We start from the raw sequence: 55,954 nt of genomic DNA, 5'->3' as shown, positions 1-55,954 counted from the left end.
CACCGTCGTGACCGAGCACGCCGCGGCGGCCGACAGCCGCCGTGTCGCCGCCGACCTGCGGACGGCGCTCCACCCGGCGCGGACGACCGGACCCACGACCGGTCGCGTCGCGTTCGCGCGCGGCCGGCTGGCGCTCCAACCCCGGGACGTGCGCGTCCTGAACGAGACGGGGCCGGTCGCGACAGTGCACGCGAACGCGCTCCGGTTCTCGACGGGACGCCACACCGTCACCTATCTCGCCGGCGGTGTGCTCACGTCGGCCACGGCGCGGACGACCTGGGACGCCCCGGTGGCAGTGCGTGCGGACGCCGACAGCCTGGTGGTCGGCGTGCCCGCGCTCCGCGGGTCGGTCTCGATCGCCGCCGGCCGCACAGCCCGTGGGGGCGGCGCTGCCCGGTGGACGTTGCGGTCGACGGTCACCCACCGCCGCCGCCGGCTCGGCGCTGGCCGCTACCGGATCGCGATCGAAACCACGCACACCGACGCCGTCAGCGCCCGGCTGGCGGCGGCCGGCGCGACCGCGACGACGGTCCGGGCGCTCGACGACGACGGCGTTCCGAGCGTCGTCGCCGCGATCCCGGGACGACCGACGGGCACGCTGCTCGTGCACGAAACGACGGTGAGCGTCTCGTGACCCGGCATCGAGCGAGCGCACCGGTCGTGGGCAAGGCCGCGGAAGCGGGCATCGGGGTGCTGGTGATCGCGGTGTTCACCACCACGCTGTGCGGTGGCGTGGTGCCGGACGCGCGGACCGCGGCGGCCAGCGCGGTGGCGGACCGGGCGCTCGAACACGCCGCCGCCGGCGTCGAAGCGAGCGTGCCGCCGCCGCGGGAACACGCGCGTGTTGTGCGCCGCGTGTCGGTGCCGGCGACGATCCGCCATCGCGGGTACACGATCACCGCGACGAACCGGACGCTGCGCCTCCGCCACCCCACGCCGGGCGTCGGCGGCACCACGCCGCTGGTGCTCCCGGCGCGCGTGGACCGCGTGCGTGGCGACTGGCAGCCCGGCCACCGCGCCAACACCACCTGGGTTGTGCGCGTGTGCACGCCGGAGTCCGGCGGCGACCTGGTCGTTGTGCTGGCGTCGCGCCGGGCCGGCGACGCGGGAACGAGGCCGGGGTGTTCGGCGTGATGCAGCGCGGGCAAGCGAACCTGGTGGCGCTTGTGGTGGGCGTTCTGCTCGTCGGCGCGGCTGTGACGCTGGCGGTGGGGGCCGGGGCCGACGCGTTCGCGCGCGCCGACAGATCGCCCGCGGAGGCACGGCTGGCCGCATCGCTCGCCGACCGCCTGGTGTCGCCGCGTGGACCGCTGGCGGCGCGCGAGAACGTCCTGCGCGCGGACGCAGTGGCGAACGCGACGGGCGACGTCTGTCCGGCGACCACGGCCTGTCGAGTCACCGTCGGCGACACGACAGTGGCTGCAGCGGGGACGCCCGCGGGCGGCACAACGGTGCGACGCATCGTCGTTGTCGCCGACACGCACTCCCAAACGCGCACTGGCAGGGCGACGCGACTGTCCGGCGGCGGCCCCGCGCTGTCGCTTCCCCGTGGGACGACCACAGGGTCGCTTACGATCCGTGCGCCGGACTGTGCGCGCGTGCGGACCGTTCGCGCCGGCGGCCGCGTCATCCTGCACGCGCCGCGTGGGCTCAACGGAACCTACCGGGTGTCCCCGCCGGGGGGCGAGGGCACGGCGCTCTCGTTCACCGGCCGGGACTGCCAGCCGCCCCAGCCGGTCGCGGCTGTGGTGCGCGTCGAAGCCGTGAGGATCACCGAGCCCGCAGTCATGGCGGTGACAGTCGATGCCTGAACGGGGGCGTCGCGGCCAGGCGTCGCTGCCGGCCGTCGAAGCGGCGATCGGTGTGCTCGTGATCCTCGCCGTGGCGGCCACGTTCACGGTGGGCGTCCCCGGCGACGGCGGGCACACGCGGACGGCGCAGCTGGATCGGTACGCCGCCGACGCCGCGACGATCATCGAGACGACGCCGCCACACGGGAGTGGGTCCCGGATCGACGACCGCCTGAGACGACTGCTGCCGGCGTCCGTGCTGTTCAGTGTGGACACCACCAGCGGGCGGCTCGGACGGCAGCCACCGCGGACAGCACCCACGGGGCGCGCCACCGTCCACAGGGCCAACGGCACGGTCACGCTGCGGGTGTGGGACGCATGACCCAGCGCGGCCAGTTCGTGCTCGCGGGGGCTGCGGTCGCGGCGCTCGCGCTCGCATCGGTGGCGGTCGCGTACCTCCAGTTCGGATACGCCCCGTCGGTGGCGACGCCACGGCCGACCCCGAGCAGCCAGGCAGCCACCACGGTTGAGCGCGCTGTGGCGGCGGCGGCCACCGACGCAACCGGCGTGCCGTGGGCGCAGCGGCGGCGGACGCTCACCCGCGTGCAGGGGGCGCTCGCTCAGCCGCCGCCGGCCACCGCCGGGGGCGCGGCCGCCGTCGAGGTGACTGGGAACGCGACCGCGGCGGCCGGCGTCGACTGTCCGACCGGCCGCGGCCGTCGGTTCGGGGGCTGCGTCCGTGCGGGCGGGGTTGTCGTGCAGCGGCGGGCGGCCGAGGCGGTGGTGGTGGCGGTGGCGTACGACATCCGCGTGAGGACAGTGACCACGAGCACGGAGTGGACGCGGGTACAGCGGCCGGGGTGTTGGCTGCCGGACGGCTGTCAGTCGGGGGCATCGCCGTCGTCGGCCGGCGGCGACGAGCGGAGGGCGGCCGCCACGGTCCAGGCGTCGGTGGGAAGCGATGCGAGGCGCGCGTCGGCGTCGCTGCGGGCGTCCTCGATCGCGTCGTCGGGCGCGCCAAAGGTGTGGGTTCGGCACTGCTCGTAGAGGGCCGTGACCGACTGGTGGTACGCTGCGGTGGTGCGGGCCTGCGCGACCGCCTCCCGGATCGACTCCGGGGCCGCCTCTCGCGGCGGCGGGCACTCGATGTCGCCGGCTGGCGTCCCCGCGCCGACCACGACCGCTGCCGGCGGGGCGGCGTCCCGGATCGCCGTGACGACGGCCTGGGGGTCGGCAACTGCGGGCGCATCGACGACCACCACGGCGGGGTCGTGGGCGGCGATGGCGTCGGTGAGTGCAGCCGTGGTGGCTGTCGCTGTTGGCCCATCCAGGACGTCGCACAGTGCAGACGGTGTGTCGTCTGCAACCACTAGCGTCACGGCCGACTGGTTCGGGTCACGCACGGGAATATTTTTGGATTTCACTGGTGAAAAGAGTGGGACGGAACGCCGATAGCGCTGCGGTGGCGGGTGGAAACGCGTCGCGGTGGAGCCACGCGCTAATCGACGGGCAAAAGGCAACCGGCGGCGTGTGCCCCCACAGAGGAGAGTCCCCGATGAACGCAGCCCGCGTCTGGTCAACGGTGGTCGGGTTCGGTGCCGCAGCGGTGGTGTTCGCGGTGTTGTTCTGGCTGATCGGCATCCAGGAGATCATCACCGCGCTGGGGCGGGCGCGCATCCCGCTGGTGGTGGTTGCGGGCGCGCTGATGCTGGGGTGGATCGTCCTCCAGGGCACGGCGCTGTGGATCGTCTGGCGGATCCTGGACATCACCGTGTCGGTTCGGTCGGCGATCCTGGTGTTCGCGGGCACGTCGTTCGCGAACAACATCACGCCGTTCGGGCAGGCCGGCGGGGAACCGGTCGCCGCGCTGCTCACGACGAACGTCTCGGACGCCGACTACGAGACCGCGCTGGCCGCGATCGCCGGTGCCGACGCGCTGAACTTCGTGCCCTCGATCGGGCTTGCGCTCACCGGAACGGCCGCCTACGCGATCGTGAACACGGTCTCGCCGCGGCTCCGGTCGGTCGTCGGGATCGTCGGCGCGTTCGTCCTGATCGTGGGGGGGCTGGCGGTCGCCGGGTGGCGGCTGCGGACCACCATCCAAGCCGCGGTGGTGCGGGTCGCAACGCCGGCGCTGCGGTGGCTGGCGCGCGTGCTCCCGCGAGTCCCCGTGCCGTCACCCGAACGCATCGAGGCCGGGATCGAAGAGTTCGTCGCGTCCGTCGAGCGCCTGGCCGCGGATCGAACGGGCGTCCTGAAGGTGATCGGGCTCGCGACCGCCGCGTTGCTGTGTCAAGCGATCGCGATGTGGGTGGTGTTCATCGCATTGGGGTCGCCGATCCCGATCTACGTGCCGCTGTTCGTCGTGCCCGTCGGGACCATGGCCGGCATCGGCCCGACGCCGGGCGGCCTCGGCGGCATCGAGTCCGTTCACGTGGCGCTGCTGACCGCGCTCACCAGCGCCGCCGCGCCGCTGGTCGCCGCCGCCGTCGTCATCCACCGCATCGGCGGGTTCTGGCTGACGATGACGGTCGGCGGCGGGTCGCTGGCGGTCCTGCGAGCCGGCGGCAGCGACGCCGACTGAGCGCCGACGCCACCCGGCGGTGGCGGCACGGACAGCGCGTGAGTCTGCGACGGGATCACCGATCCGGACTCGTGGCTGAGGCGGGATCGAGCAATCGCGGACACGAGGTCGGAAGCGCGATATCCCCGGATATCGGAGCGTGCCAAACGCGCCAGCGGCGACGAAATCTACGCAGGTTTCTGTCTCACGTTTTCGTGTAAAATCCAGAGATCGGTCCGGAAGAGGCACGGCTTAGACCGGCACTGGGCAGACTTCGGGGCTTACAGCTCGATTAGTTCAGGGCAGGTGATAAGTGCTGAGCGCCGAGCGTCCATATGATTCCCCTTGACATATGGATGATTCTGCTCTATCTTTTCTTGATTCCGTTCGTGTCAGTCACCCTTCTTGCTCTATTTTTCCACCCAGCCGATCGGGCTGACCGAGAAACCCCATAGCCGTCGAAGGGAAGGCTACGCCTCACGAGTGGTGGACATGATCGGCGCGGAGAACTTGATGTTCGCTACGGACCTTCCCCATCCTGACTTCGATACGCCGGAAGAACTGTACCGCCGTATCAGTGGACAGCTGGATGATTCGGAGGTTCGAGAGATCATGGGCGGCAACGTCGTTGACGTCTTTGGCTTCGACGTAACTGAATCTTAATATGTCCACGAACAGATACCGCATCGATCAGACGAGCGAGTTGAGCGAACATGGGTCACGGGTCGTCAGAGAGGTAAACGGGATCACAGTTGCCGTCCTCAACGTGGAGGGCGAGTACCACGCTATCTCGAACAGGTGCCCCCACGTCGGCGGGCCCCTGCAAAAAGGGGCGCTGACCGGCTACGCCGACGTCACGGACGAGCAGGACACTGAGAAGATAGTCGAATGTCCGTGGCACTGCTGGCGGTTTGACGTCACCTGTGGCGGGAATATTGACGACTCTGAGTACAAGCTCTCGACCTACAACGTAGAAGAGCAAGACGGCGAACTCTTCGTCGTGCTGTGAGCCGGGCGACCAGCGTTACTCCCGTTGGCCCCGTGGGACCCACGTCCTGTCTTTCTGCCCAGTGTACTTCGAGCGCGGCCGGATTAGGCGGTTGTCCGCCAGTTGCTGGAGACAGTGGGCCGTCCAACCACCCGAACGGGCGATGGCGAACGTCGGCGTAAACAGGTCCCGGGGGATTCCGATCCCGTGAAGCAGCACTGCTGTGTAGAACTCGACGTTCGTCTCGAGCTCGATGTTCGGTTTGTACTCCTTGAGGAGGGTGACAGCGATATCCTCGAAGTCTTGCGCCATCTCGAAGAACTCCGAGTCCTTGTTCTGGTAGAACTCCTCGGCTGCTGTCGAGAGCACCTCTGCGCGGGGGTCACGGGTGCTGTACACTCGGTGACCGAAGCCCATCAGTCGCTCATCGGCCGCCAGTTTCTCGCGGAGTACGTGTTTAGCCCCAGTGAATTTCGGCACTGTCTCGTAGCAGGCGACCAATCGGGGAGATATGCACCCTCAGCAAGGGCTAATTGAACTTCTTCAGGGATGGTCTCCGCTCGGAAACCATCCCGGTGACCCTGCTGAGGTAACGCTGAGGTGGTCATAGTGGATAGGGATGACCTCAGCAAAGACGAACTTCTCTCACGGTTTCTCCAAATGGAAGAGCGAATCGACGAGTTGGAGGAGAAACTCGAGCAGAAGGACGAACGAATCGAAGAACTCGAAACACGTCTTCGCAAATACGAGAATCCACATACACCGCCTAGTAAGCGACGGTCGGGGACTGACGAGTCCCCGACCTCTCAAGACGACGAAGACGACGATGTCCGAACTGACGGCGGCACCCCCGGACGAAAAGACGGTCACGACCCGGAGTGGCGTTCTACAACTGATCCCGACGAAGAAATCGAAGTCACCTGTGACTGTTGTCCTGAGTGTGGCGACCACTTCGACGAGTCGGTGGGCGTCAGCCCCCGACTCGTCGAGGAGATCCCTGATCCGCAGCCCCCAGAAATCACCCGGTACAACCGCCACTACTACCAGTGCGATTCCTGTGGAACAGAGACAGTTGCGGCTCACCCCGACTGCCCCGATGAGGGGCAGTTCGGGGTGAACGTCATCGCTCAATCAGCTCTGTCACGGTACGATCACCGCCTTCCCTACCGGAAAATCGCTGACCGCTTCGAGCAACTGCATGAACTCGAACTCTCGGGTGCATCCGCGTGGCACGCGACCGAGCGCGCTGCGCGCGCCGGTCGCTGTGAGTACGAGCAGATCCGTCGAGAGATCCAAGATGCCGACGTGGTCCACATCGACGAAACAGGCATCAAACGTGACGGTGAGCAGGCGTGGATTTGGACGTTCAAGACCGCTCAGCATACGTTATACGCGGTGAGAGAGAGTCGCGGGAGTGATGTTCCCGCGGAAGTCCTCGGCGAGGACTTCGCGGGAACGGTCATCTGTGACGGGTGGACGGCGTACCCAGCTTTCAGCAGCAACCTCCAGCGGTGTTGGGCGCATATTCTTCGAGAGGCTGAAGACGCCGCCGAAAAGCAGGCAGAAGGTGAACCGATCTACCACGCTCTCAGACAGGTGTACGTCGCTCTCCAGGCCCGGCTGGAGAGCGACCCAAGTCCTCGTGAGAGAGCAGACCTCCAGCGTGTGGCGCGAAGAGAGCTTGAATCGCTGATTGAACGGTCAGTACCCGACGGACCAGTGGCAACACTGCTCGGGAAGATCGAAGGAGGTCTTGACCACTGGCTCACCTTCGTCGGTGAGCCAGCGGTCTCTCCGACAAACAATGCCGCAGAGAACGCGCTTCGTGAGCCAGTAGTTCTCCGGAAAATCATCGGAACGCTCCGCAATGACCGAGGAATGTTCGTTCACGAGACGGTCTTGTCCCTGCTGGCGACGTGGCGCCAGCAGGGACGCAATCCATACGAAGAGCTTCGTCGAGTCGTCAGCAGCAATGAGATGCTCTCACGGGCTCACGCTGTGCCGGCTGTCGAGACCTCGGGGTAAACACGTACCTCGCGGATATAACTCTCGGCGTTACCGGCCTCCGTGATGTCGAGAAGCATATCCAGCACCGGGCCCGGGGCACCGCCGTGGAGCGGCCCTTTCAGGGCGCCGACTGAGCCGGTGAGCGACGAGTACATGTCAGATTCCGTCGACACAATCGTCCGACCGGTGAACGTCGAAGCGTTGAGACCGTGGTCGACAACCGTGTTCAGGTACGTCTCCATGCCCCGAACCTCGGCCTCGGTCGGCTCCTCCCCAGTCAGCATGTACAGGTAGTTGGCAGCGTGGCTGAGGTCCGCCCGTGGCTCGACGGGCTCCTCACCGTTTTTCACCCGCCAGTAGGTAGCGACGATGGTCGGGAACAGGACTACACGTCATCGCAGAAGGTGACCACTAGGATGACCACAAGTATCGAGGCGACATATCGGAGGCAGGACACCTCGAAGTGTACGACGATGGTAGTACTTCGTCCTCACAGGAGACGTGTACGACGGCTTCACATCGGTCGAAAGCAGGTCCAAAGTCGTCCGAGAGGTGCAGGACGACATCTCCCCAAACAGCAGACGTTCTCTTTCACGGGCCAGCAGAAGCCTGTGCGCGAGCAGGAGTTCGACGGAGGGCAGACAGATGCAACTCCCGAGCAGGTGCGTCAGACGATACGAGCCTACGTCAAGACCGACAGCCACGATGTCAGCCGAGAGGTACTCCGCCTGTGGCGAGGGAGTGAGGAAGGGCGACCGTCTGCATCGGAGGTCGATATGGCCTTCGTCGCATAACTTCACTACTGGTGTCGAGGCGACCAGCAGTTGATCGACGAGTGTTGCCGAGCCTCAGGGCGGATGCGTTCGAAGTGGGACGAGGTACACTTCGCAGGCGGAGCCACATATGCTGAGATGAACATAGAGAACGTCTGTCGAACCAATAGCGACACCTTTGGAGAGAGGTACATGGAGAGAGCATGGTTGTTCGGGAATTTCGACACCCCCAGTGTTATCTCGCTGTGCATCAACGGAGGTACACAGGGTGTTTCGCATATACGGTACATCTCGTACAACCCCTTCATACAACACTATGACAATCGGGCTCTCTGTTACTTCCCCCCAATAAACTGATACTATAGCGATGTCTATAATCCCTATTTTTATATACGTTTGGTAAGTGATTATTCCTATGGGAGTGATAAAAGGAACTGTTAGTGGACTTGGAGCGGTTGGTGGAGGTGTGGCAGCAATACCTCTCGGTGGTCTTCCGGCATTTATAATTGGAGCAATGGCTGGTACAGTTGTTTCAGATATTTCTATGTACTTATTAGGAAATACGCCGAAAAAAGGACGAAAGATTGGTATAATGAAGGGGATTGCGGCTTCAACAGGAAGTATAGCCGGATTATTTTTTGCCGGAGTTCCAAGTATGATGGCAGGTGCATTTATAGGTAGTTTAGTTGGTGATATAATTGGTCTATAATAGACAAAACCTGATGGGAATTGAAGCAGTAGGGGAGTGCGGAGAGAATTCGGTTCTGTTCAGGCGTTGCTTCGCCTAACTTCTCTCATCTGTTGTCTAATTGCTGCTTCTGCCTCTGCGGCTGACTCTTGCACACTCGGACCTAGTTCCACACTATTTCCGTCTGCTGTCCGCACTTCTAGGTACGTTGCTCCTCCTGACTGGTGCGTTTCAATGCTGGAAACTTGGTCATAAAAGAACTCTTTATTCGTGCCTCCTTCTGATTTTCCTCTCTGTTTCATATCCAAGACAGCACCTTGATTTACGTTAAAAGATGTGTCGGATACCAATATTGCAGTACTCCTATATTTTGATGCAGGCTCAACCAAAGGTGGCGAGTCTCCTACTGCAAAGTTAAGCGAAAAGGATTCAGCGTTATCCATATCAATGCCACGAGCAGCGGCTCTCGCTGTTTCATCATAGAACTGCTCCTTAATTGGTGAATATTTGGAATTTATTTCACTAACGCCCCAGTACCAGACCGCTATACCTGCTAATAATCCTATGGTAATGAATGGAACTATAGCCTCAATAGCTACCCCCACAATTGCTGAAATAATTGTTGTTCCAACAATCGCAAGTGATGGGTTCCAACCGATTTTCCACCGAGTGCCTGAAATGTTTTCCGCCATTATCAGAAGATAATGTCCCAGTCACTTATATTTTTATGATAGAATGAAGGACAAGCGACTCCGCCGATGTGAATGACAGCAAGTGTGGTCATCTCGACACCCCAGCTGTGTTATCTTGCCTGTCTATTACTCGATACGTGGTACTCCGGATTTCTAATTGCATCATCATTTCCTGCATACAATACTATGACCATCGGGCGGTCGAATCGAGATGAGGGCATTAAGAATCGTTAAAGTAAGTAACATGGGTTATACCCGGACCAATTTCCGCGGCTGGGGTGGCCTCCTTCTGTGGCGCGAGTTCGCCGCGCTCTAAAAAAACACGCCGCTCAAGGCTTTTACGATCGAGTAAGGACATTAGACGATTTCGGGCAAAAGGCTCTAGTTGCCCCGATACGCTCGGCTATACGTGAACGCACGACGGTGCAACTCCGCTCGGCTCTGAATCGTCTGGTGAGAAAATCCGCCCTCCCCGATTTGAACGGGGGGCAAGTCGATCTACAGTCGACTGCTCTACCAGTCTGAGCTAAGGGCGGACGCACTCGTATGTAGGCTGTGGCCGAAATTTAAGGGTTGTCATTCGCGGTGGGTGGATGCCGCCCCCATGCCCAAAGCTTATCCCGGAACCGTTCAGTGATGTAGCTAGTTGCAATGTCGAAAGTCACGTTCCGCGCGGACGACGACCTCGTTGCCGCGGTCGAAGACCTCGACGCCTCGAAAAGCGAGGTGATGCGCAACGCGCTCCGTGCGTACCTCACCACCCACGCTGCGGCCGACGACGTCCCCGTAGAGGGCGCAAACACGCCGGTGCGTGGGGCTGCGACCGACGCGCAAAAGGACGTAAACGTCACGATTCGCGTGTCGTCCCCGTCGGCGGTTGAGGAGGTGCGAACGACCCCGGCCAGCGGGGGGCGCGCGGACGCCGAGGAACCCGGTGACGACGGCGAGACCGACGCGGAGCACGCCGACACATCGGCGACGGGCGACGAGAGCGTGTGCAGTCAGTGCGGGGCGGAGCTGTCAGCCGACCACGTCTACTGTCCGAACTGCGGTGGGAAGGCGACGCATCGCGTGTTCTGCGAGTGCGGCGACGAGATTCGGGCGGACTGGGCGTTCTGTCCGCGGTGTGGCCGCCGAACGGTGTCCGGGGACGCCCTCGACAGCGCATAGTAAGACATCTGTTTACACCGCCGTTAATTATTTATTCTAAGCTCCTGTGTGTTCTCGTACGTGAGACGGTCGTCTTACACAGAACCACCGGACTGCGCTGCCCCTTGGCGTCAGAACGGCCGTGTAAGACACGGAGACGGGAAACCGGGTCCGTCTTACCAACACGGGGATACAACAATGGAGCGTGTGACACTCCGGATTCCGGAACAACAGATCGACGAGGTGGAACAGATGGTCGAACGCGGGAAGTTCCCTAATCGGAGCGAGGCGATTCGCTCCGCTGTTCGAGAGATGATTGATGAACACACCGACAAGACTGGTGCAAAGAGCTGGGCGAAAGTTTAACCATGCAAGATATCGTCCAGGACGCACTTGACAACGCCGAGGCGGAACAGCGCGAAATGGATGGCGACGGCGATGGTGACGAGTTCGGAGACCCCCGGATCGTCATCGTCGGTTGTGGCGGCGCAGGCAACAATACGGTCAACCGACTGTACAACATCGGCGTCGAAGGCGCGGACACGGTAGCGATCAACACTGACAAACAGCACCTGAAGATGATCAAAGCCGACACGAAGATCCTCGTCGGCAAGTCCCTGACCAACGGCCTCGGTGCGGGTGGCGACCCCTCGATGGGCGAGCGCGCCACCGAGATGGCCCAGGGAACGATCAAAGAGGTGCTCGGGGACGCGGACTTGGTGTTCGTCACCGCCGGCATGGGCGGTGGCACGGGGACCGGTGCAGCGCCGGTCGTCTCGAAGATCGCCAAAGAGCAGGGCGCAATCGTCGTTGGGATGGTGTCGACGCCGTTCAACGTCGAGCGCGCTCGCACGGTCAAAGCCGAGGAAGGCTTGGAGAAGCTGCGCGAGAAAGCCGACTCGATTATCGTCCTCGACAACAACCGGCTGCTGGATTACGTCCCGAACCTCCCGATCGGGAAGGCGTTCTCCGTGATGGACCAGATCATCGCGGAAACCGTCAAGGGGATCAGCGAGACGATCACCCAACCCAGCCTCATCAACCTCGACTACGCCGACATGACTGCGATCATGAACCAGGGCGGCGTCGCGGTGATGCTCGTCGGGGAGACCCAGGACAAAAACAAGACCAACGAGGTCGTCAAAGACGCGATGAACCACCCGCTGTTGGACGTCGATTACCGGGGTGCCAGTGGCGGCCTCGTCCACATCACTGGTGGGCCGGACCTCACGCTGAAGGAGGCCGAGGGTATCGCGGACAACATCACCGAGCGGTTGGACGCGAGCGCGAACGTCATCTGGGGGGCGCGGATCCAGGAGAGCTACAAGGGCAAGGTGCGCGTCATGGCGATCATGACCGGCGTGCAGTCCGCGCAGGTGCTCGGCCCGAGCACGCAGAAGCAGGCGGACAAGTCCCGCCGCGAGCTGCAGGACGTCGACTCCAAGCAGCGCGCGGCCGACGACGCTGGAGCCGGCGGGTTCGGTGGCGCACACTCGGACGGCGGCCAGGACGAAGTCGAGCAGGAAAACGGCCTCGACGTCATCCGATAACGGACCGTGGGGCCGTCGGCCGATTCTTTTCGCGCGTGTTAGACGGACGTGACGGCGTCGACGAGCGTGCATTTCCGGCAGCGGTCGCGGGTGGTCGGCGCGCCACAGTCGCTGCATTCGCCGACGTCAGCGTCGTCAGTGTTGTATTCGTCGGCAGCGATGCCGGCGAGTTCCTCGTAGCCGGCCATGATCGAGTGACGGGTGCCGGGGCGGCGGTCTTCGAGTTCGAGGAGGACCTCCTGGAGGTCGCTGCGGAAGGACTCACTGGCGTGTGGGCATTCCGCCATGTGCACGGGGAGGTCCCGCAGCTGGGCGTACAGCGCCACCTCTTTTTCCGGGATGTCTCGGAGGGGTTTCGCGCGCGGGATCATGGCGTCGAGTTCCGCACGGTCGTCGAAGGAGCCGAGGCTGGCGTCGAAGTGGGTGGCGATCTGTGTGACGTTGCCTTCGAGGATGTTCATGAGCGCGGTTTCGGCTTCGTCGTCGAGGTTGTGGCCGGTGAGGAGTTTGTCCGCGTCGTACTCGTCGGCGTATTTCGCGAGGAGGTCCCGGCGGAAGACCCCACAGTACGCACAGGGCGCCATGTCGAGGGGGTCGTCGTCGGCCACGTCGTCCATGGCGACGTCGAACTCCTCGCGGTAGGTGACGAGCTCGTGGCGGATGTCGCGGTCGGCGGCCAGCGTCGTACAGGCGTCGAGGCTCTCGTCGCGGTAGCCCGCGATGCCCTCGTGGATCGTGAGCGCGATCAGCTCGACGCGGGGGTCGTCGCGGAACGTCTCCTCGATGAGGTCCGTGAGCACCGCGCTGTCCTTGCCGCCCGAAAGCCCGATCACCCACGTCTCGGGGTCGTCGGGAGTGGTGTCCGGGGAGAGCATGTTGTCGGTGCGGATGCGGCGACGCACCCGGCGCTCGACGCTGTCGAGGAAGTGTGGCTCACAGAGGTGCGCGCCTGAGTACGCCGCGTGCATCACCGCGTCGCGGTCGCACTTCGTGCAGTCCATCGGTGCGGGGTAGCGGCGGCGGTTGTTTCACGGTTTCGAACGGCCGGTGTCGCAGTCAGGCCGTCGACTCGGCGTGGAACCACGCCGACAGCGTGGTGATCGCCTGCGTTTCGACGCCGTGGGGGACGAAAACGAAGGGGATGGGGGAGTCGAACGCGCGGTCCCCGTACAGCCCCCAGTCGCCGACCGATCGCGTGGTGCCGCCGTAGGCGATGGGGATGTCTTCGAGGGCTTGTGGCTCGTATTCGGGGACGTAGGAGTGTTCGATCCAGACTTCGTGGACCGGCACCCCGAGGGCGTCCGCGAGGCGGGGTTCGAGGCGGTCGGCGTTCCCGGTGAGCCAGTCACTGAACGCGTCGATGTCGGCGTCCGTGGCACGTGGAGGGTCGTCGGCGGGCGCGGAGGCCGACGCCGTGGTGTCGCCGACGTCCACGCGGGCGGCGTACGCGACCCGGTGTTTCCAGCAGGTCTCGGGGAACTCGCGGCTGCGAAACCGCTCGTACAGCGTGGCAAGCGTCGAGTCGGGGTTGTCGCGGGCGGCGACCCGGAGGCGTTCGAGGATGGTGTTGTCGTCGATGCCGCGATCGAGCACGGCGTCGATGGTGATCGGTGGGGTGTCCCGCATGGCCGCGAGCGCTGCCAGGAGTTCCCGGAGGAGCGCGTGGGCGAACACCGACTTGTGGTGTTGGGTCACCCACATGTAGAGGGCGATCCGGCCTTCGAGGTAGTTCCCGATGGTCGAGAGGGCTTTGTCCGACAGCGCCAGCCCCTCGTCGGGGTGGGCGGTGTAGGAGGCGACCATGCGGGCGGTGTCGAAGCTCAGCACGTCCGCGCCGGTCATCTGGTTGTCCCGCGTGATGTAGTCGAGGCGGTCGACGTCGATGGGGCTGTGGAGGATCTGGGCGGCGACGCCGTGTTGCCAGCGCCCGCCGCGCTCGTAGGCCAGGCTGTACCCGAGGATGTGCGCGCACACTGCGTGCGGGTCGACATCCATGGCCGTGATGGCGTCGGCGAACTCCCGGCAGACGAACAGGCAGCCGAACAGTTCGTGGGGGCTGGCTTCCCGCAGCGGCGCGTTCCCGACGCCGGCGTCCGCGAACGTCGCGTGGAGGCCGTGGTCGGCGAGGCGATCGAGGATGGCGCTGCGGTCGAGGTAGCGCTCGCCGAGGTGGGAGAACGGCGGGTGGCCGACGTCGTGGAGGAGGGCAGCACACTCGAGCGTGCGCTGGATGGCGTCGAGTTCGGTGGTGGTGGCGTCCTGGTGGAAGTACGGTTGTGTGCGGAGGTTCTCGAAGACGGTTTTCGCGAGGTGGTAGACGCCCAGCGAGTGCTCGAAGCGGGTGTGGTTTGCGCCCGGATAGACGAGGGTGGTCGCGGACAACTGCCGGACGTGGCGCAGCCGCTGGAACGGTTTGCGGTCGATGAGCCCATCGACGAGGGCGGCGTCCAGTTCGATGTAGCCGTGGACTGGGTCTTTGAGTTGCGTGGGTGGCATGGTGACAGAGCGGGTGGCCCGCTGAGAGAGTATTGGACCAACGGCGGGCAGCCGCGTCCGTGTTTCGGTTCAGGCGTAGGCGTCGAACTCGCGGCCGAACACGGCGAAGTACGCGACGCCGAGCAGCCCGGTCACTGTCGCGAGCGTGAACGAGAGTTCGGGGCCAGCGACCAGGACGGCATCCAGGAGTGGCACGGGGACCGCCCAGTCGCCGCCGTACAGCAGGCCGCCGACGGCCGCACTCGGGATGACGATCGTGTTCCGGACGAGATAGTAGGTCCCGGTGATGCGACCGCCGGCGTCCTGTTCGGCGGGCCCGACGATGAGCGCCTTGTGCGCGGGGAGGCCGGCGAACCGCAGCCCGGAGAACGCGAACAGCGCGACGAGCACCCACTGGTCGGCGGGCGCGTTGATGAGCAACACGGGGAACACCGCGTACACGAGGAAGCCGAGACCGACAACGGGCTTCAGGCCGGTGCGTTCGGCGAGCTTCGAGACGGGGACCTTCGTGAGGATGGCGACGACCATCTCGACGGCGAGCAGAACGCCGAAAAAGGCTTCCGGGGAGAGTGAGACGCCGAAGCCCCTGAATCCGACGCCCAGGTATCGTGTAACGACGACGACGAAGAAGACGTAGACCAGCCCGTTCGCGAACCGGATCAAAGTGTCCGCGATCAGCAGCGGGCGCAGGGTCTCCGGCATCGCCGCCAGATCCGCTCGGATGGTGTCGAGCCCTTCGAAGGAGTCGCCGACGGTGTCCTCGGACGCGTCGTAGAGGTACTGCTGGGCGACCGTGGCGACGGCCGCAAACCCGGCCGCGAGCAGGAGGACGTACCGGAAGCCGACCTGGAACTCGGTGGCGGCGAGCACGGCGGCGGCGATGGCGGGGCCGAGCAGGAACCCCACCCGGCGGAAGATTTCGGTGCTCGCGAACCCCATGGCGAGCCTGCTTGGCTCGGTGGCTTGTTTCACGATGGCGAACGTCGCGCCGAGCCCGAACGACTTCCAGGCCTGGGTGAGAAAGAGCCCGACGAACACCCACAGCCACGCGCCGACCGCCCAGCCACCGAGGTCCAGTGGCCCCAGTGCGATCTCGGGGACGACGACGCCGGGCAGCGACGGGGCGGCCGCCCACACCAGGAAGCCGGCGGTGGTGACGACGGCGAACGCGGTGAGCGCGACGCGAGAGCCCACGCGGTCCGAGAGCGCGCCACCCGGGTAGGGGTAGACCGCCGAGATGAGGTTGCCGAGGCTGCCGTAGAGGCCGACGATCGCGCCGCCAGCGCCGAGCGTGTAGATGTACTCGGGGACGTACCGGGTGGTCATCTGGAAGGCGAGGCTGAACACCAGCATCGCCGCCGACAGCACGAGCACGTCGGGCTGTAGCGCGAAGAACTGGCGATAGGAGTCGAGGGCGTCGACGCCGTCGGTGGTGGTGTCGTCGGACATACGCGATGGCAGGCGCGCTACCCACGAAACTCCCGGGGTGTGGGCGGCAGTCGGCGTCCCGGAACGGTTTTTCACGCGCGACGGGTATTCAGGGCATGGACCGCGAGGCCGCCGTCGACCGCGTCGAGGCACTGCTCGATACGGTCATCGACGAGGAGATGCCCGTGCCCGTCCGAGAAGTGTGGGCGTACGGCGACGTGGCGCTCGGGCTCGATCCCGTCGACAGGCTCGACGTCTACCTCACGAAAGACGTGTTGTTGCGGGGCGACGACGCCGACCGCGCCGACGAGTTCGAGCGCGAGTACGGGGTGGCGGGCGTCGGGAAGACGGTGCGGGCGTCCTGGGCGGACGCCCACCCCGAGCACGTGCGCGCAAACGACAGCGGGCACGTCGCGCCCGAGCGCTGTCTCGGTGCGCACCTCGTGGGCGACGACGAACCCATCCACCTGGAGGTCTGCAACGCCGGCTTCGAGGACAACGTCACGCAACGCCTGGAGGGCGCGCTGGCCACCGAGACCTACGAGCACGTCCTCGATCCCAGGGGGGTGTGCGTGTACGCCGACGGACGCCGCGGCACCGACGCCATGGCGAAGCTCCGGGCCGGCGAGCTCGTCTTCCCGACGCTCGCGGAGGCCCTGGAGATGCTGGGCGCTGACGAGGCGGACGCCGAACTCGCCGCCGACGCGGTGGACGCGCGCCGGGATCGCGCGACGGGCGCGACGGTGCGCGGCGACGTGGTGTGAGCGCCGGGGGGCCGGCGCTGACACGTCCGCTTATGCCTCGAAGCCGTCCTCGAAGACGAACGTGCCGTTGCGCTGGACGATCTCGCCGTCGATCTCGATGAACGAGTCCTCGCTCATGTCGACGATCATGTCCGTGTGGACCGCGGAGTCGTTGAACTCGCAGTCTTCGGGCACACACTCGTCGATCGCGCCGCCGACGGCGAGGTGAACGGTGTCACCCATCTTCTCGTCGAACAGCATGTTGTACGTGAACCGGTCGATGCCGCGGTTCATCCCGATCCCCAGCTCGCCCAGCCGCCGCGCGCCCGCATCAGTGTTCAGGATGCCCGCAAGCACGTCCTCGTTCTGCTCGGCGCTGAACGACACGACGTCACCGTCCTCGAAGGTCAGCGCTGCGCCCCGAATCTCGTTGCCCTGGCGCATCAGCGGCTTGTCGAAGTACACCTCGCCCGCCACGGAGTCCGGAACGGGGGCGGTGAACACCTCGCCCGCGGGCATGTTGTGGTCGCCGTCGTCGTTGCACGCTCGCATTCCGTCGACGCGCATCGTGATGTCGGTGGTGTCCCCGGAGACGATGTGCACCGTCTCAGCGGGGTCGAGGATCTCCACCAGTTGGGACTGGAACTCGCTTTGCGCGGCCCAGTCCTTGTTCACGGCGTCGTAGACGAACTCCTCGTAGGCCGCCGTGCTCATCCCGGCCCGCTGGGCCCCCGCGGCAGTGGGGTGCGTGGTGATGACCCACCGCGTGTCCAGTCGCTGCTCGGAGATCGGTTTGTGGGCGCGGCTGCCCGCCTGCGACATCTCCGGGGGGACGTCGCTGGTTTCGAACGCGTTCGGGCCGCCGCCGATCAGGAACACCACGTCGGTCTCCTCCATGGCGGCGAGCTCGTGGTCTTTGGTCGTGTAGTCGGCTTCGTCCATCGCCCGTGCGTACGCCCTGGTGGCCCGCGGGAGCGACCACGACAGCGACGGCCGGGCGCCCCGCTGGCCGAGCGCCTCGTAGAGCGCGACGACCAGCGCCTCGGCCTGCCGGCTCGCCCTGATGGTCACCATGTCGCCGCGGCGCACGTCCGCGCACTGGTCGACGAGCACCTCGGCGTGGCGGCGCACTCGTGTGTCCATGCGCCCGGCGATGCTGGCCCGCAAGGTAGTGCTTTCGGAAGCCCGACGGCTACGCGGTGTCGTCGTCGGGAAGGCGGCCAACGGTCACGTAGAACGGCACGGTTTCCCGTCGGACGTACTCGCCGGCCTGCATCTGGGCCACGACATCGCGGCCCATCTCGCGCCACGCCGCCCGCAGCTCGTCGTAGGCGCTGTCGGCAAGCCCGCCGGCGGCGAGCTCGGGGCGCTGGTCGGCCAGCCGGTCGGCGGTGGCCTTCCGGGCGGCCGCGTCCAGGTCGCCGTCGTCGTAGGGCGGCTCGGTGACGCGCACGTGTTCGTGGCGCGTCGTGGACACGTCCCGGAGGCCGGCGTCGGCCAGCACGTCGGCGGCGTCCGCGCCGAGCGTGACATCCGTGTGGACGCCGTCGACGTAGAACTCGCGGGCGCGCGCCGACAGCGCCGACTCCGCGGCGACCGTCGACGCCACGGTGACGGCGCTGTTGTCGGGTTCGATGACGGCGACCAGCTCCGAGGAGACGCGCGCGAACTCCTCGACGGCGGCCGCCGGCTCCGGGAGGTTGATCAGCAGCGCCTGGCAGGCAACGAGGTCGCAGGCGTCGTCACGGACCGGCAGCCGGGTGGCGTCGCCGGCGACCCGGTGGGCGGCACCGTCGGCCGTGTGCCCCAGCAGCGTGGTGTCGGCGTCCAGCGCGACCACCGGCGCTGACGACTCGGCGGCCAGGACGCGCGCGAACTCGCCGGTGCCCGCACCGACATCGAGGATGCGTGACCGGTCGGACAGGCGCAGGTCGGCGAGCGCGTCGCGGTCACGCCACATGCCGCGGCGCGTCTCGGTGAGGTAGTCGGCGCTGAACTCGCGCACGCTCGCCCCGATGTCGTGTGGCGGCGAAAAACTGACGGGTCATCGTCCGCCGCGCACTCCCGGAAGACGGGACCGGCCGGGAGTGGGGGATGGCAGGCGGACGCACCTGATCCAACGACCCACGATGACTTAGTTCCGGCTGAGACTGAAACGCGGGTTTGACCGACTGGGTTACGCCCGGAGGTCGCGGACGCGGTCGATGTTCCACGCGAAGCCTCTGCCGTCCTCGTGGGGCGTCTCCAGCACCAGCGGAACGTCGGCGATGGCGTCGTGGTTGATGAACGCGCGCATGCCCGCCTCGCCGATGTGTCCCTCGCCGATGTGGGCGTGTTCGTCCTTGTTCGTACCGCAGGCGTGCTTGGAGTCGTTGAGATGGACGTACTGCAGGTGGTCGAGGCCGACCACGTCGTCGAACGCCGCGAGGGTGTCGTTGACCGCCGCCTCGGTGGAGAGGTCGTAGCCCGCGGCGAAGGCGTGGGCGGTGTCGATGCAGACGTCGAGGTCCTGGTCGGAGCGAGTCAACACCTCGTGGAGGTGCTCGAAGTCACCGCCGAGCTTCGTGCCGGAGCCGGCGTCGCTCTCGATGAGGACGGTCACGTCGTCGGGGATGTCGAGCTCGTCGAGGGCGGACGCGGCGTTGTCGAGACCGTCGTCCACGCCGGCGCCCGTGTGTGCGCCGAGGTGGACGTTGACGTATGGGATGCCGAGGGTGTGTGCGGCATCGACCTCCGCCTGCATGCTGTCGATGGATTTCGCGCGGAGGTCGTCTTTGGGCGTGCAGAGGTTCACGAGATACGACGAGTGGATGACCCAGGGGCCATCGAGGTCCGCCGCGGTGCCCTCGCGGAACGCCGCCGCTTCGTCGGCACCAATGTTCGGGTCCTGCCAGACCTGCGGGGAGTGCGTGAAGATCTGCCCGCAGTTCCCGCCGACGTCGAGCTCGTTCGTGACGGCGTTATCAACACCACCCGCGATGGAGACGTGTGCACCGACGCGCATACACGTAGTCTGCCGCCGCCCGGACTTAGCGGCTTCGGAGACGGTGGGGTTATGCGTCGCCGGGCGCGGTTCGATCCCGCACCCACGCGTCGGCGGCGTACTTCTCGGCGGCGAGGTCCCGGGCGCGCGCCAGTTCCGCGTCGGTCCACTCCCCCTCGTCGGCGTCCGCCCACTCACCGAGCGCCCGCTCGACGGCCGTGACTGCGTCGGCCCGGTCGACGCCGGCCTGGGATTCGATCGTGGTCACGTGCTCGCGGAACGCCGCGGGCGTGGTGTCGGGGTCCGAGAACACCGAGAGGTGGCGCTCGGCGTCGAGCGCGAAGCTGAGCGAGCCGTGCTGGATGACCGCGTCCGCCCGGCGGTACTGGGCGTTCCCGCTGATCTTGCGGCCGGGATCGCCGGCGACGATGTCGTGGGCGGGGTTGAGTGCGCGGAGGTAACAGGCCGGCTGGTGGAGCGCCGGCTGTTCGGTGTCGGTGAACCGGGCGTCGATGCCGAGCCGGTCGAAGGCGTCGAAGACGGGGGTACAGAGCAGCTCGTAGGTGTCCATGAGGTCCCCGGGGAGTTCGTCGGCGGGCGCGACGATGGAGTAAGAGATGTCGGCGTGTGCGTCGTGGTAGATGCCGCCGCCGCCGGTCTGGCGGCGCGTCACGTCGATGCCGGCGTCCGCGGCGGCCGCCCAGTCGACGGAGTCGGTGGCCTGGCGGTACCCCATCGAGAGCGTGTCCGGCGTCCAGGTGTAGACGCGGACCGTACGGGGGCCGCCGTCGGCGGCCGTCTGGGCGGCGATCTCGTCGAGGGCCATCTGCATCGGCCCGGGGCGGGTGTCCTCGCGAATCAACCGCCAGTCGCGGTCGGCCAAGTCCATGCGCGTGCTTTCCGGGGGAGCAAGAAAAGCGGTTCGTCACCCTGGGGCCGGGGCGTCTCGTGAGTTGGGGGAGGTTATTTAATGGCGTGCCGTGTCCTTCCGAACACATGTCAATCACGAGTGTACCCGGTGTGGTCGATGCGGGGGTGCTGGGCGCGCAATCGGCGGCCGCGGTCCGCGAGAACGCGCTGTTGAGTTCGTCGCTGTGGGTGAACGTCGCGCTCGCGGGGATCGCGATCCTCGTGTTCGTGTATATGGGACGCACCATCAGACCGGGACGACCGCGGCTCATCTGGGGGGCGACGCTGATGATCCCGCTGGTGTCGATCTCCAGCTACCTCGGGCTGCTGTCGGGGCTCACCGTGGGGATGATCGAGATGCCCGCCGGGCACGCGCTGGCCGGCGAGATGGTGCGCAGTCAGTGGGGGCGGTATCTCACGTGGGCGCTGTCGACGCCGATGATACTGCTGGCGCTGGGGCTGCTGGCGGACGTCGATCTCGGCAGTCTGTTTACCGTGATCGCGGCCGACATCGGGATGTGCGTGACGGGGTTGGCGGCGGCGATGACCACGTCGGCGCTGCTCTTCCGGTGGGCGTTTTACGCGATCAGTTGCGCGTTCTTCGTGGTGGTGTTGTCCGCCCTAGTGACCGACTGGGCGGCGTCGGCGTCGAGCGCCGGCACCGCGGAGATCTTCGACACGCTGCGCGTGCTCACGGTGGTGCTCTGGCTCGGATACCCCATCGTGTGGGCGGTCGGCGTGGAGGGGCTGGCGCTCGTGCAGTCCGTGGGAGTTACGTCCTGGGCGTACTCGGTGCTTGACGTCTTCGCGAAGTACGTCTTCGCGTTCATCCTGTTGCGGTGGGTGGCGAACAACGAGCGGACCGTGGCGGTCGCCGGCCAGACGCTTGGCACCATGTCAAGCGACGACTGAGCGCCGCCAGGACGGCGGCCGGCTGATCGCGGCGGCTGTGCGCTTCAGGAGGCTTATACCCGGTGGCCGACTACGCGTGAGTGAATGGTGCGGAACGTCGCCGACGAGATCGCTGCCCTCGACCCGGAGGACTTCCACCTGCTGTCGGGCGTCGAGCACGGGATGCGGTTCTCGGAGTGGGTGAGCCGCGAGAAGCTGCCGGAGTTCTCGCGGCTCACGCCCGAGGAGGTCGACTACCGGCTCGACAGGATGCTCGACCGGGAGTTCCTCGAACGGAAGACCATCCAGTACGAGGGCGTCCAGCTCACGTTCGCGGGCTACGACGTGCTGGCGTTGCACACGTTCGCCGAGCGGGACAGCGTCGAGGGGTTCGGCGCGCCCCTCGGCGTCGGCAAGGAGAGCGACGTCTACGAGGTGCAGTCGTTTCGGCCGATGGCGCTGAAGTTCCACCGCGAGGGGTACACGCAGTTCCGGGAGGTCCACCGGGGCCGGGATTACACCAGCGAGAAAGAACACACGTCGTGGCAGTACACCGCACGGAAGGCCGCCGAGCGCGAGTACGACGCCTTGGAGGCGCTGTACCCGACCGTGAACGTGCCGCGGCCGGTCGATCACAACCGCCACGCCATCGTGATGGAGAAGGTCAGCGGCACCGAGCTGTCGAACGCGAAGCTGAACCCCGAGCAGGCGAGCGGCGTGTTGGATCTGATCCTGCGGGAGGTCGCGGCGGCGTACCGCGAGGGGTACGTCCACGCCGACGTCAGCGAGTACAACGTGTTCGTGGATTCGGACGGCGTCGTGTTGTTCGATTGGCCCCAGGCGACGCCGACCGACCACGAGAACGCCCGCGAGTTGCTGGCGCGGGACGTGGAGAACATCGTCCAGTATTTCCGCCAGAAATACCCCAGTGACGTGCCGGCAGTCGACCACGACGCCGTCGTTGGGGCGGTCGCCGACGACGCGTTCGCGTCGGTCACCGAGCACTGAACGCGAGCGCCCACCACCGCCGGGTGCGGCGCGGGACGTGACGTGTGACCGACAGACACCCGCGTATTTATACCGCGGGCGCGGCAACGGCGTTCCAACGCGGAGTTTCACTCATGGACCGAATTGGGCCAGCAGCCACGACGCGGCGGGCCGGGTGCGGTGGCGACACCGAGACAGCAAGCGGGCGTGGCTGGACCACCAACGCAGGCATGGAGGCATCGTAATGTTCGATGAGATGCAGGCGTCGGCGTTCCCCGAGTTCCTGGCCGCGTTCTGGGCGGAGAAGGGCTGGGAGACGTCGGTGACCGAAAACGACGACGGCACGTACCTGGTGGCCGGGGACAAGGACTCGGGGACGCGCGGGCTCATGGGCGTGCGCCCGGACGACGGAACGGAAGTCGACGCCTCGGAGGTCGAGGATTTCCTCGCGTTCTGCGACAAGCAGGGCGTCGACGTCCGGGTGATGGCGACGCTGGGGCGGTTCACGACGGGCGCGCGGACGGCCGCCGACTCCGAGGACATCCACCTCCTCGACCCGAACGAGTTGGCGAACTCGGTGCGCGAGGAGGGCGTCGAAGAGATGGTGACGGAGTACACGGGCGGTGGCGGCGGTGGGGGCGGTCGCTTGCCGTCGCTGCCGGTGTCGGTGCCGACCGGGGTGCCGGTGATCCCGATCCTGGTGGCGGCCCTGGTCGTGGCGGCGGCGGTGTTCGTGGGGCCGACGCTGCTCGGGTCGGTGCCGTTCGTCGACGAGTTGCGGGCCGGCTCGGCGAGCGGACAGCCGATCACGGCGCTGTCGTTGTCCGACGCGGACGCCCCGACGGCGACGGTGCGGTGGACGGCACAACCCCGGGGTGAGATCAGGAACTACACCGCGCCGGCGGGCCAGACGTTCGTGGTGGTGGCCTTCGAAGCGACGGCGACCGGCAGCGAGCCCGTGACGATCCGAGACGAGACGGTGGCGCTCGCGGCCAACGGGACGTTCCGGTCGCCGCAGTCGTTCACCAACGCGTCCACGGCGTTCCGGGCGGCACAGCTCCCCAAGCAGGTGCCGGCGAACGGCACGGCGCGTGGGATCGTGGTGTTCCAGGCACCCGCCGACTTCGACGGGGCGACGCTGGTTGAGCGGTACGGCGGGCCGGGGCTGCGCTTCCAGCGTGCCGACGATCTCAGCACGGACGTGGCGTCGTTCCGAAGTTCTTAACCCCGCCGGTGGAGTACCGAACGGTAACTCGCTGGTGGCGGGCTCCAGCGGGCGCCTGACGACGCGTCGGGCCGGGATGTGATTCTCGGTGCGCCGGGAATTGAACCACACAACGCCCGCGGACACAGAACAATGGCACGAAGTTTCTATTCGCACATCAAGGAAGCGTGGGAGGATCCCGACGACGGGAAGCTCGCCGAGCTGCAGTGGCAGCGCAAGCAGGACTGGCGCAAGGAGGGCGCGATCGAACGGGTCGACCGCCCGACGCGCCTCGACAAGGCCCGCGAGCTGGGCTACAAGGCCAAGCAGGGCGTCGTCGTGGTGCGCGTGAGCGTGCGCAAGGGGACCGCCCGGAAGTCCCGGTTCAAGGCGGGTCGCCGCACGAAGCGCCAGGGCGTCAACCGCATCGGTCGCGCGAAGAACCTCCAGCGCATCGCCGAGGAGCGCGCCAGCCGGAAGTACGTGAACCTCCGGACGCTGAACTCCTACTGGGTCGGTGAGGACGGCTCCCAGAAGTGGTTCGAAGCGATCCTCCTGGACCCGGAGCACGGCGCGATCCAGAACGACGACGATCTGAACTGGATCTGCGACGACAGCCACAAGAACCGCGTGTTCCGTGGGAAGACGAGCGCGGGACGACGCGCGCGTGGCCTCCAGAACCGCGGCAAGGGCACCGAGGGCCTGCGCCCGTCGACGAACGCCGACAAGCGCAACAAGTCGTAGCGCGAGCGGGCGGCCGATTTCTGCGGTGTGTCGCGGGCCAGCAGTCGCGGTCCCGCGGCGTGAGTACGGAGCGTGGCCGTGTCCCAGCCACCGGGCATGCCATGTGAAGACACGACAAACCACTAAGTGATCGGACTGCGTACACGAACGTATGAGCGACACCGCCGAGACGGAGCTCGCGTTCGACCACGACGACCAGAAGCGCCTCTACAACTACGTCGAGCGCCACGGCGAGTGCACGTACGACGACCTCGAAGCGGCGATGCCGTTGTCCCCGCGGGGCATCCGCCACCACGTCGCCATCCTCCAGCGGGACGGGTTCCTGCGCGTGGACGACGAGGCCGTCACCGTCGCCTTCGACGCCGACGTGGCGGCCGAGACCCACCGCAGCGACGGCATCGAGGTGGTCGTTCGCCCGGCGCGACAGGGGGATCTGTCCGGGCTCGTCGGGGCGATACGGCAGGTCGCCGACGACCGCACGTACATCGAGGCCGAATCCGTCGCCGACATCGTCGACCACGAGGAAGTGTTGTTGCGGCACAACGACGTTGAGGAACGCATGTTCTTCGTCGCGACCGTCGACGAGGCGGTCGTTGGGTGGGTGCACCTGGTCGGCTCCGAGCTGGCGAAGCTCGCACACACCGCCACCCTCACTGTCGGCGTGATCGACGCCTACCAAGGCCACGGGATCGGCGGCTACCTGCTGGAGCGTGGGCTGGAGTGGGCCGCCAGCCGGGGCTACGAGAAACTCTACAACAGCGTGCCGGCGACGAACGACGCCGCCATCGGGTTCCTCGAATCCCGTGGCTGGGAGCGCGAAGCCCGCCGCGCCGACCACTACCAGCTTGACGAGGCGTACGTCGACGAGGTGATGATGGCCTACCGGCTGTAGCCACGCGCCCGGGGGGCGCTATCCGGTGGCGTCCTCGTTGTGTCCGAAGGCATCCGTGACCGACGGGTTCGCGCCCACCCCGGAGTACACCGTGAGGAGGTCGCCGGCCTGAATGACGGTGTCCCCGCGGGGCGTGATGGGGTCGCCGTCACCGTCGCGCTCGATGGCGACGACCAGCACGTCGTCGGGGAGCGCGCCCGTGTTCGCGGCCTCCTGGAGGGTCGTGCCGGCGACGGGTGCCGAGTCGGTGACGCTGATCTCGAAGACCTCGGCGTGGTCGCCGATGCGCATGTAATCGACGATCGCGGGACGCGTCACGGCCCGGTAGAGGTATTCGGCGATGAGCTGCTGGGGGTTTTCCATCGTGCTCACGCCGATGCGCTCGAAGACCCCCATGTGTTCGGGGTTGTGGACCACGGAGAGGATCGCGGGGATGTCGAACTCCGCGGCCAGCAGGCACACCATGATGTTGGTGGCGTCCTGGTCGGTGGTGGAGATGATGGCGTCGGCGCGCCCGGCGCCGGCGTCAGCCAGCGTGTCTTTGATCGTGGCGTCGTCGTGCAACACGAGGCAGTCGTAGTCGTCTGCCGCCCGGGCGGCGCGGCTGTCGTCGCGCTCGATGACTGCGACCTCGTTGCCCGACCGGGTGGCGACGTCGATGAGCGGGGTGCCGATGTCGCCGGCACCCACGATGATGAGATACATGCGAGCTATCCCCCGAACCGTCGTGTGATCGCGTCACGTACTGACATTGGTGTGTTGTCCGGGCCGCGCGCCATGACGACGGTTTGATCGACGCCCGCACCGACGGCCTCCGGGATCGAGCCGAAGACGGCCTGGGACACCGGCCCCGAGCGCGTTGCGCCGGCGTAAACCATATCGAAGTCGGCGGCGGCGTCGATGACGGCGGCCTCGGTGTCCGTCGAGACGACTACTTCGGTGTCATAGGTCATATATTTGATGGCAGCGCGCTCCGCGAGGGCGTCGATGACCGCCGCCCCGCGCTCGGTGGCCGACGCGTCGGCGTCGTCGTCCGCGGGCGGCTGCACGTTCAGCAGCGTCAGCGACGCGTCCGTCTCGTCGGCGGCGACGAATTCGGCCGCGCGGCGGGCGGCAACCGGCGCGTGTGGGCCCTCCCCGGCGAGCACCATGATGTCGCTGGCGTCGCTGGCGGCGGCCGGCCCGAGGCGCACGAGCGTGGCGTCACAGGACGCGTGGCCGACCACGGGGTCGATGGTCGACCCCAGGACGTGGTCGCGGCGACGCGTGCCCCCCCAGCCGAGCAACACGTGATCGGCGGCCGTGTCCTCGATGACGTCGAGGATGGCGGCCCCGGTGTCGTGGCTGGCGACGGCGCGCGTCCGCAGGCGCACGTCCAGGTCGGCGGCGGCCGCGCTGGCGGCGTCGAGCAGCTCCTGTTGGCGCTCGACGCGCTCCTCTTCGAAGGCGAGGTCCTGGGACAGCGACGTCTGGCGGGGGACCTCGATGACGTTCACCGCGATGACTTCGGCGTGCGCGTCGGTGTGAGCGTGCGCGCTCGCGGCCGCCATGCGCAGGAGGTCGTGTTCCGTGTCCGGGTTCGCAACCGGCACCACGACGGTGTAGGTGTCGGGTGTGTCCGTGTCCGGCGACGAGGACGGCGCGAGTGCGTCGCCGACGAGGCTCTGACTCGGCGCGCAGGCGCGGGCATAGCAGTAGTACCACGCGATCCCGAACGCCACCAGGACGGTGCCGATCGCGCCGACCGGCGTCGGCGTCACCGGCAGCACGACCGCGACGGACGCCACCCCGATCGTCATGGGGGAGAACGTCACGGACATCTGGACGAGGACCGCGACGCACGCCGCCGCGCCGAGCACCGGCACCACCGGGTACAGCACCGCGGGGATGCGGAACGCCGGGTCGTAGGTGTCGGGGTTCGCGCGCCGCAACACGACCACGGAGACGTGCACGAGGGCGTACGTGACGAGGTACATGAAACTCGCCACCTCGGCCAGCGTGCCGACGCCGACGCCGATCCCGATCAACAGCAGCGTGATGACGCCCGTCGCGGCGATCGCGCGGTACGGCGTGCGGAATCGGTCGTGGACTTCGTTGAGCCAGTTGACGAGGATCTTGTCCCGCCCCATCGCGAAGTTCACGCGCGCCGCCGACAGGATGCTCGCGTTGGCGCTGGAGACGGTCGCGAGCACCGCGCCGACGATCATTGCGAGCGCGCCGACCGAGCCGGCGGTGGCGGGCTGAACGGAGACGAACGGGAGCCAGGAGACCGCGCCGGCAAGCGGCTGGAAGATCTCACGGGCGACCAGCGCGACCGGAACGTCGGAGCCCGCGAGCACGGGGATGTCGATCGTACCGGTGGAGACGAACATCACGCCGACGTACATCAGGGTGGGCGTGACGACGGCGGCGATCATCGCCAGCGGGAGGTTCCGGCTGGGGTCTTTGATCTCCTCGGCGCTGGTGGCGATCACCTCGAAGCCGATGAACGTCACGTAGACGGTGCCGACGGTCGCGGCGACCGCGGGCCAGCCGTTGGGGTTGAACTCCGTGATCGTCGGGCCGGTGACCGCGCCGAGCCCGAGGAACGCGAGCACGAGTCCGACCAGCGTGAGCACGATGACGTTCTGGAGCGCGCTGGTTTCTTTGACGCCGTAGTAGTTGACGGCAGTCAGAAGCGCGGCCATCGCGAGCGCGGCAACGGTGATCCCGAGATCCCCCCAGCCGGCGAGGACGCCGACGTACTCGCCCAGTCCCGGCAGGAGGTATTGGCCGAACCCGATCATGTAGAACGCCGACGCGAACGTCAGCCCGGCCCACATCCCCCAGCCGACGATGCTGCCGAAAAACGGCCCCAGCGCGCGGTTGACGTAGTAGTAGCTGCCGCCGGCTTTCGGCATGCCGGTGGCGAGCTCGGACAACGAGAGCGCGGCGAACAGCGACACCATGCCGCCGACGAAAAACGACACCATGCTGGCGGGGCCGGCCTGTTCGGCGGCGATCTTCGGGAGCACGAAGATGCCGGCCCCGATCATCGTGCCGAGACCGATGGTGTAGGCTTCGAGGAAGCCGAGGTCGCGGGCGAGCTCCTGGTCGGTGTTGCTCACGACCCCCACCCTCCGGGCGGGTGGGCGACGACGAGGCGGCGGTGGGCTGTGGACGCGGACGGTGCGACGGGGTGTGTGGTGTGATCACTCATACTGGTGTGGTGGGTCGCAGCGGGTGCACTGTGGCTCGGCGGGAGATGCGTCAGTGTCGAACCGACAGGAGTGACGGATCCGTGTGGCGGGAGCGCAGCGGAGCGCATGTGCGTTTCGGATTCGCGTGGTGGGCGGCACCATGGCACCCCGACTGTCCCCGCGATCGGTGGGCATAACGGCGTCGCGGTGCTGGCTCCCGTGCATGGACGCGGCGCTTGGACCCCCCGACGCGATGGCTGCCAGCGAGGGCGACCTGACGCCGATGATGAGCCAGTATTTCGAGCTCACGCGGCGCTACGACGACGCGCTGGTGTTGTTCCAGGTCGGGGATTTCTACGAGTTGTTCTGTGCGGCCGCGGAGACGGCGGCCCGCATCTGTGAGGTGACGCTGACGGCGCGCGAGGACTCCACGGGCCAGTATCCGATGGCGGGCGTGCCCATCGACACCGCCGAGCCGTACATCGAGGCGCTGCTGGACGCCGGCTATCGGGTGGCGGTTGCCGACCAGGTCCAGGACCCGGACGAGGTGAGCGGCGTGGTGGATCGGGCCGTGACACGGGTGGTGACGCCGGGCACCGTCACCGAGGACGAACTGCTCGGGGGCGCGGACAACAACTTCGTGGCGGCGCTGGCCGGCGGCCGGGACGCCGACGCCGGGTTCGGGCTCGCGCTGCTCGACGTGTCGACCGGCGACTGTTATGCCACACGGCTCGGCGGCGAGGCGCGCGTGCGTGACGAACTGGGGCGGTTCGCGCCCGCCGAACTCGTCGTCGGACCGGGGGTCGACGCCGACCGGTTCGCCGACGAGGCGTTCGTCGCCGCGTACGACGACGACGCCTTCGAGCCCGCGGCCGCCCGAGAGCGGGTGGCCGACTACTTCGGCGGCGAGGACGCGCTGCCGACGGCCGCTGAACTACGGGCGTGTGGGGCGTTGTTGTCGTACGCCGAGTACACGCGGGGCGGAGCCGGCGACAGCCAGCGTCTCACGTACTTGAACCACGTGACGCGGTACAGTCCCACGGAGCACCTCCAGATGGACGCCGTGGCGTTGCGCAGCCTCGAACTGTTCGAGCAGCGCAGCGTCCACGGGACCGACGGCACGGCGCTGGTGGACGTGCTCGACGAGACGGCGTGCGCGCTGGGCCGCCGGAAGCTCACCGACTGGCTGCGCCGGCCGCTGGTGGATTCGGACGCCATCGCGGCGCGCCACGACGCCGTCGGGGAGCTCGTCGCGGACCCCCTGTCTCGGGAGGAACTCCACGAGCACCTGCGGGACGTCTACGACATCGAGCGGTTGGTGTCGCGGGTGTCCCGGGGGCGGGCGAACGCCCGCGACCTGCGGGCGCTTGCGGACACCCTGGCGGTGGTGCCGGAGGTCCGGGGGTTGCTGGCGGACGCCGACGCCCGGAAGCTGCAGTCGCTTCGGGAAGCCCTCGATGACCTCCCCGAGATCCGGGGGCTGCTCGACCGCGCGATCGTGGCGGATCCGCCACAGGAGCTGACCGACGGGGGCGTGATCCGGGACGGCTACGACGAGCGCCTCGACGACCTGCGGGCGACCGAGCGCGCGGGCAAACAGTGGGTCGACGACCTCGAAGCAAGCGAGCGCGAGCGCACGGGCGTCGACTCGCTGAAGGTGGGCCAGAACTCCGTGCACGGCTACTACATCGAGGTGACGAAGGCGAACATGGACGCGGTGCCCGAGGACTACCAGCGCCGCCAAACGCTGAAAAACGCCGAGCGCTACGTCACGCCGGAGCTGAAAGAACGCGAGGAGGAGATCGTGCGCGCCGAGCAGCGCGCCCAGGACCTGGAGTACGAGCTGTTCGTCGGGATCCGGGAGCGGGTGGCGGAGGCGGCCGAGCGGATGCAGGCCGTGGCGCGCGCGCTTGCGGCGGTGGACGCGCTGGCGTCGTTTGCGGCCGTGGCGGCCGCCCACGACTACACCAAGCCGGTGATGGGCGGCGACGGCATCCACATCGAGGGGGGTCGCCATCCGGTGGTCGAGCGCACCGAGTCCGGGTTCGTGCCGAACGACACGACCCTGAACGACGACCGCCGGGTTGCGGTCATCACCGGGCCGAACATGAGCGGGAAATCGACGTACATGCGCCAGGTCGCGGTGATCGTGGTGTTGGCGCAGGCGGGCTGTTTCGTGCCGGCGGCGGCCGCCGAGTTGCGGGTGGTGGATCGCGTGTTCACGCGGGTCGGTGCCAGCGACGACATCGCGGGCGGGCGGTCGACGTTCATGGTGGAGATGACCGAGTTGGCGTCGATCCTGCGCGCGGCGACCGACGAGTCGCTGGTGTTGCTCGACGAGGTGGGCCGCGGGACCGCGACGACCGACGGGCTCGCGATCGCGCGCGCGGTGACCGAGCACATCCACGACGCCGTGGGGGCGACGACGCTGTTCGCGACCCACCACCACGAACTCACGGCGGACGCCGACCGCCTGCCGGACGCGCTGAACCTGCATTTCGCGGCGACCCGAGGGGACGACGGCGTCGCCTTCGAGCACGCGGTGCGGGCGGGCGCTGCGACCGCCTCCTACGGGGTGGAGGTCGCGCGCACCGCCGGCGTCCCCGAGCCAGTCGTGGACCGCGCCCGGGAGCTGCTCGATGCGCCTGCGACGGCCGACGGGGGCGACGGCGGGACGACCCCCACAGCGGACGCGAACGGCCAGCGCGGGGCGGCCGCCGGGATCGTCGCGGAGCTGCGTGACGTGAGTGTCGCGGAGCTGACGCCCATCGAGGCGTTGAACGTGCTCAACGATCTCGCGAGCCGGGTGGACTGACCGGCGAGAACGTCAGCCCACGGTCGGCCAGCAGCCGCCTGGTTTTCGCGGTGACGGCGGGCGCGACGAGGATGCCCCGCACGGTGGCGTCGGCGTGGAGGGTGCGACGGAGCGCGGCCACGTACCGTTGGAGCTGCGAGGCCGCCGCCGGGCCCGCGCGCACGTTTTTCAGCTCGACGGCGGTCACGGTGCCGTCGGCGTCCCGGCCGTAGATGTCGATGGGACCGGCGGGCGTGTCGCGCTCGGTGGCCAGCGGCTGGAACCCGGGCTCGACGAGATCCGGGGTGTCGAGCACGCGGTCTTTGAGCGCGGCCTCCGTTCCGGACACCGTGGTGGCGTCCGCGCCGGCGGCGTCGAACGCTGTCGCTGTGTGGACGGCGTCGAAGCGGACGCGCAGCGCGCCGGCGGTGTGGCCGCCGTCGCAGGCGACGGTGAGACCGTCGGCGGCGTCGACGGTGACCGGGCCACCGGACGCCCACGCGTCGGGGTCGCGGCCGCTGGCACCGTGGACCACCACGGTGTCGTCGGGCTTCCAGAGGAGGGTGCGCACGCCGGCCGCGAGGTCGCGCTGCGAGCGCCCGGTGAGCGTGGCCACGCAGGAGCCGATCAGGGAGACGGTGAGGCCGTCGGCGGCGGCGTCGGTGGCGAACGCGGCCGCACGGTCGGCGGTGGGGTCCGTGAGCGTTCGCGGCATGGGCGGGGGTTTGCCTGCGGGGTGGAAAAACGACCGGGTGCAGCCCGCCGTCGTTTAAGTGTCTCTGGCGACAAGGAGTATATACGAGCGGCGACGCGCGGTGTTCTGTGGTCCATCCGATGCCCGGCAGCGACGGTCACGCCGTCGGCACACACCCCCGGAGTCGGCGTGTTCTTTTGTTGCGCCGTCGTACGGAGCGGTGTGACGGGATCAATCACGGTGTATTCGGACTACGTCTGTCCGTTCTGCTATCTCGGGCGGCAGTCACTCGAAACCTACCGGGAGGCGCGCGACGACGCGGCACCCGCCCTCGAAATCGACTGGCAGCCGTTCGACCTGCGCAGCCGGCATCGGCGGCCGGACGGCACGCTCGACGAGAGTGTCGACTCCGGGAAGGACGAGGCGTACTACGAGGAGGCGCGGCAGAACGTCGAGCGGCTGCGCGAGGAGTACGGTGCCGACGAGATGAGCACCGACCTCGTCGGCGACGTCGACGGCTTCCGGGCGCAAGTCGCCTCCCGGTACGTCAAGGAGACGTTCCCGGAGCAGTGGCTCGCCTTCGACGAGGGCGTGTTCGCGGCGCTCTGGGCGGACGACCGCGACGTGGGCGACGCCGACGTGCTGGCCGACATCGCCGACGGCGTCGGGCTGGACGGCGAGGAGATCCGGACGGTCGTCGACGACGAGGCGTGGCGGGATCGCCTGCGCGACGAGTTCGCGGACGCCCGCGAGGCCGGCATCACGGGCGTGCCGACGTTCGTCTACGACGGCCACGGCGCTCGCGGCGCGGTGCCCCCGAGCCAGCTCGAACGGCTGGTGGAAGGCGTCTAGGGCCGGCGAGCCCGCGGGCGGCGCATCGCGTCGCCGTTTAAGTGGTTCTGGCGACAAGGAGTAGATACGAGCGAGGATTCTCGGCGTTCCACACCCGGCAGCCGTGGCTCCGGGCCGAGGATTTATTCCCCGGAAGCACCCAGCAGGGAGTATGCCAGCAGACGCGGGGCAGCGACTCCAGTGGACGGACCCGGACGACGGCGACCGCGCTGTCGACGCACGCGCAGGGTCGGGGTCGCTGTCCCGCGCGGAAGCCCGCCGCGACTCGACGGTGCGCCAGTGGGGTGTTGTCTCCCCGAGCGCGACCGTCATCGGCCGCCCGGAGTCCCCGGACGGCGACCTCTCGGACAGCGTGCGCCGGCTCCACGAGGGCCGCCACCACGCCACCGACGGCACCAGCCAGCGAGCCCACCGCCTGGATCGCCTGCGGACGACCCAGGCGCTGTGCACGGCGATCGGCGTGACGCCCTGGCAACGCGACGTGGCCCTGGGCGTGATGGACACCATCGACCTCACAGCGTTCGGCAGCCAGCGCGCCATCGAGAAGGTGGCGCTGGTGGCCATCCGCCACGTCGTCGACATCGACCGCCGCCAGTACCTCGGGCTGGACGACCTCGACGGGGCGGAGCTCACGCAGGGCCGGATGGCGGAGCTGTTCGACCGCTACAAGCGCCACGACATCACCGACGAGCCCGCGTTCCAGCGGCTCGCGGACCACCACCACCTCGACCAGACGAGTCTCAACCGACTGCGGCGCGTGCTCACCGACCAGCTCACCGACGGGCTGCCGGCGTACGGCCGGACCCCACACCGCGACCCCCACCTGCCGTCGCCGGCCGACGACGACGCGGCGTGACTACGCGTGGTCGGCGATGAACGCCTCGATGGCGTCCCCGCCCTGGAACCCGTCGGCGAGCCGCCCGACCTCGGTGCCGCCCTCGACGAGCACGAGCGTGGGCACGCTTCTGATCGCCCACTCGTCGACGAGCCCGATGTCGTCGCCGGGGTTGACCATCACCACCGGCACGCCGGTGTCGCGGGCGACGTTGCCGACGACGGGTTCGATGGCCTGACACAACGAACACCCGGTGGTGTAGAACAACACGAGAACACGGTCAGCGCCCGCGATCGCGGCGTCGAGGTCGTCGCTGTCGGCGACGCGATCGGGGCGGCGGTGCTGTACAGTCACGACTCCCGGTACGGTGCGGGCACGCAAAAGAACTGGTTCCGGTGGGGGATGCTGCCGGGACGACGGCGTTACTCCTCGTCGTCGTCGTCGTCGCTGTCGTCGGCGGCGTCCTCGATGTCGTCGATGTACGACTGGGACTCGTCGGCCGCGAGCTCGCGGTAGGTCCCGGTGTCGGCGTCCACGATCCCGACACCCACGCCGTCACCGCTGAGGGCGTCCTCGCGGCCCTCGTTGAGGGCGCGCAGCGCGAGGTCGATGCCGTCGTCGACCGAGAGGCCGGCGTCGTATTCGTCTTCGAGGAACTCCTGGATGTCCCCGCGGTTGGAGCCGATGGCGACGGCCTTCCACTCGTTGGACGTGCCGGACGGATCGGTCTCGAAGAGGCGGGGTTCGCCGCCCTCGACGCCAGCGATGAGGAGCGCAACGCCGAACGGGCGCGCGCCGCCGACCTGGGTGTACTGCTGGATGTGGTCGGTGACGCTCTTCGTGAGCGTGCGCACGCCGATGGGCTCGTCGTAGCGCACGCGCTCGACCTGGGACTGCTGGCGTGCGAAGTCCACGAGCTGGCGGGCGTCGGCGACGTGGCCGGCGCTGGCAGCGCCCACGTGGTCGTCGATCTTGTGGAGTTTCTCGACGCTGGAGCCTTCGAGCAGCGGCGAACGGGTCTGCTTGTCGACGACGAGAACGACACCCTCGGGGGTGCGCACGCCGATGCTGGCCGTCCCTCGTTTCACTGCTTCCCGCGCGTATTCCACCTGATAGAGCCGGCCGTCAGGGGAGAAAATGGTGATTCCCCGGTCGTAGGCCTGCTGCTGGTTCTGACCCTGCATGGTTTCCTTGGGTTCGTGTTGTGCCCCGCAACGTAAAGGGCTTTGACTTTCGGTAGTCGATCGCCGGAACAATATCGGATCGACCCGCGGGGCGTCACGCCGGGGTTCTTGTGGCGCGGCGCCGAAGCGCGGCCATGGACGATGGGAAGGCCGGCCGGGGGTTCTTCGACGACCACATCGCGGGCCGGACGGGCGCGGACCGCGACGACGTCCGCCTCGGGCCGACGTACGGTGCCGACTTCGGGGTGGTTGCGATCGCCGACAGCGTGGTGGCGATGGCGACCGATCCCGTCTTCGTGTTGCGGGCGCTGGGGATCGAGCGCGCGGCGTGGTTCGCGTTCCACATCTGCGTGAGTGACGTGGCGCTGTCGGGGCTGTCGCCCGCGCATCTGGCCGTCGATCTGAACCTACCCCCGGACACCGCAACGGAGACGTTCGACGCGATCTGGGAGGTGTTCGACCGCGAAGCGCGCGCGCTGGGCGTGAGCCTGACGACCGGGCACACGGGCACCTACGAGGGGTGTTCGTTCCCGACGGTCGGCGGCGCGACGGCGCTGGCGGTCGGTGCCGCCGAGGACGTGGTGACGCCCACGGGGGCGCAGCCCGGCGATCGCGTGGTGGTCACGAAGGGCCCGGCGGTCGAGACGACGGGCATGCTCGGTGTGCTGTTCGGGGACCGCCTCCCGATCAGCGCGGCCGCCGCGGCGGCGGCCCGCGACCGGTTCGCGGACGCCACGCCGGTGCGTGACGCCGCGACGATGGCGGCGGCGGGCGAGGTCACAGCCATGCACGACGCCACCGAGCGCGGGCTCGCCAACGGCCTCCACGAGCTGGCGGCCGCAAGCGGTGTCGGGCTGTCGGTCGCGCGGGACGCCGTCCCCGTGCTGCCGGGGGTGCGGGCGGTCTGCGAGCAGTTCGGGATGGACGCGTGGGCGGCGTCCAGTGAGGGCACGGTGATCGCCGCCGTCGATCCCGGGAGCGTCGACGCGGTGCTCGGGGCGCTGGGCGACGAGGGCATCCCGGCTGCCGACGTTGGCGTCGTCGAGGCCGGCAGCGGCGTCACCGTGGACGGCGACCCGCTGGCGGAGCCAGCGGCCGACCCGCTGTGGCCGGCCTACCGGACCGCACGCAGCCGGTACGGCGACGACGCGTAGGCGGCGACCACACCGCAAGCCTTCTTGGCTGTGGCTGCGACCATCCACGTGATGCCAACGGAGGCGCTGGGATGGGGATCGTAGACGAGTTCCAGGCGTTGAAAGCCGAGACCGACGCGGACCTGCTGGCGATGCAGGTGGGTGATTTCTACGAGTTCTTCGCGGCGGACGCGCGAACGGTCGCGTCGGTGCTTGACCTGCAGGTGTCGGAGAAGTCCAACCACGGGTCGTCGTATCCGATGGCGGGCGTGCCCGTCGACGACCTGACGCCGTATCTGGCGGCGCTCGTGGAACGGGGCTACCGGGTCGCGGTCGCCGAGCAGTCCGAGACCGACGCGGGCGACATCGAGCGCGAGATCGAGCGCGTAGTGACGCCCGGCACCCTGCTGGCGTCGACGGACGCCGACCCCCGGTATCTGGCGGCGGTCGTGCGCGAGGCCGGCGGCGACTGGGGGCTGGCGTTCGTGGACGTGACGACCGGGCAGTTCCGCGTGACCCGTGGCGCCGACCGCGCGGACGCGGTCACGGAGCTGTACCGGTTCGCGCCCGCGGAGGTGTTGCCCGGGCCGGCGCTGCGCGGCGACGACGACTTCCTGGGCGTGCTCCGGGAGCGCACGGACGCGACGCTGACGCTGCACGACGCCGGCGCGTTCGACGCCGGGCGGGCGACACACCGGGTGCGCGAGCAGTTCGGCGACGGCGTGATCGAGAGCCTGGGCGTGGCCGCCGACGGGCCGGTGGTGCGGGCGGCGGGCGCGGCGGTGGGCTACATCGCGGCCGCCGACGAGGGCGTGCTGGCGTCGGTGTCCCGCATCCAGCCGTTCGGCGGCGGCGACCACGTGGAGCTGGATGCGACGACCCAGCGCAACCTCGAACTGACCGAGACGATGACCGGCGGCAGCGACGGCTCGCTGCTGGCGACCATCGACCACACCGCGTCGGCGGCGGGGGGCCGCCGGCTCGCGGCGTGGGTGACACGCCCCACCCGGGACCGCGCGGAGCTGGACCGCCGGCAGGCCGCGGTGGGCGCGCTGGCGGACGCCGCGCTCGCGCGAGACGCGCTGGGTGACGTGCTGGGTGAGATCTACGATCTCGAACGGCTGGCCAGTCGCGCCGCCAGCGGGCGCGCCGACGCCACCGATCTGCTGCGGGTGCGGGACACGCTGGCGGCGCTGCCGGACGTGGCGGACGCGCTCACGACGACCCCCGAGTTGGCGGAGTCGCCGGCCCGAGACGTGCTGGCGCGGGTCGACCGGGCGGCCGCCGCCGACGTGCGAGCGGAGCTTGCGGACGCACTGGCGGACGATCCACCGAAGACGCTCTCGGAGGGCGGCCTGCTCCAGGCGGGGTACGACGAGGCGCTCGACGAGCTGCTGGCGGCCCACGACGAGCACCGGGCGTGGCTGGACGGGCTTGCCGACCGGGAGAAAGACCGCCTGGGTATCACCCACCTGCAGGTCGACCGGAACAAGACCGACGGCTACTACATCCAGGTGGGGAACAGCGAAACCGACGCCGTGCCAGACGGCGAGGACGGCGCGTACCGTCGGATCAAGCAGTTGAAGAACGCCACCCGGTACACCATGGCGGAGCTCGACAGCCACGAGCGCGAGGTGTTGCGCATCGAGGCCGAGCGCGCGGAGCTCGAACGGGAGTTGTTCGCGGCGCTTCGCGAACGGGTGGGGGAGCGCGCGGCGGTGCTGCAGGACGTGGGGCGGGCGCTCGCGGAGGTGGACGCGCTCGTGAGTTTGGCCGAGCACGCCGCCGCGAACCAGTGGGTGCGCCCCGAGTTGGTGGCCGGCGACGGCCTCGACATCGACGCGGGCCGCCATCCGGTGGTCGAGCAGACGACGTCGTTCGTCCCGAACGACGCACGGTTCGATGCGAGCCGGCGCTTCCAGGTCGTCACCGGGCCGAACATGAGCGGGAAGTCGACGTACATGCGCCAGGTCGCGGTGATCGTGTTGCTCGCGCAGGTCGGGAGCTTCGTGCCGGCGGACGCCGCCCGCATCGGGCTGGTGGACGGGATTTACACGCGGGTGGGCGCGCTCGACGAGCTGGCTGGCGGGCGGTCGACGTTCATGGTCGAGATGGAAGAGCTGTCCCGCATCCTGCACGCCGCCACCAGCGACTCGCTGGTGGTCTTAGACGAGGTGGGGCGGGGAACGGCGACCTACGACGGCATCTCCATCGCGTGGGCGGCGACCGAGTACCTCCACAACGAGGTGCGCGCCACCACCCTGTTCGCCACCCACTACCACGAGCTGACGGCGCTTGCCGACCACCTGGACGCGGTCGTGAACGTCCACGTGGCCGCCGAGGAGCGCGACGGCGCGGTGACGTTCCTGCGGACGGTTCGGGACGGCGCGACCGACCGATCGTACGGCGTGCACGTGGCAGCCCTCGCGGGCGTCCCGGAGCCGGTCGTGGACCGCGCGCGCGGCGTGCTCGATCGGCTCCGGGAGGAGAACGCGGTGGAAGCCAAGGGGTCGGCCGGCGAGTCGGTGCAGGCCGTCTTCGACGTGGACAGCGGCGGGTTCGTCGACGACGCGGGCGACGACGGCGAGGCGGACGACCCCGAGGCGGCGGCCGTCCTGGACGAGCTCCGGACCGTGGAGCTGGCCGAAACGTCGCCGGTCGAGCTGCTCGGGACGGTGCAGGCCTGGCAGGACCGACTGGAGGACTGAGGCACCGCCGCCGGGTTACCCCTGGCCGACCAGCGACTCCTCGTCGGCGAACTCCGCGGCACGCAGCTCGTACTTCTGGACTTTGCCGGTGGCCGTGGTGGGGAGTTCGTCGACGAACTCGACCCGCCGCACCGTCTTGAACGACGCCAGCTCCGCCCGGGTGTACTCGACGAGCGCGGTGGTCGTGACGCCGGGGTTGTTGGGGTCCCCGGAGGCAGGGACGACGAACGCCTTCGGTGTTTCACCCCAGTCGTCGTGGGGGGAGGGCACGACGGCGACCTCGCCGACGGCGTCGTGCTCGAAGAGCGTGTCCTCCAGTTCGATGGAGGAGATGTTCTCGCCGCCGGAGATGATGATGTCCTTTTTGCGGTCCAGGATCGAGACGAAGCCGGTGTCGTCGACCACCGCGAAATCACCCATGTGGAAGTAGCCGTCGACGCGGTCGGTGAACGCCCGCTCGGTGGCGTCGGGCTTGTTCCAGTAGCGGTCCATCACCTGGTTGCCGGAGACGACGATCTCGCCGATGGTCTCGTTGTCGCGGGGGACGTCGTTGCCGTGCTCGTCGACGACGCGCAGTTCGGTGCCCAACAGGCCGATGCCCTGGCGTTTCTGCATCGCGGCGCGGCTGCCGCCCCCGGCGGCGAGCAGTCGGTCGGCGTCGGAGGTGGCGATCAGGGGGCCGGTTTCGGTGGCCCCGTAGACGTGCATGAGCGACCAGTCGAGCGCCGATTCGACGGCGCGGATCGTCGCCTCCGGGGGCGCGCTGCCGGCGGTGGCGACCCGCACGTCGGCGTCGCCAGTGGCCGCGACGTCGTGGGCCTCGTGGTAGTCCAGGAGCATGTTCAGGACGGTCGGGGCGGCACACAGGTACGACACGGCTTCGGCCTGGATGGTGTCGAAGACGCTGGCGGCGTCGACGCCCCGCGTGCAGACGTGGGTGGCACCAGCGCCCGTGATGGCGAAGATGTGCCCCCAGCCGTTGGCGTGGAACATCGGCAGCGTCCAGAGGTAGGTGTCGGTGTCCGTGATGGTGTGGTGGGTGGACAACAACAGCGCGTGCACCACTTCGTTGCGGTGGGTGCGACAGACGCCCTTGGGGTCCCCGGTGGTGCCGGACGTGTAGTTGATGGTGATCACGTCGTCCTCGGCCATATCGGGGCGGTCGTAGTCGTCGGGATCGGCGTCGGCCAGCAGGGCGTCGGCGTCCTGCCAGTCGCCGTCGACGGCGGCGGGGTCGTCGGTGATGAACGTGGTCGTCGGGATCTGGTCGCGGACCGCCTCGACGCGGTCGGCGTACGCGGCGTCGGCGTAGATGGCGTCCGCGCCGGCGTCGGCGAGGATGTACGCGTAGTCGTCGGGCGTGAGCCGGTAGTTCAGTGGCGTGTGGATGGCCCCCAGCTGCATCGCGCCGTAGGCGGCTTCGAGGTGGTAGTGGGTGTTCGGGTCGAGGACGGCGACGCGGTCGCCGCTGTCGATGCCGGCCGCCTGGAGGACCGCCGAAAAGCGGTCGGCGCGGTCGGCGAGCTCGCTGTACGTGTACCGCCGGCCGGTGGTGGCGACGACGGCGGTTTCGTCGCCGTAGTAGGTGCGCGCGCGGTCGATGAAGTCGGTGACGAGGAGGGGTCGATGCATGACACCACCACCATCACAAACGTCCGTGATAGTTGTTTGGGGTGTGGGCACACCCAACGCCGTGCAGATCAGGGCCAGAGCCCACGGGCTTCCTTCGCACGGCCGATGCGTTGCAGCGCGACAACGTAGGCAGCGTCCCGCCAGCTCAGGTCTCCGTCGTCCACCTCGCTGCGCACGGCGTTCCATGCGGACAGCATCTCGGATTCGAGTTCGTCGCGAACACGCTCCGGCGACCACGTCCGGCGGTTGATGTCCTGGAGCCACTCGAAGTACGACACCGTAACCCCGCCGGCGTTCGCGAGGATGTCCGGGATCACGGGCACGGCGCGCTCCTCGAGGATTCGGTCGGCGGCCGATGTCGTCGGGCCGTTGGCCCCCTCAACGACGATGTCGGCCTGAATGCGGTCGGCGTTGGCAGCGGTGATTACGTTTCCGACAGCAGCCGGGATCACCACATCGACGTCTAGTTCGAGGAGCTCCTCGTTGGTGAGTGTGTTCGGCGCGTCGTGTCGCATCACCGCCGCCGGCTGGTTCCCGTGCGACGGAATCGCGTGTGTATCGAGGCCATCAGTGTCGAGGACGCCACCGTTGACATCGCTGACGGCGACGACGCGTGCCCCCCAGTCATCGAGCAGCAGTGCAGCGTTCGCTCCGACGCTCCCGTATCCCTGGACGGCGACGGTCGCGTCGTCGATGGGGATGTCGTAGTAGTTGATCGCTTCCCTGGTGGCGATGGCGACGCTCCGGCCGGGTGCCTCCGCGCGGCCGTGGCTCCCACCGGCAACTGGCGGCTTCCCGGTGACGACGCCCGGGACAGTCTCGCCCTGTTGCATGCTGTAGGCGTCCATGAACCAGGCCATCGTCTGTGCGTCGGTTCCCATGTCCGGCGCGGGGATGTCCTGGCTGGGACCGACCTCGTCGCGGAGCTCCGCCGCGAACCGCCGTGTCAGTCGCTCGTGTTCGTCGGCGCTGAGGGTCTTCGGATCGACAACGACGCCGCCTTTCGCGCCGCCGAACGGCAGGTCCATGACGGCACACTTCCAAGTCATCCACATCGAGAGGCCGACGCATTCCTCGGCGCTCACACCGGGGTGGTAGCGGAGCCCACCTTTGTATGGACCGCGTACGTCGTCGTGTTGGGCACGGTACCCGTCGTATACCGTGACGGTGCCGTCGTCGCGCTCGACCGGCACCGATACCTGGACCACGCGCGTAGGGTGGGTGAGTCGCTCGATCACGCCGTCAGCGATGTCGACGTGCTCGGCAGCCGCCTGCAGCTGGCGGCGTGCGGTCTCCAGGGCGGTCTCGGGCTCGCTGTCGGTGGAGGGCGCGGACTCCGGCGGTGGTGTCTGGGCCATCGGTCACTCCAGTGGTGTTGCCCGGTTGCGCATGGTTGTCCCGCAGTCCGGACACGCCCCCGGATGGGTGTCCGAGGTGGTGGTTTCTCCACAGATGTGACACTCGTAAGCGGCCTGTGCGTTCGGATCGGTGGGTGCGTCTCGTCCCACCGCATCTCCGTAGTGGCCGTCCACCAATAGCTATGCTAGCTGAATAGTCACCCGTCCTGCGCCGAGTCATGGTGGACTATTCAACCCAACTGCAGCCGGGGTCGTCGAACACCGCGTCGAAGACTTTCGATTCGATGCGGTTGACGTGGTCGTAGAACGCGGTGTTCGAGATCCCCAGCGTCTCCGCGACGACCGCCCCACTGACGGCGTGTGAGGGATCGAAGAAGCCGCTGTGGTAGGCGACCTGTGCGACCTCCACCTGCCGCTCGGTCAGCGACGGACCCTGCGCGTCGTCGGCGCTCGATTGCTGGCGGCGGCGGGCCGTAACGTCCACCGACGCGAACGCGTCCGCGAGCAGGCTGTCGGCAGCGCGTGCCGTTGCGGCGTCGGGCGCGGCTGCCACGAGGGTCCCCGACTCGGGAGTGGCCGTTAGTTGGCGTCGGGTTACCCCCTGGGCGGCGAGCGCGCGCGATCGCAACCCCGTCCGGAGGGAGAGGCTCACCACGCCACTATCGCCGGTAGCTTGGACGACATCACCGCTGATCACGTCCACAAGAGCCGTTGCCCCGGCGACCACGGCGTCCGGATCCGCACCGTCAACGCTGACCACCACGCGGGTGTCTCCCGTGCTCCCGGCCACCTCGCTTTCAACGGTGAGCTGGCAGTCGAAGTCGGCGGCCAGTCGGCCGAGCAGCCAGGATTGGTCGCGGACTGCGTACGTCACCACCACGGTGGTATCGCCGTCAAGCGCGGCCTTGCGCTGTGCGGAGCTGATCGCCGCCCCGACGGTTTGTCCGAGTTCCGCGAACACCGCTCGCACCGTCTCGCTGAACGCGTTCGGGGCCGTGTCATAGACCGTGACAGTGCCGAACAGTACGTCGTCTGAAACTAAGGGCACGGACAACACCGAGTTGAACCCGTGAGCGAGCGCGGCTGCCGGCCAGTCGGCGTCCCGGCGGCGGTCGGCAACATTCGGCACTAGCGTCACTGAGCGGTCGGCGGCCGTTCGAACGGCTGGCTCGGAGACGCCTGACGCGGTCGGTGACAACGCCGCTTCGTCGAGGTAGCTGGATGCATCGCCCGCCCACGCCCGTGGCGTGACGTGGTCGTTGTGCGCGGTTGCGTCACCAACCCACGCGAAGGCAAAGCGGTCGCCGGCAGTGAGCCGCTCGCAGACCGCGGTTTCGATGTCCGCTCGGGAGTCAGCGTCCACGAGCGCGCCGTCAACCTCTCGGATGATCTCGTTCACCTGGTTGATCTCGGAGAGGCGGCGGTTCTGTGCCTGCAAGCGCTGGTCGCGCTCCCGGAGCTCGGCCTCCCGGTCGAGGCGGTCCAGTGCTGCCTCAAGCGTGGCCGCCAGGAGGCGCGCGATCTCGATCCCGACAGCACCCAACGCGTCGTCGGAACGCCCACGATCCGTCCCCGCGAGCACCACGCCGTGGTCGCCGATCGGGAGGGCCGTCCACTCGGCCAACCCGGCAGCCACCCCCGCATCCCACTCCCCCTCGGCACCGGAGTCGACCACGCGGTCCGCGACGAACGCCGTGCCGACAGGAGAACGGTCGTCGAGTCGCAACTCGCCGGCGTCTTCGACAGCAGCCGCCAGGTTGTCGGCGGCCGCAACCGGGTACAGTCGGTTTTCGTGGCGATCGAACCGGTAGACCGCGATGCCACCGGCGGGTAGCGCCGCCGTCCCGTCGTCGACGACCCGAGTCGCCGCCTCGGTGGCGGTCCCGGCATACAGCAGATCGCGGCTCGTCTCCTGGAGTTGCGCGAGTGCGTCCTCCCGTTGTTTCCGTGTCGTCACATCCCGGCAGCTGTACAGTCGCGTCCCACCCTGAATGGAGACTTCACGGACGTTCACGAGTAGCGTGTGTTGGTCGCCGTTCGCGTCCGTTGCCGTACACTCGACGTTCGTCACGACGCCGTTCCGGGACAGCGAGTCACCGCCCACGGGATCGCACCCGAGGAGCTCGTCGATGGTTCCGAACGCACGGATTTCCTCGGCCGTGTAGCCGAAAATGTAGTGCGCGTTCGGGCAGACGTACGTGAACGTTCCGTCGTCATCAGTCACGAGGACGGTGTCGGTCATGTTGTTCAACGTGACGCGGTGGAGTTCCTCGGACGCCCGCAGTTCTTCGGCGAGCTGCTCGCGTTCCCGGCGTACGTCGCCCTGAACGACAAGCCGGTCGTCGTTTGGGACCGGCTGCACGCGGAACGCCCACTGAACGGACGGCTCGGCGTCGCGGCCGCTGGCAGCGGGCGTGCGTTGCGTCTCGAAGGCGGCGTCAAAGCTCGCGTACTCGTCGTTAGCGGCGGCACGAACGGCACGCTGGACCTCGTGGCGGGTGGCAGTGGGGTTCGCCCATGGCAGCCCCCAGAGTCGGCGTCCCTGGAGTGCTGCGGCGGGGGTGGTGGCCGCGTCCGCCGCAGCGTCGTTCGCCGAAAGCACCACGCCGTCGGCGTCCACCACGGCGACAAAGCGATCCGGATCGTTGAAGACCGGCGCGGAAACCGGCTGGTGGTCGTCGGACACCATCACTGTGGGCCAGCAGCCACGGGCCGAAAAGTCTAGCTGCCGACGCGGCATTGATACGGCAGCCGCGCGTGCGGCCGGATATGAGGATCGAGCGCGCGAACCGGCCGGGGGAGCGTCGATGACTGACCGCATCCGAGCGCTCGACGACGCGACGGTCGCGCGGATCGCGGCCGGCGAGGTGGTCGAGCGGCCGGCCAGCGTCGTCAAGGAGTTGGTGGAGAACAGCCTCGACGCGGGCGCAGCGAGCGTGGACGTGAGCGTCGACGCCGGCGGCACCGACCGGATCGTGGTGGCCGACGACGGCCGCGGGATGACCGGCGACGACCTCCGGATGGCGGTCCGCCAGCACACGACGAGCAAACTCGACGACGCCAGCGGGCTGGACGGCGTGGGGACGCTGGGGTTCCGGGGGGAGGCGTTGTACACCATCGGCTCGGTGGCGGAGCTGACCGTGACGACGCGACCCCGGAACGCCGGCGATACGGGCGCGCGCATCACCGTCGACCACGGCGACGCGGGAAGCGTGGCGCCGGCCGGCCACCCCGCAGGCACGACCGTCGAGGTGACCGACCTGTTCGGGGAGACCCCCGCTCGTCGGAAATACCTCAAGCGCGCCGCGACCGAGTTCGGGCACGTGAACCGCGCGGTCACCCGGTACGCGCTGGCGAACCCGGACGTGGCGGTGTCGCTGACCCACGACGGCCGGGAGGTGTTTGCGACCACGGGCACCGGTGACGTGCAGGACGCCGCGCTCGCCGTCTACGGCCGGGAGGTCGCGCAGTCGCTGCGCACCGTGGACGCCGATCCAGCGGCGGACAGCGTCGAGCGCGTCCACGGCTACGTCTCGGACCCCGAGGTCACGCGCTCGACCCGGGAGTACCTCGCGACGTTCGTGAACGGGCGCGCGGTCACGGACGCCGTGCTCCGGGAGGCAGTCCTCGACGGCTACGGCGACCAGCTCGCGCCCGACCGTTACCCGTTTGCGGTGCTGTTCGTGGACTGCGAGGGCGTCGACGCGAACGTCCACCCCCGGAAGCTGGAAGTCCGCTTCGAGGACGAGGCCGGCGTGAAAGCCGCCGTCGAGGCGGGGGTTCGGGACGCCCTGTTGGACGCGGGACTCGTGCGGGCGGGCGCGCCCCGGGGCGCGTCGAAGCCCGGCGACGCCGAGATTTCGCCCGAACACTCGCCGACCGACAGAGACGCTGGGGCCGCCGGGGGTGGGGACGCTGCGGGTCAGAGCGACGGAAACGGGCAGAGGACAGCGGCGTCCGGTGCGACCAGCGAGTCGCCGGCGTCCGCGTTCGAGACCGGCGGCGGCGACGAGGCGGCCGACAGCGCCGCGTCGACGGACGGCACACGCGAGCGACCGGGTTCCGGCACCGAGTCCCGGACGGGGCGCTTCGACGCGCCCGCCGAGAACGCGCGGCTGCCGACCGGAGCAGGCGGGCCGGAGGCGGACGACCAGGACACGACCTCGGAGCGCGACAGCCTCCCGGACCTGCGCGTGCTCGGGCAGCTCCACGACACGTACGTCGTCGCCGAGGCCGGCGACGGCCTCGTCCTCGTCGACCAGCACGCGGCCGACGAGCGCGTGCACTACGAGCGCCTGCAGGCCCGCGTTGACGGCGCGTCGCAGGCGCTCGTCGCGCCGGCCGAGCTGGAGCTGACGGCCGGCGAGGCAGCCGTCTTCGAGGCGGCGCTCGGCGGCCTCCGCGAACTTGGCTTCGACGCCGAGCTCGCCGGGCGGACGGCGCGCGTGACCGCGGTGCCGGCGGTCCTCGCGGACGCGCTCGACGCCGAGCTCGCGCGGGACGTGCTCTCGTCGTTCCTCGCGGACGCCGACGGGACGCCGGTCGCGGACGCCGCCGACGCCGTGCTGGCTGATCTGGCGTGCTCGCCCGCGATCAAGGGCAACACGTCACTGGCCGAGGGGTCGGTCGTGGCGTTGCTGGACGCGCTGGACGCCTGCGAGAACCCCTACGCGTGCCCGCACGGCCGGCCGACGATCGTCGAGGTCGACGGCGACGAGCTCGCCGCGCGCTTCGAGCGCGACTACCCCGGGCACGCCGGCCGGCGGCGCGAGGACGCCGGGAACTAAGCCCCGGCGCGCGTACGCCGCGTATGGACGTGGTGACGTTCGGGGAGACGATGCTGCGGCTGTCGCCGCCGGGCCACGAGCGCGTCGAGGCGGCCGACCGGATGGACGTGCGCGTGGCGGGCGCGGAGAGCAACGTCGCCGTGACCGCCGGCCGCCTCGGGGCAGAGACGGCGTGGCTGTCGAAGCTCCCGGCGTCGCCGCTCGGGCGGAAGGTCGCGGCGACGCTGCGCGCGCAGGGCACCACGCCGGAGGTCACGTGGACCGACCGCGACGACCTCCGCCAGGGGCTGTACTTCCTCGAACAGGGCGGGGAGCCACGCGGGACGACCGTACACTACGACCGCCAGGACGCCGCCGTGACGACGGCGACCGCCGACGAACTGGCACCCGCGTTCGTCGAGCGCGCCGGCTACCTCCACACGTCGGGCATCACGCCCGCGCTCTCCGAAACACTCGCGGCGACGACCGCGGACCTGCTCGAACTCGCCCAGGAGACGGGGACGACGGCAACCCTCGACGTGAACTACCGGCGTGGGCTCTGGAGCCACGAGGAAGCCCGCGACACACTGGAGGCGCTGTTCCCGGACGTGGACGTGCTGTTCGTCGCCGAGCGCGACGCCCGCGGCGTGCTGGACAGAACGGGGGACGCCGACGCCATCGCCAGGGGGCTGGCCGACGAGTTCGCGTTCGGCACTGTCGTCCTCACGCGCGGCGAGGCCGGCGCACTGGCGGTGCGCAACGCCACCACGGTCACGCAGCCCGTCTTCGAGACGGAGACCCACGACCCGATCGGCACCGGGGACGCCTTCGTCGGCGGCTACCTCGCCGCGCGCGTCGACGGCGGGGACGTCGAGGACGCGCTGGCGTGGGGGGCTGCGACGGCCGCGCTGAAGCGCACGATCCCCGGCGACGTGGCGCTCGTCACGCGCGCGGACGTCGAATCGGTGCTGGCCGACGAGCACAGCGGAATCGACCGGTAGCGATGGCTGTCACCGCCGCGTCACCCGTCCGGTGGTGACAGCAGGAGGGTCGCCCCGCCAGCGGCGACGGCGAGGACGCCACCGAGCAGGAACGTCTCCGTCCAGCCGAGCGAGCCGACGAGCGCGCCCGTGACGGTGCCGCCGAAGACGCCGCCCCACACCTTCCCCGAGTACAGGAGGGCGTAGTTCGCGCTGGAGTGCTGTTCGCCGTAGTAGTCGCCGACGACGCTCGGGAACAGCGTGTACTGGGGGCTCCAGAAGAACGTCGCGGCGACGACGGCCACGACGAACCCCACGCCGTCGCCGCGGACGCCGAAGAACGCGACGGCGAACAGGCCGACGCCGACGGCCGTGAACGTCGCCGCCATCGCGGTCGTGCGGTCGACGCGGTCGCTGACGCCCCCGACGACGAGGCGGCCGACGCCCCCAGCAAGCGGCAGCAGTGTGGCGGCGGCGGTGGCGATGCCGCCGGCCAGCCCGAGGTGGGCGGCGTAGGAGACGACCTTCTCGGTGAGCATCAGGCCGGCCCCGGAGACGGCGACGAACACGACGTACATGAGCCAGAACTGCCACGTGTGGATCAGCTCCCGCCAGCTGAACTGGGGGCCGGTGTGGGCGGCGGTGTCGCCGGCCGACCGCCACCCCGCCGGCGGATCGCGGAGCACGAGCGCGCCGCCGAGCACGACGACGAACACCAGCACGCCGAGCGTCCGGAGGACGCCGACGTAGGCGTCCGCGGGCAGCGCGGGGCCGGTGTTCGCGCGGACGTAGGGGACGAGGGCGGCGCTGCCGGCGGCGAACGCCATCGTGCCGGCGCCGGCGGTGAGCCCGCGGCGGTCCGGGAACCACTTGAGCGCGGTGTTGACGGCGACGGTGTAGACGATGCCGACGCCCAGCGCGCCCAGCGCGTACGCCAGGTAGAGCTGCCAGACCGTTCGGGCGACGGACAGCCCGAGGTAGCCGCCGCCGGCGAGGAACGCGGCGACGACGGCGACCCCGCGGGGGCCGTGGCGGTCGCGCCACCAGCCGACCGGGAACTGGCTGCCGGCCTGCACGACGACGAACAGCGTGAACACCGTCGAGAGCGCGGCCGCCTCGATGCCGAGGTGGCGAGCCACCGGCTCGCGGAGGCTGCTCCAGACGTACTGGTAGGGGCCGACGACCGCCATCATGGCGGCCGCCGCGAGCACGAGCCACCACCGGGAGAACCCGAGGTGGGCGCGCGCCCGGGCGGCGTGATCAGCGTCGGGCATTCGGCGTCACCGGCTGGCGGCTGGGCTGCGCGGGCGGGTGCATGCTGGACCGAACAGCGGGCGCACCGGTATGCCTGCTGATTCCGGGGCGTGTCAGTGGCCGCGGGCTGCGAGGTGCGCGCCCACTTCGGCCATCACCGTTTCCTCGGCGCGCGAGAGGTGCTCCCAGGTGGTGGTGTCGGCGAGCCCGATCTCGTCGGCGATGTCCGCGACGCGCACGGTCGCCGCTTCGTCGTAGTAGCCCATGCGCGTGGCGAGCGCGAGGACCTCCCGCTGGCGGTCGGTGAGCGCGTCCAACATCCGGGAGACCGCGAAGTGCTCGCCGCCGGCACCCGCTTCGACGCTGGCCGCGGCGACGAGTTCGGCGTCGCTGCCGGCGGCTTCGATCGCCGCCACGGCCTCCGTGGGGTCGGGATCGCCGTCCGGAAGGTACAGCGTCCAGTGTTCCCAGCCGGCGCGAACGACCGAGCCGCCGCGGTGGTGGATGCCGTGGTCGGCGAGGTGGGCCGTGACGGACCGCCAGTCGGTGGTGTCGTGGGTGACTGCGACGAAGACGTGGTCGGCGTCGCGGCCGGACCACGCGTCGACCGAGCGCACCGGGTCGGCGGCGGCGACTGTGTCCAGGAACCCCTGGACGTGGTCCCCGGGGCCGCGAACGGCCAGGATGCGGCTGCGGTCGCCGTCGCTGCCGGGCAGCGAGGAGACGGCGCGCACCGTCACCGCGGGGTAGTCGGCGCTCACGTCGCTTGCCGGCGCGCCGTGGTTGCGCACCCGCAGGGTCACGTCACGCATCCTATGTGTATAGCTGGCCCAGTGACTTACAGTTAGTGACGGTGTGCTGACGGTGATGCCGGCGAGCGCCGCGCGGGGGCCAACCCCTTTGGGTGCGGCCCGGTGATGTACGGGTATGACTACCGAGCAACCACACGTCGTGATCGTCGGCGCGTACGGCAGCGCGGGCGTGGCTGCCGCCGAGGAACTGGTCGACGAGGACGTCACCTTGACGCTGATCGACGACGGCGAGCCGGGCGGTGGGCTCTGCATCCTCCGGGGGTGTATGCCGTCGAAAGAAGTGCTGTCGGCGGGCGCACACCGCTACCAGGCGCGCCACGACGACCGCCTCACGGGTGCAGTGCCGGACGTCGACTTGGACGCGGTCGTGGACACCAAAGACGACCACGTGTTGGGGTTCGCGGAGCACCGGCGGGCGGCCGTCCACGACATGGCCGAGCGCGAGCACGTCACGTTCCACCACGACACCGCGCGGTTCGTCGACGACCGCACGCTGGTCGTCGACGGCGAGCGCATCGAGGCCGACTACGTCGTGCTCGGCACGGGGTCGGCGCTGAACGTGCCCGATCTGCCCGGGATCGCGGACACCGACTGGATGGGCAGCCGGGACGTGCTCGACGCCACCGAGTTCCCTGATTCGGGCGTCGTCATGGGGTTCGGGTACGTGGGCGTGGAGCTGGTGCCGTACCTCTCGGAGGCCGCCGATATGGACCTCACCGTGATCGAGCACGACGACCGCCCCCTGGACTCGTTCCATCCGGTGTTCGGCGAGGAGATCCTCGCCCAGTACCGCGAGGAGTTCGACGTCGACATCCGCACCGAGGTCAGGGAGGAGGCCGTCGAGGAGACCGACGACGGCGGCGTGCGGGTCCGCCTCGACGACGGGACGACCGCCGAGGGCGAGCAGCTGTTCCTGTTCACCGGGCGGACGCCGTCGTATCCGGCGGGCATCGAGGAGACACGTCTCACCCCCGATCCGGAGTGGGTGGATCCGGCGACGATGCAGGCCCGCGACGACGACCACGTGTTCGTGGTGGGTGACGCCATGGGCGAGCGCATGCTGCTGCACAACGCCAAAGAGGAGGGGTACGCGGCCGGCCGGAACGCGCTGGCCGTCGAGCGTGGGGGTGACTTGGAGACGTACGACCCGTTCTCACACCAGGTGATGTTCTCGGGGCTGGGCGTGTTCCCGTTCGCGTCGCTGGGGTTGACCGCCGAGGCGGCACGGGCCGCCGGGCACGACGTGGTGACGAGTCAGCGCGACGCGTCAAGCGACGGCGTGTTCAAGACCAAAGACGCCGCGCGCGGCGCGGCGCGCCTCGTGGTCGACGCCGACGACGGGACCGTCCTGGGATACCACGGCCTGCATTATCACGCCGACGTGATGGCGAAGACCATGCAGGTGGTGTTGGCCGCCGGGATGGACGTGCGTGAGATCCCGGATCGCGCGTATCACCCGACGACGCCGGAGGTGCTCGACGGGCTGTTCGGGGACGCCGCGGCCGAGCTGTAGCCGGGAGCCGACGCGTTGATTGCAGGCGTCAGACGGGGAGGAACAAGAGTTTTCACCCGGCCCATTCAACGGGCCTACATGTCCGACGATACCGAGGACGACAGCGGCGGGGAGTCGACGGCCGACATGGAGTTCGGCGAGCAGCCAGCGCCGCTCGGTGTCAAAGTCGGGAGCACGCGCACCGTGGTCGCCGAGGACGACGCCGACAGTCCGTCCGTGACGCAGACGTTGACCTGTCTGGCGACCTACGACGACGCGCTCACCGGCGAGGAACACGTCATCTACGGGGCGGAAGCCGCCACGGAGTATCCCGACCGCGTCCGGTTCATGCTGCGCTCGGGGCTGCCCGAGGACGAGGAGACCACGGGTCTGGCCAAGCGGTTCTTCGAGGAGTTCGCGTCCGCGAACGGCCTGGACACGGATTCGGTGGTGGTGTACGCGATCCCCACCATCGACAACGAGGCGGGCCTCGACCGGCTCGCGGAGATCATCGAGGACGGGCCGGTGGGCGAGCGCCGCATCGCGTCGTACCCCGAAAGCCTGTGCGGGGCCGTGCCCGCGCTGGGCGACGGCCTCGACGCCATCGAGGACACGTTCGTCGCGATCAACATGGGGTCGACGAACCTGGAGGCGTGCGCGTACCGCCGCGGCGAGCAGCTCGCGCCGTTCTCGACGGGCGCGATCACGGGCACCGAGGTCGACCGCCGGATCGCCAACTACGTCGAGGAGGAAACCCAGGGGCGCGTGAACATCGACCTCACGACGGCCCGGGAGTACAAGGAGCAACACGCCGATTTCAACGACTACGAGCCGTTCAGCGACATCATCCAGCAGCCCGGCGGCGGCACCTACGAGTTCACCATCGAGGACGCCGTGATGGACGCCGTCGACGAGTTCGTGGACGCGGCCGTCGACGAGGTGGCGAACGTCTTCCTGCCGGATCTCGCCAGCGACTACGTGAAGATCTACCAGCAGGCGCTTGACAACCCGATCGTGCTGACCGGCGGGATGGGCTGCATTCCGGGCATCGTCTCGGAGTTCGAGACCCGCCTGGGCGAGGAGATCGACCGCGAGGTCGAGGCGACGACCGCCGACGAACCGGAGACCGCGGCGGCGCGCGGCGCACACCGGATCGCCGAGCGATTGGTCGATCTCGGGGAGTACTAGCGCGGTCGCTGGGACTGGCGTCGGCGGGCGCAAAAAACTCGGGTACCCCTACCCGGCGGTTCTGCCTGTGTTCCCGGCGGATAAATGTCTTGTCAGACTGTCGCGGGTCGTCCACCGAAACCGTGTCTGAGACTCCCCCGCACGGATCGGGGTCCATAACAACGTGGCGGCCGAAGTCCGGACAGACAGCCCCGAGTGTGTCAGAGCGCCCGGGGTGTGCCCGCAGCGTGGCCCCACAGCCACTGACACGCACCAATGCGCCGACGCACCTACCTGTCGCTGGTCGGGAGTGCCGCGGCCGCCGGAACCGCCGGCTGCCTCGGTGTCCTGGGCGGCGACGACACACCGACCGTACTGCCCGAGCCCGACCACGAGTACGACGCCAGCGCGCTCCCGTATCCCGCCTGGGGCGAGCGCGTCCCCGACGCCACGGTTCCGGCGGCGCTCGGGGACGCCACGGTGTCGACCCGGGAGACCGAGACCCCGGCGTTGTACACGTTCTTCTACAGCCACTGCCAGACCGTCTGTCCGGTGTTGGTGTCGACGCTCCGGAACATCCAGACCCACGCCGCGAACAACGGCTACGCCGACGACATCGCGTTGCGGCCCGTGACCTTCGACCCCGAGCGCGACACCGCCGACCGCCTGGCGTCGTACGGCGAGCGGATGCACGTCGACACCGACGCCGACAACTGGACGTTCCTGCGGCCGGCGGGCGTCGACCGCGCGAAGGCCGTGGTGACCGACGACTTCGGCGTGACGTTCAAGCGCACACACCCAGAGGACATGGCGCAGTACATGTTCTCACACGCGGCGCTGACCGTGCTCGTTAACGCCGACGGCTACGTGGAGCGGACGTACCGGTCGAAGTCGCCGGACGAGCAGCAGCTCATCGCGGACCTGGAGACGGTGAGACAAGCGTGAACCGGCGGCGGGTGCTGGCCGCGCTGGCGGGCAGTGGGTTGACCGGCGCCAGCGTCTGGGTGGCCCGCAACGGCGTCCCCTCGCCCGGCGACGAAGACGCCGCCAGCGGCGGTCTCCCGAGAACGGTCGAGACCCTGGACGCGCCGGGATCGACGGCGGGGACAGCGCAGGTCCCCAGCCCGGACGCCCCGACGGTCGTGGACCTGTTCGCAACGTGGTGTGCGCGGTGTGACGAACAGCTCGCGTCGATGCGCGCGGTTCGGGGCGACTACCCGGACGTGTCGTTCGTGTCGGTGACCAACGAGCGCGTCGGCGACACGCTCACCCGCGGCGATCTGGCCGACTGGTGGACTGCCAACGGCGGCGAGTGGACGCTCGGCGTCGACCCCGGGAGCGGCGTGCTCGCCGCCTTCGGCGCGAACGCCCTGCCGTTCGTCGCCATCACCGACGCCGACGGCGAGATCGTCGCCACACACAGCGGGGTCGCGTCCGCGGCCACGCTGCGCGAGCGCCTCGACACAGTCACATGAGTGCGCTCCCGTTGGGCGGCGCGGCGGCGTTCGCCGCGGGCGCGGGCGTCACGACGTTCTTTGCGCCCTGCGCGTTCCCCCTGCTGCCGGGGTACGTCGGCTACTACGTGACCGAGCGCGACAGCGACATCGCGGTGGTGGCGGCCGCCGCCGCCGCCGCCGTGGGCGCGATCACCACGCTTGGAGCCGTCGCCGGCGTGGTGCTCGCGGCCGGCCAGCCGGTCAAGGCGGCGCTGCCCGCAGTCGAGCCCCTGATCGGACTGGGGCTGGTGGTGGTCGGCGTGCTCACAGCGGCCGGGCGCGGGCCCCGGATCACCGTCGTGCTCCCCGAGCGTCCCGCGTCGGTGGTCGGGTTCGGCGTGTTCGGCGGCGTGTACGCGCTGGCCGCGGCGGGCTGTGTGGTGCCGGTGTTCATCGGCGTCATCGGGCAGGCGGTCGAACACCCGCTGCCCGGCGCGGTGACCGTGCTCGGCGTGTACGCCGCGGGCGTGGCCGCGCCCCTGGTCGGCGTGACGCTGCTTGCAGGCGCGGGTGTCGACGCGTGGCGCGAGCTCGGCGCGTACACCGAATCCATCGAGCGCGCCGCGGGCGTGGTCATGGTGGCCGCGGGGGTGGGCCAGATCGTCGTTGGGCTCGGGCAGGTGTCGGCGGTCGGCGTCAGCCTGTAGCGCTGGGCCGGCGGCTACGGCGAGATGCGGCCCAGCCGGAGGGCGTTGCCGGTGACCCCGAGCGTCATGCCGGCGTCGCCGGCGAGCACCGCCAGCCAGATCGGCACCAGGCCGAACGGCACCCCGACCGCGAGCGCGGCTTTCAGGCCGAGGCTCGCCCAGATGTTCTGGCGGATGACCGTGTTCGTGTCCCCGGCCAGCTCGTAGAGGTACGGTAGCGTCGTGATGGCGTCCCCCAGCAGCGCCACGTCCGCCGTCTCGATCGCGGTGTCGGTGCCCGCCGCCCCCATGGCGATGCCGACTGTGGCAGCCGCCAGCGCGGGCGCGTCGTTGATGCCGTCGCCGACCATCGCCACGTCGCCGTGTTCGTCCTGGAGGTCCGCAACGACGCTGGCTTTCTCCGCGGGGAGGCAGTCGGCGTACACCGCGTCGACGCCGACCTCGTCGCCGACGGCGCGCGCGGTGCGCTCGTTGTCCCCGGTCAGCATCACGGTCCGAGCGACGCCGTGCTCGCGGAGCCTGGAGACGGTGTCGGCTGCGCCCGCCCGCACCGTGTCACCGACCGCGATCACGCCGAGCAACGCGTCCGCGGTGCCCACCAACACCACCGTCTTGCCGGCGGCCTGGAGGTCGGGGATCGTGTCGGCCCGGAGATCCAGGCAGTCGGCGTGCTCGCAGTCGGGCTGGGCCGCCCGCAGGCCGCCGTCAGTGGTCGCATGCACGTGGGACAGGTCGACGCCGTGTTCCTCGAACAGCGCGGGCTTCCCGGCGAAATGCGGTTGGCCGTCGAGCGTGGCGCGCACCCCCTGGCCAGTGACGCTGTCGAAGTCCGTGACCGACGGCGCGTCGACGCCGGCTTCGTCGGCGGCGTCCACGATGGCGTCCGCGATGGGGTGTTCGCTGCGGGCTTCCAGGCCGCGAGCGCACGCCAGCACGTCGCGCTCGCGGTGCCCGTTGAGCCCGCGAACGTCGGTGACCGCAAGGTCGCCCGCGGTCAGCGTGCCGGTCTTATCGAAGGCGACGACGTCGACGTCGGCCATGGCTTCGAGGTGGGTGCCGCCCTTGACGAGCACGCCGTGGTTGGCCGCGCTCGTGATGGCCGACACGACTGACACCGGCGTCGAGATGACGAACGCACACGGGCACGCGAGCACGAGCAGCGTCAGCCCGTGGACGACCGCAGTCGGCCAGGACACGCCGAGCACGAACGGCGATCCAAGCGTCGTGAGCACCGCGAGCGCGACGACGGCAGGCGTGTACTTGGCGGCGAAGCGTTCGACGAACTGCTCGCGGTCGGTCTGATTCGACTGGGCGTCCTCGACGAGTTCGACGATGCGGGACAGCGTGTCGTCGCCCGGGGCGGCGGTGACCTCGACTTCGAGATACCCCGTCTCGTTGACGGTGCCGGCGTACACCTCGTCGCCCGGCTGCTTGCTTTCGGGGACGGATTCACCCGTCACGGGCGACTGGTCGACGGCGCTGTCCCCGTCAACG

At 68.9% G+C, this 55,954-nt stretch carries 51 protein-coding genes, 1 tRNA gene and 3 pseudogenes (2 of these 55 cut by a window edge); 32 read left to right on the top strand and 23 right to left on the bottom strand.

Annotated elements, in window-relative coordinates:
- From ACOZ32_RS06070 to ACOZ32_RS06035, 8 genes are all read left to right on the top strand, one after another.
- Window positions 1-634: the 3' portion of a DUF7289 family protein gene (locus tag ACOZ32_RS06070; protein ID WP_205251394.1), read on the top strand. Its footprint begins 89 nt before the window's first position; only the last 634 of its 723 coding nucleotides appear in the window; the start codon falls outside the window, past its left edge; its stop codon occupies window positions 632-634.
- Complete coding sequence (locus tag ACOZ32_RS06065; RefSeq protein WP_012289120.1) at window positions 631-1,134, top strand: DUF7266 family protein; 504 nt, start codon at window positions 631-633, stop codon at window positions 1,132-1,134. Before ACOZ32_RS06070 ends, ACOZ32_RS06065 begins: the two co-directional genes overlap by 4 nt.
- Entirely contained in the window at window positions 1,134-1,811 is a 678-nt protein-coding gene (locus ACOZ32_RS06060) for a DUF7263 family protein (protein ID WP_205251393.1), read from the top strand. Before ACOZ32_RS06065 ends, ACOZ32_RS06060 begins: the two co-directional genes overlap by 1 nt.
- The gene (locus ACOZ32_RS06055) at window positions 1,804-2,172 is read left to right on the top strand and encodes a DUF7262 family protein (RefSeq protein WP_205252386.1); all 369 of its coding nucleotides are present in this window, start codon (window positions 1,804-1,806) and stop codon (window positions 2,170-2,172) included. Before ACOZ32_RS06060 ends, ACOZ32_RS06055 begins: the two co-directional genes overlap by 8 nt.
- Window positions 2,169-2,837, top strand: a complete 669-nt coding sequence (locus ACOZ32_RS06050; RefSeq protein WP_205252385.1) for a DUF7261 family protein — start codon at window positions 2,169-2,171, stop codon at window positions 2,835-2,837. Before ACOZ32_RS06055 ends, ACOZ32_RS06050 begins: the two co-directional genes overlap by 4 nt.
- 508 nt (window positions 2,838-3,345) lie before the next feature.
- Window positions 3,346-4,374, top strand: coding sequence for a lysylphosphatidylglycerol synthase transmembrane domain-containing protein (locus ACOZ32_RS06045; protein ID WP_205251390.1), 1,029 nt, complete (start codon window positions 3,346-3,348; stop codon window positions 4,372-4,374).
- Window positions 4,375-4,758: 384 nt separating this feature from the next.
- Window positions 4,759-5,016: an amidohydrolase family protein gene (locus ACOZ32_RS06040; protein ID WP_424335077.1), complete on the top strand. Its 258-nt coding sequence runs from the start codon at window positions 4,759-4,761 to the stop codon at window positions 5,014-5,016.
- Window position 5,017: 1 nt separating this feature from the next.
- Window positions 5,018-5,362, top strand: a complete 345-nt coding sequence (locus ACOZ32_RS06035; protein ID WP_424335076.1) for a Rieske (2Fe-2S) protein — start codon at window positions 5,018-5,020, stop codon at window positions 5,360-5,362.
- A 15-nt stretch (window positions 5,363-5,377) separates the two neighbouring features.
- Here the strand turns inward: ACOZ32_RS06035 and ACOZ32_RS06030 are convergent.
- Window positions 5,378-5,794: pseudogene (locus ACOZ32_RS06030) on the bottom strand (citrate/2-methylcitrate synthase); the annotation flags it as partial.
- Between the two features lie 207 nt (window positions 5,795-6,001).
- Between ACOZ32_RS06030 and ACOZ32_RS06025 the strand changes: the two are divergent.
- Entirely contained in the window at window positions 6,002-7,366 is a 1,365-nt protein-coding gene (locus ACOZ32_RS06025; RefSeq protein ID WP_010890436.1) for an IS66-like element ISH10 family transposase, read from the top strand.
- A gap of 8 nt (window positions 7,367-7,374) precedes the next feature.
- On the opposite strand, the pseudogene ACOZ32_RS06020 reads toward ACOZ32_RS06025, so the two are convergent.
- Window positions 7,375-7,737 (bottom strand): annotated as a pseudogene (locus ACOZ32_RS06020) (citrate/2-methylcitrate synthase); the annotation flags it as partial.
- Window positions 7,738-8,154: 417 nt separating this feature from the next.
- Between ACOZ32_RS06020 and ACOZ32_RS06015 the strand changes: the two are divergent.
- Together ACOZ32_RS06015 and ACOZ32_RS06010 are read left to right on the top strand one after the other, a co-directional pair.
- Window positions 8,155-8,478, top strand: a pseudogene (locus ACOZ32_RS06015) (hypothetical protein); the annotation flags it as partial.
- Window positions 8,479-8,536: 58 nt separating this feature from the next.
- Window positions 8,537-8,830, top strand: coding sequence for a hypothetical protein (locus ACOZ32_RS06010; RefSeq protein WP_424335075.1), 294 nt, complete (start codon window positions 8,537-8,539; stop codon window positions 8,828-8,830).
- A gap of 59 nt (window positions 8,831-8,889) precedes the next feature.
- On the opposite strand, the gene ACOZ32_RS06005 is transcribed toward ACOZ32_RS06010, so the two are convergent.
- Entirely contained in the window at window positions 8,890-9,501 is a 612-nt protein-coding gene (locus tag ACOZ32_RS06005; RefSeq protein ID WP_424335074.1) for a hypothetical protein, read from the bottom strand.
- 462 nt (window positions 9,502-9,963) lie between these two features.
- Window positions 9,964-10,037 (bottom strand) — tRNA-Tyr (locus ACOZ32_RS06000).
- A 115-nt stretch (window positions 10,038-10,152) separates the two neighbouring features.
- Here ACOZ32_RS06000 and ACOZ32_RS05995 point away from each other — a divergent pair.
- The 3 genes from ACOZ32_RS05995 (at window position 10,153) to ftsZ (ending at window position 12,200) form a co-directional block, all read left to right on the top strand.
- Window positions 10,153-10,671 (top strand): zinc-ribbon domain-containing protein, encoded by a 519-nt coding sequence (locus ACOZ32_RS05995; RefSeq protein WP_285271902.1) that lies wholly within the window; start codon window positions 10,153-10,155, stop codon window positions 10,669-10,671.
- A 177-nt stretch (window positions 10,672-10,848) separates the two neighbouring features.
- Entirely contained in the window at window positions 10,849-11,016 is a 168-nt protein-coding gene (locus tag ACOZ32_RS05990; RefSeq protein WP_010902100.1) for a ribbon-helix-helix domain-containing protein, read from the top strand.
- 2 nt (window positions 11,017-11,018) lie between these two features.
- A complete protein-coding gene (ftsZ, locus tag ACOZ32_RS05985) occupies window positions 11,019-12,200 on the top strand; it encodes a cell division protein FtsZ (RefSeq protein WP_012289116.1) in 1,182 nt (393 codons plus the stop codon).
- A 38-nt stretch (window positions 12,201-12,238) separates the two neighbouring features.
- Here the strand turns inward: ftsZ and ncsA are convergent, their stop codons facing one another.
- The 3 genes from ncsA to ACOZ32_RS05970 all read right to left on the bottom strand — a co-directional run bounded on the left by ncsA (window position 12,239) and on the right by ACOZ32_RS05970 (window position 16,145).
- Window positions 12,239-13,201 carry a tRNA 2-thiolation protein NcsA gene (ncsA, locus tag ACOZ32_RS05980; RefSeq protein ID WP_010902098.1) on the bottom strand — a complete coding sequence of 321 codons (963 nt, stop codon included), beginning with the start codon at window positions 13,199-13,201 and terminating at the stop codon, window positions 12,239-12,241.
- A gap of 55 nt (window positions 13,202-13,256) precedes the next feature.
- On the bottom strand, window positions 13,257-14,696 hold the full coding sequence (locus ACOZ32_RS05975) for an HD domain-containing protein (RefSeq protein WP_010902097.1): 1,440 nt from the start codon (window positions 14,694-14,696) through the stop codon (window positions 13,257-13,259).
- Window positions 14,697-14,765: 69 nt separating this feature from the next.
- A complete protein-coding gene (locus tag ACOZ32_RS05970; protein ID WP_424335073.1) occupies window positions 14,766-16,145 on the bottom strand; it encodes an MFS transporter in 1,380 nt (459 codons plus the stop codon).
- A gap of 95 nt (window positions 16,146-16,240) precedes the next feature.
- On the opposite strand from ACOZ32_RS05970, the gene ACOZ32_RS05965 reads away from it, so the two are divergent.
- Window positions 16,241-16,888 carry a DUF7095 family protein gene (locus ACOZ32_RS05965; RefSeq protein ID WP_012289115.1) on the top strand — a complete coding sequence of 216 codons (648 nt, stop codon included), beginning with the start codon at window positions 16,241-16,243 and terminating at the stop codon, window positions 16,886-16,888.
- Between the two features lie 30 nt (window positions 16,889-16,918).
- On the opposite strand, the gene ACOZ32_RS05960 is transcribed toward ACOZ32_RS05965, so the two are convergent.
- From ACOZ32_RS05960 to ACOZ32_RS05945, 4 genes are all read right to left on the bottom strand, one after another.
- The gene (locus tag ACOZ32_RS05960) at window positions 16,919-18,010 is read right to left on the bottom strand and encodes an aminopeptidase (RefSeq protein WP_010902094.1); all 1,092 of its coding nucleotides are present in this window, start codon (window positions 18,008-18,010) and stop codon (window positions 16,919-16,921) included.
- A 49-nt stretch (window positions 18,011-18,059) separates the two neighbouring features.
- A complete protein-coding gene (locus ACOZ32_RS05955) occupies window positions 18,060-18,872 on the bottom strand; it encodes a class I SAM-dependent methyltransferase (RefSeq protein ID WP_012289114.1) in 813 nt (270 codons plus the stop codon).
- Window positions 18,873-19,043: 171 nt separating this feature from the next.
- Entirely contained in the window at window positions 19,044-19,871 is an 828-nt protein-coding gene (locus ACOZ32_RS05950; RefSeq protein WP_010902092.1) for a deoxyribonuclease IV, read from the bottom strand.
- Window positions 19,872-19,920: 49 nt separating this feature from the next.
- Window positions 19,921-20,739 (bottom strand): lipoate--protein ligase family protein, encoded by an 819-nt coding sequence (locus ACOZ32_RS05945; RefSeq protein ID WP_136361079.1) that lies wholly within the window; start codon window positions 20,737-20,739, stop codon window positions 19,921-19,923.
- 107 nt (window positions 20,740-20,846) lie between these two features.
- Here ACOZ32_RS05945 and hop point away from each other — a divergent pair, with 107 nt between their 5' ends.
- The 5 genes from hop (at window position 20,847) to ACOZ32_RS05920 (ending at window position 25,477) form a co-directional block, all read left to right on the top strand.
- Window positions 20,847-21,671, top strand: coding sequence for a halorhodopsin (gene hop, locus ACOZ32_RS05940; RefSeq protein WP_010902090.1), 825 nt, complete (start codon window positions 20,847-20,849; stop codon window positions 21,669-21,671).
- Between the two features lie 84 nt (window positions 21,672-21,755).
- The gene (locus ACOZ32_RS05935) at window positions 21,756-22,658 is read left to right on the top strand and encodes a serine/threonine-protein kinase RIO2 (RefSeq protein ID WP_136361078.1); all 903 of its coding nucleotides are present in this window, start codon (window positions 21,756-21,758) and stop codon (window positions 22,656-22,658) included.
- Between the two features lie 223 nt (window positions 22,659-22,881).
- Window positions 22,882-23,862 carry a restriction endonuclease gene (locus ACOZ32_RS05930; RefSeq protein WP_010902088.1) on the top strand — a complete coding sequence of 327 codons (981 nt, stop codon included), beginning with the start codon at window positions 22,882-22,884 and terminating at the stop codon, window positions 23,860-23,862.
- A 132-nt stretch (window positions 23,863-23,994) separates the two neighbouring features.
- Window positions 23,995-24,585, top strand: a complete 591-nt coding sequence (locus ACOZ32_RS05925) for a 50S ribosomal protein L15e (RefSeq protein ID WP_010902087.1) — start codon at window positions 23,995-23,997, stop codon at window positions 24,583-24,585.
- A 151-nt stretch (window positions 24,586-24,736) separates the two neighbouring features.
- Entirely contained in the window at window positions 24,737-25,477 is a 741-nt protein-coding gene (locus ACOZ32_RS05920; RefSeq protein WP_136361077.1) for a GNAT family N-acetyltransferase, read from the top strand.
- A gap of 18 nt (window positions 25,478-25,495) precedes the next feature.
- Here ACOZ32_RS05920 and ACOZ32_RS05915 read toward each other — a convergent pair whose 3' ends face one another.
- Both ACOZ32_RS05915 and ACOZ32_RS05910 read right to left on the bottom strand, forming a co-directional pair.
- Complete coding sequence (locus ACOZ32_RS05915; RefSeq protein ID WP_010902085.1) at window positions 25,496-26,182, bottom strand: potassium channel family protein; 687 nt, start codon at window positions 26,180-26,182, stop codon at window positions 25,496-25,498.
- Between the two features lie 5 nt (window positions 26,183-26,187).
- Window positions 26,188-28,584 (bottom strand): amino acid permease, encoded by a 2,397-nt coding sequence (locus ACOZ32_RS05910; protein WP_136361076.1) that lies wholly within the window; start codon window positions 28,582-28,584, stop codon window positions 26,188-26,190.
- 295 nt (window positions 28,585-28,879) lie between these two features.
- Here ACOZ32_RS05910 and mutS (ACOZ32_RS05905) point away from each other — a divergent pair, with 295 nt between their 5' ends.
- Window positions 28,880-31,471: a DNA mismatch repair protein MutS gene (gene mutS / locus ACOZ32_RS05905; RefSeq protein WP_136361075.1), complete on the top strand. Its 2,592-nt coding sequence runs from the start codon at window positions 28,880-28,882 to the stop codon at window positions 31,469-31,471.
- Here the strand turns inward: mutS (ACOZ32_RS05905) and nucS are convergent.
- Window positions 31,443-32,165 carry an endonuclease NucS gene (gene nucS, locus ACOZ32_RS05900; RefSeq protein ID WP_010902082.1) on the bottom strand — a complete coding sequence of 241 codons (723 nt, stop codon included), beginning with the start codon at window positions 32,163-32,165 and terminating at the stop codon, window positions 31,443-31,445. The two genes, mutS (ACOZ32_RS05905) and nucS, sit on opposite strands and share 29 nt — an antisense overlap.
- Window positions 32,166-32,366: 201 nt before the next feature.
- On the opposite strand from nucS, the gene ACOZ32_RS05895 reads away from it, so the two are divergent.
- Both ACOZ32_RS05895 and ACOZ32_RS05890 read left to right on the top strand, forming a co-directional pair.
- Window positions 32,367-32,996 (top strand): DsbA family oxidoreductase, encoded by a 630-nt coding sequence (locus tag ACOZ32_RS05895; protein WP_136361074.1) that lies wholly within the window; start codon window positions 32,367-32,369, stop codon window positions 32,994-32,996.
- 151 nt (window positions 32,997-33,147) lie between these two features.
- Complete coding sequence (locus ACOZ32_RS05890; protein WP_010902080.1) at window positions 33,148-33,852, top strand: hypothetical protein; 705 nt, start codon at window positions 33,148-33,150, stop codon at window positions 33,850-33,852.
- Here ACOZ32_RS05890 and ACOZ32_RS05885 read toward each other — a convergent pair whose 3' ends face one another.
- Together ACOZ32_RS05885 and psmA are read right to left on the bottom strand one after the other, a co-directional pair.
- Window positions 33,853-34,185 (bottom strand): thioredoxin family protein, encoded by a 333-nt coding sequence (locus tag ACOZ32_RS05885; protein WP_012289111.1) that lies wholly within the window; start codon window positions 34,183-34,185, stop codon window positions 33,853-33,855.
- A 68-nt stretch (window positions 34,186-34,253) separates the two neighbouring features.
- Complete coding sequence (psmA, locus tag ACOZ32_RS05880; protein WP_010902078.1) at window positions 34,254-35,015, bottom strand: archaeal proteasome endopeptidase complex subunit alpha; 762 nt, start codon at window positions 35,013-35,015, stop codon at window positions 34,254-34,256.
- Between the two features lie 134 nt (window positions 35,016-35,149).
- Between psmA and ACOZ32_RS05875 the strand changes: the two genes are divergently transcribed.
- Both ACOZ32_RS05875 and mutS (ACOZ32_RS05870) read left to right on the top strand, forming a co-directional pair.
- Entirely contained in the window at window positions 35,150-36,169 is a 1,020-nt protein-coding gene (locus tag ACOZ32_RS05875) for an AIR synthase family protein (protein WP_010902077.1), read from the top strand.
- A gap of 71 nt (window positions 36,170-36,240) precedes the next feature.
- On the top strand, window positions 36,241-38,856 hold the full coding sequence (mutS, locus tag ACOZ32_RS05870) for a DNA mismatch repair protein MutS (protein WP_010902076.1): 2,616 nt from the start codon (window positions 36,241-36,243) through the stop codon (window positions 38,854-38,856).
- A 15-nt stretch (window positions 38,857-38,871) separates the two neighbouring features.
- Here mutS (ACOZ32_RS05870) and ACOZ32_RS05865 read toward each other — a convergent pair whose 3' ends face one another.
- The 4 genes from ACOZ32_RS05865 to ACOZ32_RS05850 all read right to left on the bottom strand — a co-directional run bounded on the left by ACOZ32_RS05865 (window position 38,872) and on the right by ACOZ32_RS05850 (window position 44,535).
- A complete protein-coding gene (locus ACOZ32_RS05865) occupies window positions 38,872-40,488 on the bottom strand; it encodes an AMP-binding protein (protein WP_012289110.1) in 1,617 nt (538 codons plus the stop codon).
- A 68-nt stretch (window positions 40,489-40,556) separates the two neighbouring features.
- Window positions 40,557-41,846, bottom strand: coding sequence for a glutamate dehydrogenase GdhB (gdhB, locus tag ACOZ32_RS05860; RefSeq protein ID WP_010902074.1), 1,290 nt, complete (start codon window positions 41,844-41,846; stop codon window positions 40,557-40,559).
- Between the two features lie 3 nt (window positions 41,847-41,849).
- On the bottom strand, window positions 41,850-41,996 hold the full coding sequence (locus ACOZ32_RS05855) for a rubrerythrin-like domain-containing protein (protein ID WP_012289109.1): 147 nt from the start codon (window positions 41,994-41,996) through the stop codon (window positions 41,850-41,852).
- Window positions 41,997-42,072: 76 nt separating this feature from the next.
- Entirely contained in the window at window positions 42,073-44,535 is a 2,463-nt protein-coding gene (locus ACOZ32_RS05850) for a bacterio-opsin activator domain-containing protein (RefSeq protein WP_012289108.1), read from the bottom strand.
- Between the two features lie 118 nt (window positions 44,536-44,653).
- On the opposite strand from ACOZ32_RS05850, the gene mutL reads away from it, so the two are divergent.
- Window positions 44,654-46,633, top strand: coding sequence for a DNA mismatch repair endonuclease MutL (gene mutL, locus ACOZ32_RS05845; protein ID WP_010902072.1), 1,980 nt, complete (start codon window positions 44,654-44,656; stop codon window positions 46,631-46,633).
- Between the two features lie 23 nt (window positions 46,634-46,656).
- Entirely contained in the window at window positions 46,657-47,613 is a 957-nt protein-coding gene (gene kdgK1 / locus ACOZ32_RS05840; protein WP_010902071.1) for a bifunctional 2-dehydro-3-deoxygluconokinase/2-dehydro-3-deoxygalactonokinase, read from the top strand.
- Window positions 47,614-47,633: 20 nt separating this feature from the next.
- Here kdgK1 and ACOZ32_RS05835 read toward each other — a convergent pair whose 3' ends face one another.
- Both ACOZ32_RS05835 and ACOZ32_RS05830 read right to left on the bottom strand, forming a co-directional pair.
- Window positions 47,634-48,866 carry an MFS transporter gene (locus ACOZ32_RS05835; RefSeq protein ID WP_010902070.1) on the bottom strand — a complete coding sequence of 411 codons (1,233 nt, stop codon included), beginning with the start codon at window positions 48,864-48,866 and terminating at the stop codon, window positions 47,634-47,636.
- 93 nt (window positions 48,867-48,959) lie between these two features.
- On the bottom strand, window positions 48,960-49,658 hold the full coding sequence (locus ACOZ32_RS05830; RefSeq protein WP_010902069.1) for a helix-turn-helix domain-containing protein: 699 nt from the start codon (window positions 49,656-49,658) through the stop codon (window positions 48,960-48,962).
- A gap of 115 nt (window positions 49,659-49,773) precedes the next feature.
- Between ACOZ32_RS05830 and ACOZ32_RS05825 the strand changes: the two genes are divergently transcribed.
- From ACOZ32_RS05825 to ACOZ32_RS05805, 5 genes are all read left to right on the top strand, one after another.
- Window positions 49,774-51,171: an FAD-dependent oxidoreductase gene (locus ACOZ32_RS05825; protein WP_010902068.1), complete on the top strand. Its 1,398-nt coding sequence runs from the start codon at window positions 49,774-49,776 to the stop codon at window positions 51,169-51,171.
- Window positions 51,172-51,249: 78 nt separating this feature from the next.
- The gene (locus ACOZ32_RS05820) at window positions 51,250-52,338 is read left to right on the top strand and encodes a rod shape-determining protein (protein WP_010902067.1); all 1,089 of its coding nucleotides are present in this window, start codon (window positions 51,250-51,252) and stop codon (window positions 52,336-52,338) included.
- A gap of 255 nt (window positions 52,339-52,593) precedes the next feature.
- Window positions 52,594-53,262 carry an SCO family protein gene (locus ACOZ32_RS05815; RefSeq protein ID WP_010902066.1) on the top strand — a complete coding sequence of 223 codons (669 nt, stop codon included), beginning with the start codon at window positions 52,594-52,596 and terminating at the stop codon, window positions 53,260-53,262.
- Window positions 53,259-53,792 (top strand): TlpA family protein disulfide reductase, encoded by a 534-nt coding sequence (locus ACOZ32_RS05810; RefSeq protein WP_012289107.1) that lies wholly within the window; start codon window positions 53,259-53,261, stop codon window positions 53,790-53,792. The genes ACOZ32_RS05815 and ACOZ32_RS05810 overlap by 4 nt, the downstream gene beginning before the upstream one ends.
- The gene (locus ACOZ32_RS05805) at window positions 53,789-54,460 is read left to right on the top strand and encodes a cytochrome c biogenesis protein CcdA (protein WP_010902064.1); all 672 of its coding nucleotides are present in this window, start codon (window positions 53,789-53,791) and stop codon (window positions 54,458-54,460) included. The genes ACOZ32_RS05810 and ACOZ32_RS05805 overlap by 4 nt, the downstream gene beginning before the upstream one ends.
- A 14-nt stretch (window positions 54,461-54,474) precedes the next feature.
- On the opposite strand, the gene ACOZ32_RS05800 is transcribed toward ACOZ32_RS05805, so the two are convergent.
- Window positions 54,475-55,954, bottom strand: partial view of a heavy metal translocating P-type ATPase gene (locus ACOZ32_RS05800; protein ID WP_010902063.1) — the 3' portion only. It continues 794 nt past the right edge of the window; only the last 1,480 of its 2,274 coding nucleotides appear in the window; its start codon lies beyond the right edge, outside the window; it ends in the stop codon at window positions 54,475-54,477.

The sequence above is a fragment of the Halobacterium sp. MBLA0001 genome, from assembly GCF_049705385.1.
Classification (GTDB): Archaea; Halobacteriota; Halobacteria; order Halobacteriales; family Halobacteriaceae; genus Halobacterium; species Halobacterium salinarum.
This window is presented reverse-complemented; position numbering and strand designations above follow the sequence as displayed.

Bases quoted from the DNA above. Each gene is read 5' to 3' on its own strand.
- ACOZ32_RS06060 (WP_205251393.1), top strand. From the start codon at position 1,134: ATGCAGCGCGGGCAAGCGAACCTGGTGGCGCTTGTGGTGGGCGTTCTG.
- ACOZ32_RS06055 (WP_205252386.1), top strand. From the start codon at position 1,804: ATGCCTGAACGGGGGCGTCGCGGCCAGGCGTCGCTGCCGGCCGTCGAA.
- ACOZ32_RS06050 (WP_205252385.1), top strand. From the start codon at position 2,169: ATGACCCAGCGCGGCCAGTTCGTGCTCGCGGGGGCTGCGGTCGCGGCG.
- ACOZ32_RS06045 (WP_205251390.1), top strand. From the start codon at position 3,346: ATGAACGCAGCCCGCGTCTGGTCAACGGTGGTCGGGTTCGGTGCCGCA.
- ACOZ32_RS06035 (WP_424335076.1), top strand. From the start codon at position 5,018: ATGTCCACGAACAGATACCGCATCGATCAGACGAGCGAGTTGAGCGAA.
- ACOZ32_RS06025 (WP_010890436.1), top strand. From the start codon at position 6,002: ATGGAAGAGCGAATCGACGAGTTGGAGGAGAAACTCGAGCAGAAGGAC.
- ACOZ32_RS06010 (WP_424335075.1), top strand. From the start codon at position 8,537: ATGGGAGTGATAAAAGGAACTGTTAGTGGACTTGGAGCGGTTGGTGGA.
- ACOZ32_RS06005 (WP_424335074.1), bottom strand. From the start codon at position 9,501: ATGGCGGAAAACATTTCAGGCACTCGGTGGAAAATCGGTTGGAACCCA.
- ACOZ32_RS05995 (WP_285271902.1), top strand. From the start codon at position 10,153: ATGTCGAAAGTCACGTTCCGCGCGGACGACGACCTCGTTGCCGCGGTC.
- ACOZ32_RS05990 (WP_010902100.1), top strand. From the start codon at position 10,849: ATGGAGCGTGTGACACTCCGGATTCCGGAACAACAGATCGACGAGGTG.
- ftsZ (WP_012289116.1), top strand. From the start codon at position 11,019: ATGCAAGATATCGTCCAGGACGCACTTGACAACGCCGAGGCGGAACAG.
- ncsA (WP_010902098.1), bottom strand. From the start codon at position 13,201: ATGGACTGCACGAAGTGCGACCGCGACGCGGTGATGCACGCGGCGTAC.
- ACOZ32_RS05975 (WP_010902097.1), bottom strand. From the start codon at position 14,696: ATGCCACCCACGCAACTCAAAGACCCAGTCCACGGCTACATCGAACTG.
- ACOZ32_RS05970 (WP_424335073.1), bottom strand. From the start codon at position 16,145: ATGTCCGACGACACCACCACCGACGGCGTCGACGCCCTCGACTCCTAT.
- ACOZ32_RS05965 (WP_012289115.1), top strand. From the start codon at position 16,241: ATGGACCGCGAGGCCGCCGTCGACCGCGTCGAGGCACTGCTCGATACG.
- ACOZ32_RS05960 (WP_010902094.1), bottom strand. From the start codon at position 18,010: ATGGACACACGAGTGCGCCGCCACGCCGAGGTGCTCGTCGACCAGTGC.
- ACOZ32_RS05950 (WP_010902092.1), bottom strand. From the start codon at position 19,871: ATGCGCGTCGGTGCACACGTCTCCATCGCGGGTGGTGTTGATAACGCC.
- ACOZ32_RS05945 (WP_136361079.1), bottom strand. From the start codon at position 20,739: ATGGACTTGGCCGACCGCGACTGGCGGTTGATTCGCGAGGACACCCGC.
- hop (WP_010902090.1), top strand. From the start codon at position 20,847: ATGTCAATCACGAGTGTACCCGGTGTGGTCGATGCGGGGGTGCTGGGC.
- ACOZ32_RS05935 (WP_136361078.1), top strand. From the start codon at position 21,756: ATGGTGCGGAACGTCGCCGACGAGATCGCTGCCCTCGACCCGGAGGAC.
- ACOZ32_RS05930 (WP_010902088.1), top strand. From the start codon at position 22,882: ATGTTCGATGAGATGCAGGCGTCGGCGTTCCCCGAGTTCCTGGCCGCG.
- ACOZ32_RS05925 (WP_010902087.1), top strand. From the start codon at position 23,995: ATGGCACGAAGTTTCTATTCGCACATCAAGGAAGCGTGGGAGGATCCC.
- ACOZ32_RS05920 (WP_136361077.1), top strand. From the start codon at position 24,737: ATGAGCGACACCGCCGAGACGGAGCTCGCGTTCGACCACGACGACCAG.
- ACOZ32_RS05915 (WP_010902085.1), bottom strand. From the start codon at position 26,182: ATGTATCTCATCATCGTGGGTGCCGGCGACATCGGCACCCCGCTCATC.
- mutS (WP_136361075.1), top strand. From the start codon at position 28,880: ATGGACGCGGCGCTTGGACCCCCCGACGCGATGGCTGCCAGCGAGGGC.
- nucS (WP_010902082.1), bottom strand. From the start codon at position 32,165: ATGCCGCGAACGCTCACGGACCCCACCGCCGACCGTGCGGCCGCGTTC.
- ACOZ32_RS05890 (WP_010902080.1), top strand. From the start codon at position 33,148: ATGCCAGCAGACGCGGGGCAGCGACTCCAGTGGACGGACCCGGACGAC.
- psmA (WP_010902078.1), bottom strand. From the start codon at position 35,015: ATGCAGGGTCAGAACCAGCAGCAGGCCTACGACCGGGGAATCACCATT.
- ACOZ32_RS05875 (WP_010902077.1), top strand. From the start codon at position 35,150: ATGGACGATGGGAAGGCCGGCCGGGGGTTCTTCGACGACCACATCGCG.
- mutS (WP_010902076.1), top strand. From the start codon at position 36,241: ATGGGGATCGTAGACGAGTTCCAGGCGTTGAAAGCCGAGACCGACGCG.
- ACOZ32_RS05865 (WP_012289110.1), bottom strand. From the start codon at position 40,488: ATGCATCGACCCCTCCTCGTCACCGACTTCATCGACCGCGCGCGCACC.
- gdhB (WP_010902074.1), bottom strand. From the start codon at position 41,846: ATGGCCCAGACACCACCGCCGGAGTCCGCGCCCTCCACCGACAGCGAG.
- ACOZ32_RS05850 (WP_012289108.1), bottom strand. From the start codon at position 44,535: ATGGTGTCCGACGACCACCAGCCGGTTTCCGCGCCGGTCTTCAACGAT.
- mutL (WP_010902072.1), top strand. From the start codon at position 44,654: ATGACTGACCGCATCCGAGCGCTCGACGACGCGACGGTCGCGCGGATC.
- kdgK1 (WP_010902071.1), top strand. From the start codon at position 46,657: ATGGACGTGGTGACGTTCGGGGAGACGATGCTGCGGCTGTCGCCGCCG.
- ACOZ32_RS05835 (WP_010902070.1), bottom strand. From the start codon at position 48,866: ATGCCCGACGCTGATCACGCCGCCCGGGCGCGCGCCCACCTCGGGTTC.
- ACOZ32_RS05830 (WP_010902069.1), bottom strand. From the start codon at position 49,658: ATGCGTGACGTGACCCTGCGGGTGCGCAACCACGGCGCGCCGGCAAGC.
- ACOZ32_RS05825 (WP_010902068.1), top strand. From the start codon at position 49,774: ATGACTACCGAGCAACCACACGTCGTGATCGTCGGCGCGTACGGCAGC.
- ACOZ32_RS05820 (WP_010902067.1), top strand. From the start codon at position 51,250: ATGTCCGACGATACCGAGGACGACAGCGGCGGGGAGTCGACGGCCGAC.
- ACOZ32_RS05815 (WP_010902066.1), top strand. From the start codon at position 52,594: ATGCGCCGACGCACCTACCTGTCGCTGGTCGGGAGTGCCGCGGCCGCC.
- ACOZ32_RS05805 (WP_010902064.1), top strand. From the start codon at position 53,789: ATGAGTGCGCTCCCGTTGGGCGGCGCGGCGGCGTTCGCCGCGGGCGCG.